General features: G+C 71.8%; 46 protein-coding genes, 1 tRNA gene and 3 pseudogenes. 23 read left to right on the plus strand and 27 right to left on the minus strand.

Annotation, left to right across the window (positions count from 1 at the left end; translation table 11 throughout):
* Nucleotides 1-542 (minus strand): annotated as a pseudogene (locus ABZ801_RS05780) (hypothetical protein); the annotation flags it as partial.
* 274 nt (nt 543-816) lie between these two features.
* Between ABZ801_RS05780 and pip the strand changes: the two are divergent.
* From pip to ABZ801_RS05840, 12 genes are all read left to right on the plus strand, one after another.
* On the plus strand, nt 817-1,779 hold the full coding sequence (gene pip / locus ABZ801_RS05785; protein ID WP_360693367.1) for a prolyl aminopeptidase: 963 nt from the start codon (nt 817-819) through the stop codon (nt 1,777-1,779).
* 564 nt (nt 1,780-2,343) lie between these two features.
* The gene (gene ectA, locus ABZ801_RS05790; RefSeq protein ID WP_360693370.1) at nt 2,344-2,877 is read left to right on the plus strand and encodes a diaminobutyrate acetyltransferase; all 534 of its coding nucleotides are present in this window, start codon (nt 2,344-2,346) and stop codon (nt 2,875-2,877) included.
* Between the two features lie 228 nt (nt 2,878-3,105).
* Nucleotides 3,106-4,368: a diaminobutyrate--2-oxoglutarate transaminase gene (ectB, locus tag ABZ801_RS05795; RefSeq protein ID WP_360693373.1), complete on the plus strand. Its 1,263-nt coding sequence runs from the start codon at nt 3,106-3,108 to the stop codon at nt 4,366-4,368.
* Between the two features lie 33 nt (nt 4,369-4,401).
* Nucleotides 4,402-4,797 (plus strand): ectoine synthase, encoded by a 396-nt coding sequence (locus ABZ801_RS05800; RefSeq protein WP_344951970.1) that lies wholly within the window; start codon nt 4,402-4,404, stop codon nt 4,795-4,797.
* On the plus strand, nt 4,794-5,702 hold the full coding sequence (gene thpD, locus ABZ801_RS05805) for an ectoine hydroxylase (RefSeq protein WP_360693376.1): 909 nt from the start codon (nt 4,794-4,796) through the stop codon (nt 5,700-5,702). The genes ABZ801_RS05800 and thpD overlap by 4 nt, the downstream gene beginning before the upstream one ends.
* Nucleotides 5,703-5,938: 236 nt before the next feature.
* Nucleotides 5,939-6,835, plus strand: a complete 897-nt coding sequence (ehuB, locus tag ABZ801_RS05810; protein WP_360693379.1) for an ectoine/hydroxyectoine ABC transporter substrate-binding protein EhuB — start codon at nt 5,939-5,941, stop codon at nt 6,833-6,835.
* A gap of 6 nt (nt 6,836-6,841) precedes the next feature.
* On the plus strand, nt 6,842-7,555 hold the full coding sequence (ehuC, locus tag ABZ801_RS05815; protein WP_344951979.1) for an ectoine/hydroxyectoine ABC transporter permease subunit EhuC: 714 nt from the start codon (nt 6,842-6,844) through the stop codon (nt 7,553-7,555).
* A complete protein-coding gene (gene ehuD / locus ABZ801_RS05820; protein WP_360693382.1) occupies nt 7,555-8,208 on the plus strand; it encodes an ectoine/hydroxyectoine ABC transporter permease subunit EhuD in 654 nt (217 codons plus the stop codon). Before ehuC ends, ehuD begins: the two co-directional genes overlap by 1 nt.
* Nucleotides 8,195-9,061 carry an ectoine/hydroxyectoine ABC transporter ATP-binding protein EhuA gene (gene ehuA / locus ABZ801_RS05825; protein ID WP_344951985.1) on the plus strand — a complete coding sequence of 289 codons (867 nt, stop codon included), beginning with the start codon at nt 8,195-8,197 and terminating at the stop codon, nt 9,059-9,061. The genes ehuD and ehuA overlap by 14 nt, the downstream gene beginning before the upstream one ends.
* Nucleotides 9,062-9,138: 77 nt before the next feature.
* A complete protein-coding gene (locus ABZ801_RS05830) occupies nt 9,139-10,314 on the plus strand; it encodes a thiolase family protein (RefSeq protein ID WP_360693386.1) in 1,176 nt (391 codons plus the stop codon).
* Nucleotide 10,315: 1 nt separating this feature from the next.
* Complete coding sequence (locus ABZ801_RS05835; protein WP_344951991.1) at nt 10,316-10,714, plus strand: OB-fold domain-containing protein; 399 nt, start codon at nt 10,316-10,318, stop codon at nt 10,712-10,714.
* Between the two features lie 52 nt (nt 10,715-10,766).
* Nucleotides 10,767-11,900: a nitronate monooxygenase family protein gene (locus tag ABZ801_RS05840; protein WP_360693389.1), complete on the plus strand. Its 1,134-nt coding sequence runs from the start codon at nt 10,767-10,769 to the stop codon at nt 11,898-11,900.
* A gap of 36 nt (nt 11,901-11,936) precedes the next feature.
* Here the strand turns inward: ABZ801_RS05840 and ABZ801_RS05845 are convergent, their stop codons facing one another.
* The 6 genes from ABZ801_RS05845 to ABZ801_RS05870 all read right to left on the minus strand — a co-directional run bounded on the left by ABZ801_RS05845 (nt 11,937) and on the right by ABZ801_RS05870 (nt 18,648).
* A complete protein-coding gene (locus ABZ801_RS05845) occupies nt 11,937-12,995 on the minus strand; it encodes an SGNH/GDSL hydrolase family protein (protein WP_360693393.1) in 1,059 nt (352 codons plus the stop codon).
* 28 nt (nt 12,996-13,023) lie between these two features.
* The gene (locus ABZ801_RS05850) at nt 13,024-13,536 is read right to left on the minus strand and encodes a GNAT family N-acetyltransferase (protein ID WP_344952000.1); all 513 of its coding nucleotides are present in this window, start codon (nt 13,534-13,536) and stop codon (nt 13,024-13,026) included.
* Between the two features lie 43 nt (nt 13,537-13,579).
* Nucleotides 13,580-14,734 (minus strand): ADP-ribosylglycohydrolase family protein, encoded by a 1,155-nt coding sequence (locus ABZ801_RS05855; protein WP_360693397.1) that lies wholly within the window; start codon nt 14,732-14,734, stop codon nt 13,580-13,582.
* Nucleotides 14,724-14,987 (minus strand): helix-turn-helix domain-containing protein, encoded by a 264-nt coding sequence (locus ABZ801_RS05860; RefSeq protein WP_360693400.1) that lies wholly within the window; start codon nt 14,985-14,987, stop codon nt 14,724-14,726. The genes ABZ801_RS05855 and ABZ801_RS05860 overlap by 11 nt, the downstream gene beginning before the upstream one ends.
* A gap of 241 nt (nt 14,988-15,228) precedes the next feature.
* Entirely contained in the window at nt 15,229-17,346 is a 2,118-nt protein-coding gene (gene uvrB / locus ABZ801_RS05865) for an excinuclease ABC subunit UvrB (protein WP_360693403.1), read from the minus strand.
* 117 nt (nt 17,347-17,463) lie between these two features.
* The gene (locus ABZ801_RS05870) at nt 17,464-18,648 is read right to left on the minus strand and encodes a histidine kinase (RefSeq protein ID WP_360693406.1); all 1,185 of its coding nucleotides are present in this window, start codon (nt 18,646-18,648) and stop codon (nt 17,464-17,466) included.
* Nucleotides 18,649-18,919: 271 nt separating this feature from the next.
* On the opposite strand from ABZ801_RS05870, the gene ABZ801_RS05875 reads away from it, so the two are divergent.
* The 3 genes from ABZ801_RS05875 to ABZ801_RS05885 are packed head-to-tail and all read left to right on the plus strand — an operon-like array spanning nt 18,920 to nt 21,648.
* On the plus strand, nt 18,920-19,927 hold the full coding sequence (locus ABZ801_RS05875; RefSeq protein ID WP_344952014.1) for a hypothetical protein: 1,008 nt from the start codon (nt 18,920-18,922) through the stop codon (nt 19,925-19,927).
* Nucleotides 19,924-20,760 carry a hypothetical protein gene (locus ABZ801_RS05880; protein WP_360693409.1) on the plus strand — a complete coding sequence of 279 codons (837 nt, stop codon included), beginning with the start codon at nt 19,924-19,926 and terminating at the stop codon, nt 20,758-20,760. The genes ABZ801_RS05875 and ABZ801_RS05880 overlap by 4 nt, the downstream gene beginning before the upstream one ends.
* A gap of 27 nt (nt 20,761-20,787) precedes the next feature.
* A complete protein-coding gene (locus ABZ801_RS05885; RefSeq protein WP_344952020.1) occupies nt 20,788-21,648 on the plus strand; it encodes an inositol monophosphatase family protein in 861 nt (286 codons plus the stop codon).
* An 11-nt stretch (nt 21,649-21,659) separates the two neighbouring features.
* On the opposite strand, the gene ABZ801_RS05890 is transcribed toward ABZ801_RS05885, so the two are convergent.
* Nucleotides 21,660-22,892: an SLC13 family permease gene (locus ABZ801_RS05890; protein WP_360693414.1), complete on the minus strand. Its 1,233-nt coding sequence runs from the start codon at nt 22,890-22,892 to the stop codon at nt 21,660-21,662.
* A 121-nt stretch (nt 22,893-23,013) separates the two neighbouring features.
* On the opposite strand from ABZ801_RS05890, the gene ABZ801_RS05895 reads away from it, so the two are divergent.
* On the plus strand, nt 23,014-28,833 hold the full coding sequence (locus tag ABZ801_RS05895; RefSeq protein WP_360693417.1) for a TIR domain-containing protein: 5,820 nt from the start codon (nt 23,014-23,016) through the stop codon (nt 28,831-28,833).
* A 42-nt stretch (nt 28,834-28,875) separates the two neighbouring features.
* On the opposite strand, the gene ABZ801_RS05900 is transcribed toward ABZ801_RS05895, so the two are convergent.
* The 7 genes from ABZ801_RS05900 to polA all read right to left on the minus strand — a co-directional run bounded on the left by ABZ801_RS05900 (nt 28,876) and on the right by polA (nt 40,306).
* On the minus strand, nt 28,876-29,163 hold the full coding sequence (locus tag ABZ801_RS05900; protein ID WP_360693420.1) for a hypothetical protein: 288 nt from the start codon (nt 29,161-29,163) through the stop codon (nt 28,876-28,878).
* Between the two features lie 471 nt (nt 29,164-29,634).
* Nucleotides 29,635-30,246 (minus strand): dephospho-CoA kinase, encoded by a 612-nt coding sequence (gene coaE / locus ABZ801_RS05905; protein ID WP_360693423.1) that lies wholly within the window; start codon nt 30,244-30,246, stop codon nt 29,635-29,637.
* Between the two features lie 45 nt (nt 30,247-30,291).
* On the minus strand, nt 30,292-30,786 hold the full coding sequence (locus tag ABZ801_RS05910; protein WP_360693426.1) for a GNAT family N-acetyltransferase: 495 nt from the start codon (nt 30,784-30,786) through the stop codon (nt 30,292-30,294).
* 37 nt (nt 30,787-30,823) lie between these two features.
* Nucleotides 30,824-32,779 (minus strand): endonuclease/exonuclease/phosphatase family protein, encoded by a 1,956-nt coding sequence (locus tag ABZ801_RS05915; RefSeq protein ID WP_360693429.1) that lies wholly within the window; start codon nt 32,777-32,779, stop codon nt 30,824-30,826.
* 1,583 nt (nt 32,780-34,362) lie between these two features.
* Nucleotides 34,363-35,829, minus strand: a complete 1,467-nt coding sequence (gene rpsA / locus ABZ801_RS05920; protein ID WP_344952043.1) for a 30S ribosomal protein S1 — start codon at nt 35,827-35,829, stop codon at nt 34,363-34,365.
* A gap of 243 nt (nt 35,830-36,072) precedes the next feature.
* A complete protein-coding gene (locus ABZ801_RS05925; protein WP_360693433.1) occupies nt 36,073-37,191 on the minus strand; it encodes a polysaccharide deacetylase family protein in 1,119 nt (372 codons plus the stop codon).
* A gap of 415 nt (nt 37,192-37,606) precedes the next feature.
* On the minus strand, nt 37,607-40,306 hold the full coding sequence (polA, locus tag ABZ801_RS05930) for a DNA polymerase I (RefSeq protein ID WP_360693436.1): 2,700 nt from the start codon (nt 40,304-40,306) through the stop codon (nt 37,607-37,609).
* A 44-nt stretch (nt 40,307-40,350) separates the two neighbouring features.
* Between polA and ABZ801_RS05935 the strand changes: the two genes are divergently transcribed.
* Nucleotides 40,351-40,809 carry a hotdog fold thioesterase gene (locus ABZ801_RS05935; protein ID WP_344952052.1) on the plus strand — a complete coding sequence of 153 codons (459 nt, stop codon included), beginning with the start codon at nt 40,351-40,353 and terminating at the stop codon, nt 40,807-40,809.
* A 439-nt stretch (nt 40,810-41,248) separates the two neighbouring features.
* Entirely contained in the window at nt 41,249-41,800 is a 552-nt protein-coding gene (locus tag ABZ801_RS05940) for a DUF4352 domain-containing protein (RefSeq protein ID WP_360693439.1), read from the plus strand.
* Nucleotides 41,801-41,865: 65 nt separating this feature from the next.
* Here the strand turns inward: ABZ801_RS05940 and ABZ801_RS05945 are convergent, their stop codons facing one another.
* The 6 genes and pseudogenes from ABZ801_RS05945 to ABZ801_RS05970 all read right to left on the minus strand — a co-directional run.
* Complete coding sequence (locus tag ABZ801_RS05945; RefSeq protein ID WP_360693442.1) at nt 41,866-42,684, minus strand: ABC transporter ATP-binding protein; 819 nt, start codon at nt 42,682-42,684, stop codon at nt 41,866-41,868.
* Nucleotides 42,674-43,414 carry an ABC transporter ATP-binding protein gene (locus ABZ801_RS05950; RefSeq protein ID WP_344952135.1) on the minus strand — a complete coding sequence of 247 codons (741 nt, stop codon included), beginning with the start codon at nt 43,412-43,414 and terminating at the stop codon, nt 42,674-42,676. The genes ABZ801_RS05945 and ABZ801_RS05950 overlap by 11 nt, the downstream gene beginning before the upstream one ends.
* 74 nt (nt 43,415-43,488) lie before the next feature.
* Nucleotides 43,489-44,661, minus strand: coding sequence for a branched-chain amino acid ABC transporter permease (locus ABZ801_RS05955; protein ID WP_344952060.1), 1,173 nt, complete (start codon nt 44,659-44,661; stop codon nt 43,489-43,491).
* Nucleotides 44,658-45,623 carry a branched-chain amino acid ABC transporter permease gene (locus ABZ801_RS05960; RefSeq protein WP_360693446.1) on the minus strand — a complete coding sequence of 322 codons (966 nt, stop codon included), beginning with the start codon at nt 45,621-45,623 and terminating at the stop codon, nt 44,658-44,660. Before ABZ801_RS05960 ends, ABZ801_RS05955 begins: the two co-directional genes overlap by 4 nt.
* A 119-nt stretch (nt 45,624-45,742) precedes the next feature.
* A complete protein-coding gene (locus ABZ801_RS05965) occupies nt 45,743-46,924 on the minus strand; it encodes a branched-chain amino acid ABC transporter substrate-binding protein (RefSeq protein WP_344952066.1) in 1,182 nt (393 codons plus the stop codon).
* Between the two features lie 459 nt (nt 46,925-47,383).
* Nucleotides 47,384-47,953: pseudogene (locus ABZ801_RS05970) on the minus strand (response regulator); the annotation flags it as partial.
* A gap of 95 nt (nt 47,954-48,048) precedes the next feature.
* On the opposite strand from ABZ801_RS05970, the gene ABZ801_RS05975 reads away from it, so the two are divergent.
* The 3 genes and pseudogenes from ABZ801_RS05975 (at nt 48,049) to ABZ801_RS05985 (ending at nt 49,013) form a co-directional block, all read left to right on the plus strand.
* Nucleotides 48,049-48,125 (plus strand) — tRNA-Leu (locus ABZ801_RS05975).
* 105 nt (nt 48,126-48,230) lie between these two features.
* Nucleotides 48,231-48,350 (plus strand): annotated as a pseudogene (locus tag ABZ801_RS05980) (helix-turn-helix domain-containing protein); the annotation flags it as partial.
* Nucleotides 48,351-48,689: 339 nt separating this feature from the next.
* Nucleotides 48,690-49,013, plus strand: a complete 324-nt coding sequence (locus ABZ801_RS05985) for a hypothetical protein (protein WP_360694175.1) — start codon at nt 48,690-48,692, stop codon at nt 49,011-49,013.
* 109 nt (nt 49,014-49,122) lie between these two features.
* On the opposite strand, the gene ABZ801_RS05990 is transcribed toward ABZ801_RS05985, so the two are convergent.
* The 3 genes from ABZ801_RS05990 to ABZ801_RS06000 form a co-directional block, all read right to left on the minus strand.
* Entirely contained in the window at nt 49,123-49,581 is a 459-nt protein-coding gene (locus ABZ801_RS05990) for an alanine:cation symporter family protein (RefSeq protein WP_360694145.1), read from the minus strand.
* Between the two features lie 184 nt (nt 49,582-49,765).
* Nucleotides 49,766-51,202: a pyruvate kinase gene (pyk, locus tag ABZ801_RS05995; protein ID WP_360693450.1), complete on the minus strand. Its 1,437-nt coding sequence runs from the start codon at nt 51,200-51,202 to the stop codon at nt 49,766-49,768.
* A gap of 332 nt (nt 51,203-51,534) precedes the next feature.
* Nucleotides 51,535-52,089, minus strand: a complete 555-nt coding sequence (locus ABZ801_RS06000; protein WP_344952074.1) for a type 1 glutamine amidotransferase domain-containing protein — start codon at nt 52,087-52,089, stop codon at nt 51,535-51,537.
* Nucleotides 52,090-52,191: 102 nt separating this feature from the next.
* On the opposite strand from ABZ801_RS06000, the gene ABZ801_RS06005 reads away from it, so the two are divergent.
* Nucleotides 52,192-52,896: a helix-turn-helix domain-containing protein gene (locus tag ABZ801_RS06005; protein ID WP_360693453.1), complete on the plus strand. Its 705-nt coding sequence runs from the start codon at nt 52,192-52,194 to the stop codon at nt 52,894-52,896.
* An 86-nt stretch (nt 52,897-52,982) separates the two neighbouring features.
* Nucleotides 52,983-54,419, plus strand: coding sequence for an aminotransferase class I/II-fold pyridoxal phosphate-dependent enzyme (locus ABZ801_RS06010; protein ID WP_360693456.1), 1,437 nt, complete (start codon nt 52,983-52,985; stop codon nt 54,417-54,419).
* A 75-nt stretch (nt 54,420-54,494) separates the two neighbouring features.
* On the opposite strand, the gene ABZ801_RS06015 is transcribed toward ABZ801_RS06010, so the two are convergent.
* From ABZ801_RS06015 to ABZ801_RS06025, 3 genes are all read right to left on the minus strand, one after another.
* Nucleotides 54,495-54,950, minus strand: a complete 456-nt coding sequence (locus ABZ801_RS06015; protein ID WP_360693459.1) for a VOC family protein — start codon at nt 54,948-54,950, stop codon at nt 54,495-54,497.
* Between the two features lie 154 nt (nt 54,951-55,104).
* A complete protein-coding gene (locus tag ABZ801_RS06020) occupies nt 55,105-55,536 on the minus strand; it encodes an AraC family transcriptional regulator (protein ID WP_344952084.1) in 432 nt (143 codons plus the stop codon).
* Between the two features lie 93 nt (nt 55,537-55,629).
* Nucleotides 55,630-57,540 (minus strand): PhoX family phosphatase, encoded by a 1,911-nt coding sequence (locus tag ABZ801_RS06025; RefSeq protein ID WP_360693462.1) that lies wholly within the window; start codon nt 57,538-57,540, stop codon nt 55,630-55,632.
* Nucleotides 57,541-57,671 lie beyond the last annotated feature (131 nt).

Raw genomic sequence — 57,671 nt, forward strand, 5'->3', positions numbered from 1 at the left:
TCCTCGGCCTGCCCCCGCGCACGCTGCACCTCACCCCAGGCCGCCGCCGCGTCGCGCTGCGCCGACTCCTTCTCGGCCTGCATCGCCGCGACCTGGGTCTGCTTCTCGGCCTGCATGGCCGCGATCTGGGACTGCGCCTCATTCTGCGCCTCGGCCAGCCGCCGCTCGGCCTCCAGCGCACGCCGGTCGGCCTCCTCGGCCTGCCCCCGCGCACGCTGCACCTCACCCCAGGCCGCCGCCGCGTCGCGCTGCGCCGACTCCTTCTCGGCCTGCATCGCCGCGACCTGGCTCTGGGCGTCGTTGTGGGCCTCGGCGACCTTGCGCTCACCGGCGGCGAGCGCGTCCCCGATCAGGTCGGCCATCTGCCGCAGCCGCTCGACGATGTCCCACGGCTGCGCCTCGGCCAGGTCGTGGTCGCTCCGGCCGCCCACCTCGCCCGCGTGCCCGCCGGCCTTGATGGGCTGCTGCGCCGCGGGAACGGGCCAGGGAGAGGCCGCGTCCGGGATCTTGCGTCCGCCGCCCGACCCGTTCAGCTCGCTCACTCCGGCCCTCCAAGTTCTCCTCGCCGTACTCGGCCGACCCGCCGGGCGGCGCGGGCGCGGAGCAACGGTCGCGGGGCTGCTGTGCTCATCTGTTCGCTGCACTCCTCGCCTGGCGGCTCGTCGCTTGGCATATGGAAGGCACTCTAGTGCCGATCACCACAGCGTTTGCCCTGTTTGGGGTTTAGTTTCTTGATCCTCACGGTCCTTTCCCGCAGATCATGCCGCGGGTGCGGCATCTCACGGGCCGTCGCGTGAGATGAAACAATCACAGCTCATGGAGCTTGCGACCCTGTATCCGCCGATCGAACCGTATGATTCCGGGCTGCTGGACGTCGGCGACGGCAACCGGATCCACTGGGAGGTCTGCGGGAACCCCGACGGCAAACCCGCGGTGATGCTGCACGGCGGGCCCGGCGGGGGCTGCACGCCCGCGCACCGCCGGCAGTTCGACCCCGAGGCGTACCGGATCGTGCTGTTCGACCAGCGCAACTGCGGGCGCAGCCTGCCGCACGCCGCCGACCCCGAGGTGTCGCTGGAGAACAACACCACCTGGCACCTGGTCGCCGACATGGAACGGCTGCGCGAGCACCTGGGCATCGAACGGTGGCTGGTGTTCGGGGGGTCGTGGGGCAGCGCGCTGGCGCTGGCGTACGCGCAGACGCACCCCGACCGGGTCAGCGAGCTGGTGCTACGGGGCATCTTCACCCTCCGGCCGTTCGAGCTGTACTGGTTCTACCAGGAAGGCGCCTCGCTCATGTTCCCCGATCTGTGGGAGAAGTACCTGGCGCCCATTCCCGAGGACGAACGCGAGGACCTCCTGCGCGCCTACCACGAGCGCCTCAACTCCCCCGACCGCGACGTGCGCGTGGCCGCCGCGCGGGCCTGGTCGCAGTGGGAGGCGGGCACGATGAAGCTGCGTCCCGCCCCCGCCCTGGTGGACTCGTTCGGCGACCCCGACTTCGCGGTGGCGTTCGCCCGCATCGAGAACCACTACTTCGTCAACGAGGGCTTCTTCGACGACGAGCAGCTGCTGCGCGACGTCGACAAGATCCGGCACATCCCGGCCGTCATCGTGCAGGGCCGCTACGACGTCTGCACGCCGCCCGCCACCGCCTGGGACCTGCACCGCGCCTGGCCCGAGGCCGAGTTCCATATCGTGGACGACGCGGGCCACTCCTACGACGAGCCCGGCATCCTGCATCACCTCATCCAGGCGACCGACCGCTTCGCCCACTGAGCCCTTCCACACCGCCCTGACGTCTGTTCGGCGCCGCCCGCGGGCGACCGCGGGCGGCGCGCCGTCTTGAGCGTCGGCAAGGGCGGGACGGCGGACGGGGGCGGGGCGGCGCGCCTTCTCGAGCCGGGGCGTGGACGGCGAATGTCCGCGGCGAGGTTTGGGCGCCGTGAGGCGGGCAGGGGGTGGGGACGGCGCATGGCGCGCCTCACATATCACCCAAATCGCGTTTCGTCCCACTGGACACGCCGCGACGCACCGCCAGGTTGCCCAGTTGTCATGAAGATTGCGTGATTTAGCTCACACAATTGAAACATTCGGGCCGGGCCCTGTGCACACCGCGTCACCCACGGTGGCGAGCGGGACGGGCGCCGGCACGTCCGGTGAGAGTTACGCGGATTCCCCTGCGTGCGGGGGAGAACGGCGCGGTCGCCCGCCGCCGATGCGCGCGCCGAACGCGCCGGAATCAAGCAAGCATCTCCCCCTACCCGGTCGCGGGAATGCCAAACATCTCGTCGATAACAATGCCGGCGGGGCGTCCAGGACCGTTCGCTAAGTTTCTTTCACATGGCAACGCAATCCCTGCACTCGACATCCCCTCCGCCCGGGGACGAGTCGGCGGTCCGGCTCCGGGAGCCGGAACTGGCCGACGGTCCCGAGATGTGGCGGCTCGCGCGGGACTCGAACGTGCTGGACGTCAACTCGCCATACAGTTACGTGCTCTGGTGCCGCGATTTCTCCAGCACCTCCGTGGTGGCCCGGGCGGACGGCGCCGCGTGCGGTTTCGTCACCGGTTACGTGCGTCCCGACCGGCGCGACACGCTGTTCGTGTGGCAGGTCGCGGTCGACCGCGCCCACCGCGGCCAGGGCCTGGCCCGGCGCATGCTGGACCGGCTCGGTGACCGGATGCCCGAGCTGGGCTGCCGGTACATGGAGGCGACGGTCACGCCCGGCAACGCCGCCAGCGCGGCGATGTTCGAATCGTTCGCCCGGGGCCGCGGCTGCCCGGTGGTCCGCAGCCCGCTGTTCGGTGACGAGCACCTTCCCGCCGGCCACGAGCCCGAGATCCTGTTCCGCATCGGCCCCCTGAACCACCCCTGACGGCCGCCGCGCGGCGCCCGCGCGGGCCCTGCGGCAGGGCCCCGCCGACGCGGCGCACGCGCGACACCCCGAACCGGTCCGCGCCCGCGACTCCCCGTTTCCGTTCCCGGTCCTTTTCCGTTCCAGCCCGTTCTCAGATTCGCCCGGATTCCCATCCCGACCGTTCCGACCACCGTACGGCCGTTTTCTCCGATCGTTCATCCCACCAGACCGCCGGAGGCAGAACACATGGACGTTTTCGCTCGTCTCGAATCCGAGGTACGCGGCTACTGCAGAGGCTGGCCCGCGGTGTTCACCACCGCGCAGGGCAGCCATATCACCGACGAGAACGGAAAGACGTACTTGGACTTCTTCGCGGGGGCGGGCACGCTCAACTACGGGCACAACGACCCGGCGCTGAAACGCCGGCTGCTGGACTACCTGGCGGGTGACGCGATCGTGCACTCGCTCGACATGTACACCGCCGCCAAACGGCGGTTCCTGGAACGTTTCGACGAGGTGGTGCTCAAGCCGCGCGGCCTGGACTACAAGGTGCAGTTCCCGGGTCCGGCGGGCAACCACGCGGTGGAGGCCGCGCTGAAGCTGGCGCGCAAGTACACCGGCCGGGAGACGATCGTCAGCTTCACCAACGCCTTCCACGGCATGACGCTGGGGGCGCTGGCGGTGACCGGCAACTCGATGAAGCGCACCGGCGCGGGCGTGCCGCTGGGCCACGGCGTGGCCATGCCCTACGACAACTACCTGGACGGCCGCACCCCCGACTTCCTGCTGTTCGAGACGATGCTGGACGACAGCGGCAGCGGCCTGGACAAGCCCGCCGCGGTGATCGTCGAGACCGTGCAGGGCGAGGGCGGCATCAACGTGGCCAGCGCCGAGTGGCTGCGCGGCCTGCAGGACCTGTGCCGCCGCCACGACATCCTGCTGATCGTCGACGACGTGCAGATGGGCTGCGGCCGCACCGGCCCGTTCTTCAGCTTCGAGGAGGCCGGGCTCACCCCGGACATCGTCTGCCTGTCCAAGTCGCTGAGCGGCTACGGGCTGCCGATGGCGGTGACGCTGATGCGGCGCGAGCTGGACGTGTGGGAGCCCGGCGAGCACAACGGCACCTTCCGCGGCTTCAACCCCGCGATGGTGACCGCCACCGGCGCGCTGGAGGACCACTGGGCCGGCGAGGGCCTGGAGAAGCAGACCCTGGCCAAGGGCGAGCAGGTGGAGCAGGCGCTGAACGAGATCGCGCTGGAGCACGCGGGCGCGGTGGACTCGGTGCGCGGCCGGGGCCTGGTGTGGGGCCTGGTCATGCGGGAGCCGGAGCTGGCGCCGAAGGTGTGCGCCGAGGCGTTCGAGCGCGGCCTGCTGATGGAGACCTCCGGGCCCGAGGGCGAGGTCGTCAAGCTGCTGCCGCCGCTGACCACCACGGAGGCGGAGCTGGCCGCCGGCCTGGAGATCCTGGCCGACTCGGTCAAGGCCGTCCGCACCGCCGTGGCCGCCTGAACCCGCGCCACGGCCGCTGGAGAGGAGCATCGAATGATCGTCAGGTCACTGAAGGACATCATCGGCACCGACCGCGACGTGAAGGCGCCGACCTGGGAGAGCCGCCGCCTGGTGCTGGCCAAGGAGGGCGTCGGGTTCTCCCTGCACGACACGGTGCTGTACGCGGGCACCGAGACGAAGATGTGGTACGCCAACCACATCGAGGCCGTCTACTGCGTCGAGGGACAGGGCGAGCTGGTCAACGAGGAGACCGGCGAGAAGCACCGGATCGAACCGGGCGTCATGTACCTGCTCGACGGGCATGAACACCACACGCTGCGCGCCCACACCGACGTGCGGACGGTCTGCGTCTTCAACCCGCCCTGCACCGGCCGGGAGGTGCATGACGAGAACGGTGTCTATCCGCTGCTGACCGAGGAGGACGCATGAGTGTCATCGAGTCCCATCCGACGAGCACCGACGCCTATCCCACCCGCAAGGCGACCGAGCCCGCGCTGCTGTACCGCCAGGACCCCGTGGTGTACGGCGGCCCGGACGACGGCCCGATCGACGCCGAGACCCTGCGGTCGTACGAGGCGAACGGCTATCTGACGGTCGAGCAGCTGCTGCTGCCCGAGGAGGTGGAGACCTACCGGGCCGAGCTGCGCCGCCTGGCCTCCGACCCGAAGATCCTCGCCGACGAGCGGACGGTCACCGAGCGCGGCTCGGACGAGGTCCGCTCCATCTTCGAGGTGCACCGGATCAGCCAGGTGTTCGCCGACCTGGTGCGCGACCCGCGCGTGGTCGGCCGGGCCCGGCAGATCCTCGGCGGCGACGTCTACGTGCACCAGAGCCGGGTCAACTACAAGCCCGGGTTCACCGGCAAGGACTTCTACTGGCACTCCGACTTCGAGACCTGGCACGCCGAGGACGGGATGCCGCGCATGCGCGCGGTGAGCATCTCCATCGCGCTCACCGAGAACTTCCTCCACAACGGCGGCCTGATGATCATGCCGGGGTCGCACAAGACGTTCGTGGCCTGCGTCGGGGAGACCCCGGCCGACCACTACAAGGAGTCGCTGCGCAGCCAGGAGATCGGCACGCCCGACCCGGGCAGCCTGTCGATCCTGGCCGACAAGCACGGCATCGAGCTGTTCACCGGCCCGGCGGGCTCGGCGACGATGTTCGACTGCAACTGCATGCACGGCTCCAACGGCAACATCACCCCGTTCCCGCGCTCGAACGTGTTCATCGTGTTCAACAGCGTCGACAACGCCTGCGCCGAGCCGTTCTCCGCGCCCGCGCCACGGCCGTCGTTCATCGGCGCCCGCGACTTCACCCCCGTCCGCGACTGACGCCGTCCGCGGCCGGTTGACCGGCCTCCGTCCATGATCTGTGCGCCGTCCGCCGCCGCCCCCCCCGCCCGGCGCGGACGAGCCCACGGCGGGACGGGCGGTCCCGCTCCGGCGCGGCCGCCCGTCCCGCACCCGACACGACCACCGCCAAGCCCGGCCCCGCGACCATCGGAGCCCGCCCGCGGCAACCGCCGCGGGCGAGAACGGTCGCGGGGCATCACTTCAGGAGTTCGACGATGACTTCCTCGACGAGACGCCACTTCCTGCGCACCGCGGCCGTGCTGGCCGGGGCGGTCCCGCTGGCCGCCGCCGGCTGTTCGCGGACCGATCCCGAGCAGGAGCGCCAGGGCGGGGGCACCCTGGAACGCGCCCGGCAGGACGGCAAGATCAGGATCGGCTTCGCCAACGAGGCCCCCTACGGCTTCACCGACACCTCCGGCAAGCTGACCGGGGAGGCGCCCGAGCTGGCCCGCGTCATCTTCAAGGAGCTGGGCATCGGCACGGTCGAGGGAGTCCAGGTCGACTTCGGCGGGCTGATCGGCGGCCTGAACGCCCGCCGTTTCGACGTGATCTCCGCCGGCATGTTCATCACGCCCGACCGCTGCGCGGCGGTGGCGTTCTCCGACCCCGAGTACATCGCCAAGAGCGCGTTCATGGTGCCGAAGGGCAACCCCGACGGCATCGCCAAGTTCGAGGACGCCGCCGCCAAGAACCTGCGCGTCGGCGTGCTGACCGGCGCCGTGGAGGCCGGGTACGCCGAGAAGCTCGGGGTGAAGAAGAGCAACATCAAGACCTTCCCCGACCAGCCCAGCGCCTACGAGGGGCTGAAGGCCAAGCGCGTCGACTGCATCGCGCTGACCCGCATCTCGCTGGCCGACCTGCTGTCCAAGCACAAGGGCGAGCCGTTCGAGCTCACCGACGCGTTCACCCCCGTCATCGGCGGCAAGGAGCAGAAGGGGGCGGGGGCGTTCGCCTTCCGCAAGGCCGACGGCGACCTGCTCAAGGCGTTCAACGACAAGCTCGCCGAGCTCAAGCGCTCCAACCGGCTGCTGCCGATCCTGCAGCCGTTCGGGTTCACCCAGGCCGACATGCCCGGCCCGAACGACACCGCCGCCGTCTTCTGCCAGGGCTGATCGGTCATGTCGGACGTCCTTGACGCCTATCCGCAACTGCTGCGGGGCGCGTGGATCACCGTCCAGCTGACGGTGTACGGGTCGGCGCTGGCGCTGGTGCTGGCGCTGGTGTTCGGCCTGGCGGGCACCTCGCGGCACGGCGCCGTCCGCGCGCTGAACCGGGTGTACGTGGAGTTCTTCCGCGGAACCGCCACGCTGGTGCTGATGTACTGGATGTTCTACGCGCTGCCGCTGGTGGGGTTCCGGTTCACGCCGATCGCCGCGGCGGTGCTGTCGCTGGGCCTCAACATCGGCGCGTACGGCGCCGAGGTGGTGCGCGGCGCGGTCAACGCCGTGCCCAGGGCGCAGTACGAGGCGGCGGTCGCGCTGAACTTCACCCCGTGGCAGCGGACGCTGCGGGTGACGCTGCCGCAGGCGGTGGCGCTGATGCTGCCGCCGTTCGGCAACCTGCTGATCGAGCTGATGAAGGGCACCGCCCTGGTCTCCCTGATCACCATCGGGGACCTGACGTTCCGCGCCCAGCAGGTCCGCTCCTCCACGGGGGAGACGACCGCGACGTTCCTGGTCATCCTGGTGGTGTACTTCGTGATCGCGCAGGTGCTGCAGCTGGCCGTGCGGTACGCCGAGCGGCGCGTGGACCGGATGCTGGGCCGGCGGCCCGCCCGGCGTGAGGCCGCGCCGCCCCCGGTGGCGTCCGGCGTGGGGGCGGTGAAGGGCTGATGACCTGGGACTGGAACTACACCGGCGAGATCCTGCCCGACCTGCTGGACGGGCTGCGCGTCACCGTGCTCGCCACCGTGCTCGGCTACCTGATCGCGCTGGTGCTGGGCCTGGTGTGGACGCTGCTGCGGCGCACCCCCAGCCGGGCCGTCAACCAGACGGTGCGGTGGGTGGTGGAGTTCATCCGCAGCACCCCCCTGCTGGTGCAGCTGTTCTTCATCTTCTACGTGCTGCCCACCTGGGGGCTGACGCTCGGCGCGCTGACGGCGGGGGTGATCGGCCTTGGGCTGCACTACTCGACGTACACCTCCGAGGTGTACCGGGCCGGCATCGCCGACGTGCCGCGCGGCCAGTGGGAGGCGTGCACCGCGCTGAACCTGCCGCGGCACCGCGCCTGGCAGGACGTGATCCTGCCGCAGGCGGTGCGCAAGGTGGTGCCGAGCCTCGGCAACTACCTGATCGCCATGTTCAAGGACTCGCCGCTGCTGCTGGCGATCAACGTCAGCGAGATGCTCGGGGCCGCCTACCAGGCCGGGGCCGAGACGCTGCGGTACCTGGAGCCGATCACGGTCGTGGGCGTGCTGTTCGTGATCGTGAGCGTGCTGTCGTCCATCGTCGTCCGTCGCCTGGAGAGGCGTTATGCCACCTACTGACATCGCACCGACCGCGCCCACGCCCGAGGAGTCCCCGGAGGGCGGCAACCGCCCCGCGCCCGGCCTTCCGCTGCCGGCCGAGGGCACGCCGGGCATCCGCTTCGAGAAGGTGGTCAAGCGCTTCGGCGGCAACGTGGTGCTGCGCGAGCTGGACTTCCAGGTCGCGCCCGGCGAGCGGGTGACGCTGATCGGGCCGAGCGGCTCGGGCAAGACCACGATCCTGCGGCTGCTGATGACGCTGGAGAAGGTCGACGGCGGGGTGATCTGGATCGGCGACCGGCCGCTGTCGCACATGCCGCGCGGCGACCGGCTCGTCCCGGCCGGCGAGAGGCACCTGCACGAGATGCGCAAGCAGGTCGGCATGGTGTTCCAGCAGTTCAACCTGTTCCCCAACATGAACGTGCTGCGCAACCTGACCGAGGCGCCGGTGCGCGTGCTGGGGCTGTCCAGGGAGGAGGCGGTCGAGCGGGCCCGCCGCCTGCTGGACATGGTGGGGCTGGCCGACAAGATCGACGCGCATCCGTCGCAGCTGTCGGGCGGGCAGCAGCAGCGGGTGGCGATCGCCCGGGCGCTGGCCATGGAGCCCAAGGTGCTGCTGCTGGACGAGGTCACCTCGGCGCTGGACCCCGAGCTGGTCGTCGGCGTGCAGGACCTGCTGCGCGACATCGCCCGCGGCAGCGACCTGACCATGCTGTGCGTGACGCACGAGATGCACTTCGCGCGCGACATCTCCGACCGGGTGCTGATGTTCGACGAGGGGCAGATCGTCGAGGAGGGCCCGCCGGAGCGGATCTTCGAGGCGCCCACCGAGCAGCGCACCCGCGACTTCCTGCAGGCGATCCTCGCGTCCTGACCACCGCCGCCCCTCCCCCACGATGACCAGAATCGGATTCGGTAACGTTGGGGAGGACGCAGGGCGAAGGAGGGGGCGTGACGGGACCCACGGCGGGCGCCGCGATCGCGGGGCTGGGCATGACCGAGCTCGGCAAGGTCTACGGGCGCAGCCCGCGCAGGCTCGCGGCCGACGCGGTGCGGCGGGCCGTCGCCGACGCCGGGCTGACCCTGGACGACCTGGACGGGCTGCTGGTCAGCCACGGCATGGGCGGCTCGCCCGGAATCGAGCTGGCCGACACGCTGGGCCTGCGCGACCTGCGGCTGTTGACGCAGATGAACGCGTTCGGCGCGACCGCCGGGGCGATGGTGGCGTACGCGGCGATGTCGGTGCTCAGCGGCGCCGCGTCCACCGTCGCCTGCGTGTTCGCCGACGCGCCGCTGCGGCCGAAGCAGTCGGCGGGCTCGGCGTACCACCGCGACGCCCCCGAGTGGTACGGGTACGGCGGCATGACCGCCGCGCTGGGGTTCCGCAGCGTCAACGCGTTCTACGCGCTGGCCGCCCAGCGGCACATGGCCCGCTACAGCACCACCAGCGAGCAGCTCGGCGCGATCGCGGTCGCCACCCGACGGTGGGCGACGCGCAACCCGCTGGCGCAGATGCGCGAGCCGATCACCCTGGCCGACCACCAGAACTCCCGGTGGGTCGCCGAACCGCTGCACCTGCTGGACTGCTGCCTGGTGTCCAACGGCGCCATCGCCGTCGTCGTCACCGGCGCCGACCGCGCCCGCGACCTGGCCCAGCCGCCCGTCCACCTGTGGGGCTGGGGCCAGGGGCACCCCGGGCACGGCAGGGAACGCGGCAGCGACTTCGGGCTCACCACCGGCGCGGCGGTGTCCGGCCCGGTCGCGATGAAGATGGCCGGGGTGAACGTCGGCGACATCGACATGTGCCAGCTCTACGACTGCTACACCTACACGGTGCTGGTGTCGCTGGAGGACTACGGATTCTGCGCCAAGGGCGAGGGCGGGCCGTTCGCCGAGTCCGGGGCGCTCGGGCCGGGCGGAGCGCTGCCCACCAACACCGGGGGCGGGCAGCTCTCCGCCTACTACATGTGGGGCATGACGCCCCTGTCGGAGGCGGTGATCCAGGCCCGCGGCCACGGCGGCGACCGGCAGGCCCCCCGCAACGACGTCATCCTGGTCAGCGGCAACGGCGGCGTCCTGGACCACCACTCCACGCTGATCGTCAGCCCGCACGCGAAGGGAGCCTGAGATGGACCTCGGCGTCCTGCGCCGCGACGGACGCACCGACCCGTTCTTCGACGGCACCGCCGCCGGGCGGCTGGTCGTGCGGCGGTGCGACGCCTGCGACCGGTGGCTGGCACCGGACGCCGGCGACTGCCCCGGCTGCGGCGGGTCCGACCTCGGCTGGGCCGAGGCGAGCGGCGAGGCCACCCTGGTGACCTGGACCGTCCTGCACGGCCGTCCCGCCGACGACGGCACCGTGCCGCCGCCCGTCTGCCTGGCGCTGGTGGAACTGGCCGAGGGGCCGTGGCTGCACACCCGGCTCGACGGCGCCGACCCGGCGCGGCTGCGCGAGGGGCTGCCGCTGCGCGCGGTGTTCGAGCACCCCGCCGAGGGCGAGTCCTACGTGCTGTTCCGTCCCCGCTAGACGCTCCGCAACCCCTGGACCGAACGGGGTTCGGTCGCCTAGCGTCGGAGGCATGCGCACCGAGGTCTGCGAACGGTTCGGCATCGAGTTCCCGCTGTTCGCCTTCAGCCACTGCCGCGACGTGGTCGCCGCCGTCACCAACGCCGGCGGCTTCGGCGTGCTCGGCGCCGTCGCCTACACCCCCGAACGCCTGGAGGAGGAGCTGCGCTGGATCGACGACCACGTCGGCGGCCGCCCCTACGGCGTGGACGTCCTCGTCCCCGGCCGCATCGACCAGGCCGCCACCGGCGGCTCGGGCGGTCTCGGCGCGCTGCTGGCGGCCGTCCCCGAACGGCACTGGACGTTCCTGGCCGAGCTCTTCGACAAGTACGGGGTGCCCTTGCCGGAGTTCGACCAGGCCAGGACGTCCGGCGCGCGCGGCCCCGGCGTCACCGAACGCGGCGCCACCGAGCTGGTCGAGGTCGCCCTCGCCCACCCCATCCGGCTGATCGCCAGCGCCCTCGGCCCGCCACCGCCGCACATGGTGGAGGCCGCGCGGGCCGCGGGGGTCCCGGTCGCGGCGCTGGTCGGCACCGCCGAGCACGCCCGCCGCCAGGTCGCCGCGGGCGTGGACCTGATCGTCGCGCAGGGCGGCGAGGCGGGCGGGCACACCGGCGAGATCTCCACGATGGTGCTGGTCCCCGAGGTCGTGGACACCGTGGCGCCCGTCCCGGTGCTGGCCGCCGGCGGCATCGCCACCGGCCGCCAGATGGCCGCGGCGATGGCGCTGGGCGCCTCCGGCGTGTGGTGCGGCTCGGTGTGGCTGACCACCGAGGAGGCCGAGACGCCGCCGGTGGTCAAGAGCAAGATGCTCGCCGCCACGTCCCGCGACACCGTCCGCTCGCGGTCGCGCACCGGCAAGCCCGCCCGGCAGCTGCGGTCGGCGTGGACCGAGGAGTGGGACGGCCCGGACAGCCCCGGCCCGCTCGGCATGCCGCTGCAGATGGTGCTCGCCGAGGGCGCGATGCGGCAGATCACCAAGGCGGCCGAGACCGGCAACCCGGGCGCCCGCGAGCTGGCCGGCTACTTCGTCGGGCAGTGCGTGGGCCTGATGAACTCCGTCCGGCCCGCCCGCCAGGTCGTCTACGACATGATCGAGGAGTTCGCCGACGCCGTCGACCGGCTCAACGCCCTCACCGACGGCTGACCAAGGGTTCCCGGGGACCGGCCGCCCGGGCGGGCGTCAGCGGAACTGGTTGAGCGGGCGGCCGGGCCCCTTCCTGATCTGCTCGACGAACAGCGCCGCCAGCGCCCGGTGCCCCTTCACCGTGGGGTGGAAGCTGCGCGGCTCGGCCGACAACCCGGCCAGGTTCACCGCCAGGCCGTTCATGTACGGGTCGAGACTGCCCGCCTCGTGCCCGGCGAACGCGCTGTAGGCGTCCACGAACTCCACGCTGCCCGGCGCGCGGGCGGCGGCCAGCCGCTCGTCGGCCTCCCGCACCGCCTGCCGGATCAGCTCGTTCAGGTCGCGGGCCCGGGCGTTGAGCCAGCGCTGGTCCGCCACGTCGATGTTGTCGCCGGAGGCGTTGTCGACCTCGGAGAACATCCGCGGATAGCCCATCACGACCACCCGGGCGCGCGGCGCCCGATCGGTGATCTTGTCGATCAGGCCGGGCAGGGTGCGGCGCAGCTCGGCCATCCGCGCGGCGATGTCGCCGCCCTGGTCCTGGCAGGCCCGGCTCCACGGCAGCTTGACCACGCATCCGGCCAGCACCCGGGAGAAGCCGACGTCGTTGCCGCCGATGCTGATCGTCACCAGGCTGGTGTCGCCGTTGACCCGGCCGAGCTGGGCGGGCTCGCCGGACTTGCCGTCCAGGACGTCGGCGGTGGTCGCGCCCGAGCAGGCCCAGAACGCGGTGCCGCCCGCGAACCGGAACGCCTTGGCCACGTCGTGGTAGTAGGCGTTGGACGTGCGGTGGCACCGGTTGAGCGGGTTGTGGTCGGCCACCGACGTCTCGGCGCCCAGGCCGGAGGAGTAGGAGTCGCCGAGCGCCGCGTACGCGCCCCGCGTGGCGGCCTCCTCCGGGGTCAGCGGGACGGCCTGAGGGGAGGTGACCGGCTCGGCGTGCAGCGTGTGGATCGTCCGCGGGCAGCCCTTGCCGAACACCTCGCAGCGCACCGCGGGGAACGCCACCAGCGGCGTGAACGCCACCGCGACGAGGACCAGCAGGAGGGCGATGGCGAGACCCCTGTCACCGAGGCGGTCCCGTACCCGCCGCGGCCAGGAGCGCGGCCCCGTCATCGCCCTCCCTTCCCTCGTCCCCGCATGATCAGACGAACCTGCCGCGCCCCGAGTTCCCGCCCGATCCCCACATCGCCACCCGGGGACCGAGCTCGTGCAGCCCCGCCGCGACCTCGGCGTCCCAGTGGGCGCGCAGCCCGGACCCCCACCGTTCCTGCGGAAACTCGGCGAAGCCGTGCCTGGCGTACCACGGCGCGTTCCACGGCACGTCCCGGAAGGTGAGCAGTGTCACGCCGGGAGCCCCGGCCCGCTGGAGCACCGCCCGCAGCAGCCGCGTGCCGATGCCCTTGCGGACGTGGCCGGCGTGCACGGCGATCTGCTCCAGGTACGTCGCGCCGTCCAGGGGACGCACCGCCGCGAACGCCACCGGCGGCCTGCCCGCGACGAGGATCTCCGCGTCCTCCTCGATCATCTCCTCGATCACGGTGGGGCCGGGCGGGAACACGATCCCCAGCGGGGCGAACAGCGCGTCCGCCGACTTCTCGATCGCGGCCAGCCCCGCCAGGTCCCCGGGCTCCGCCACGCGCGGCATCACGTCCATCCGCCGATCGTCGACCGCACGGCCCGCCGCGATCAAACCCTTTTCACGCCTCCGGATAGCGCATCAGCCACGACAGCGGCGGCTCACCGTAGTCGCCGGTGGGCGGGTTCGGCCCGAACTCCTGCACGCAGTCGTCGGCCATCGCGGCGACCGTGCCGCGCACCTCGAGCCCGTCCCGCCACGCCGGCGGGAACGCCGCCGTCCCGTACCGGGCACCGAGCAGGTTCCCGCAGACGGCGCCGGTCGAGTCGCTGTCCCCGGAATGGTTGACGGCCAGCAGCAGGCCGCGCCGTCCCACGGCCTCCGGCGCACCCTCCCGCTCGGCCGCCAGGGCCGCGTACACGCCGATGGCCAGCGCCTCCTCCCCGGTCCAGCCGCCGCCGAGGGTTTCCAGGCGTTCCGGCGTCGGCGGCTCGGCGGCCATCTCGACCGCCCTGTCGAGGGCGCGGGAGGTCTCCCGGTGCCGCCGCTGCTCGCGCAGCAGCGCGCGGGCGGCGTCGAGGGACTCCCGCAGCCCGGCGCCGGACAGCAGGCCGTGCACCGTCGCGGCGAGCACCCCCGCGGGGAGCTGGCCGTCCGGGTGCCCGTGCGTCAGCGCCGCCGCCTGGCGGCCCAGCTCGAAGGCCCGCTCGGCGCTGCCCGCCGCGATTCCGCACGGCGCCGCCCGCACGACGCCCATGCACCCCTTGGAATCGTTGATCGGTTCGTCGACCGTGCCCAGCGGCCAGCCCGGCCGCTGCCGTTCGGCCGCCTTGAGCAGCGCCGACAGGACGGTCCGCCCCGGCGCCCGGCGGCTCGTCATGGCCGGGTCCATGGTCAGCGGGCCGAACGCCGAGTGCTGCGGAGGCATCCGCACGCCCTGCCCGCCGAGCCACGTCAGGTACGCCGACTGCAGCAGGCCCGGCGTCGCCCCGCCGATGCCCCTGGCCCTGGCCCGCACGGACGCCTGCACCAGCGCCTGCACGGTGAACATCGTCAGCTGCGTGTCATCGGTGATCGACCCGGCGGGCAGCCGCCCCGGGACGTAGCCGGTGATCCCGTCGGGCCCGTAGCGGCGCCGGATCTCCGCGAGCGGCACCCCCTCGACGGGGGCGCCGAGCGCGTCCCCGATCGCCCCGCCCAGCAGGCAGCCGAGCACACGGTCGGGGTCGGGATACGACGGACGGAGCATGCGGATCTCCCGGGGGTCAGGCGCCACGGAAGGCATCACGGTACGCCTGCGGCGGCACGCCCACGAGCCGGCGGAAGTGCGGACGCATCGCCACCCCGTCGCCGAACCCGGACCGCCGGGCCACCGCGTCGACGCCCAGGTCCGTGCTCTCCAGCAGGTGCTGGGCGCGCAGCACCCGCTGCGTCACCAGCCAGCGCAGCGGCGACACGCCGGTGGCCTGCCGGAACCTCCGGTCGAACGTGCGGCGGCTCATGTGCGCGGCGGCGGCCAGGCGGCCCACGTCAGGCCGGGATCGTCCAGGTGCGCCAGCGCGTACGCGACCGCGTCGGAGATCGCGTCGCCCACCTTCGGCTCGGGCACCGGACGCTCGATGAACTGCGCCTGCCCGCCGGCCCGGCCCTTGACGCTGTAAGGTCGCGGGAGTGAGCGCAGGGGCCGGCCAGGCCGCCGGTCATGCGCCAGAGAAAGACCGCCGACGGTCACCCACCGGCCCCGGCAGGGGCAGCGGACGCCGGCAGGGGTCAGCGGACGCCGGCCTCCTTCATCTCGCGCAGTTCGCGCTTCAGTTCCTTGATCTCGTCGCGGAGGCGGGCGGCGAGCTCGAACTGCAGGTCGGCGGCGGCCTGGTGCATCTGGGCGGTCATCTCCTCGATGAGCGACTCCAGCTCCTCGCGGGGGCGTTCGCCGACCAGGTCGGCGGCGTGGCGGCCCGCCTCCCGGGTGCGGGAGGCCAGGCCCGGGACGGGGGCCTTGCCGCGGCTCTGCTGGCGGCCCGCGCCGCCGATGAGGGTCTGGGTGTCGGCGTCCTCGCGGGCCAGGGAGTCGAGGATGTCGGCGATCCGCTTGCGCAGCGCGCGCGGTTCGATGCCATGCTCGGCGTTGTAGGCCTGCTGCTTGGCGCGGCGCCGGTTGGTCTCCTCGATGGCCCGCTGCATGGACGGGGTGACGGTGTCGGCGTACATGTGCACCTGGCCGGACACGTTGCGGGCGGCGCGGCCGATCGTCTGGATCAGGGAGGTCTCCGAGCGCAGGAAGCCCTCCTTGTCGGCGTCCAGGATCGCCACCAGCGACACCTCGGGCAGGTCCAGGCCCTCGCGCAGCAGGTTGATGCCGACCAGCACGTCGAACTCGCCGGAGCGCAGCTCGCGCAGCAGCTCGATGCGGCGCAGCGTGTCGACCTCGCTGTGCAGGTAGCGCACCTGGATGCCGAGCTCCAGCAGGTAGTCGGTGAGGTCCTCGGCCATCTTCTTGGTCAGCGTGGTGACCAGGACCCGCTCGTCGCGGGCGGCGCGTTCGCGGATCTCGTGCACCAGGTCGTCGATCTGGCCCTTGGTGGGCTTGACCACGATCTCCGGGTCGACCAGGCCGGTGGGGCGGATGACCTGCTCGACCACGTCGCCCTGGACGCGGTCCATCTCGTAGGGGCCGGGGGTGGCCGACAGGTAGACGGTCTGCCCGATGCGCTCCAGGAACTCCTCCCACTTCAGCGGGCGGTTGTCCATGGCCGACGGCAGGCGGAACCCGTGCTCGACCAGCATCCGCTTGCGGGAGGCGTCGCCCTCGTACATGGCGCCGATCTGCGGGACGGTCTGGTGGGACTCGTCGATGACCAGCAGGAAGTCCTCGGGGAAGAAGTCCAGCAGGGTGTTGGGCGCCGACCCGGCGGGGCGGCCGTCGATGTGCCGGGAGTAGTTCTCGATGCCCGAGCAGGTGCCTACCTGGCGCATCATCTCGATGTCGTAGGTGGTGCGCATGCGCAGCCGCTGCGCCTCCAGCATCTTGCCCTGCCGTTCCAGCTCGGCCAGGCGCTCCTCCAGCTCGGCCTCGATGTCGCGGATGGCGCGCTCCATGCGCTCGGGCCCGGCGACGTAGTGGGAGGCGGGGAAGACGTAGACCTCCTCGTCCTCCGACAGGACCTCGCCGGTGAGCGGGTGCAGGGTGGCCAGCTTCTCGATCTCGTCGCCGAACATCTCGATGCGGACGGCGAGCTCCTCGTACTGCGGGATGATCTCGACGGTGTCGCCGCGGACCCGGAACGTGCCGCGGGTGAACGACAGGTCGTTGCGCGAGTACTGCATCCCGACCAGCCTGCGCAGCAGCTCGTCGCGCTCGATCTCGTCGCCGACGCGCAGCGGGACCATCCGGTCGACGTACTCCTGCGGGGTGCCCAGGCCGTAGATGCACGACACCGAGGCGACCACGACGGTGTCGCGGCGGGTCAGCAGCGAGGTGGTGGCCGAGTGGCGCAGCCGGTCGACCTCGTCGTTGATCGAGGAGTCCTTCTCGATGTAGGTGTCGGTCTGCGGGATGTACGCCTCGGGCTGGTAGTAGTCGTAGTACGACACGAAGTACTCGACCGCGTTGTTCGGCAGCATCTCCCGCAGCTCGTTGGCGAACTGCGCGGCCAGCGTCTTGTTGGGCTGCATCACCAGGACGGGACGCTGCAGCTTCTCGATCAGCCAGGCGATCGTGGCGGTCTTGCCGGTGCCGGTGGCGCCGAGCAGCACGATGTCCTTGTCGCCGCGTTCCACCCGCCGCGCCAGCTCTCCGATCGCCTCGGGCTGGTCCCCGGACGGCGTCATCTCCGTGACGACCTCGAACGGCGCCACCTTGCGCTGCAGATCGGTGATCGGCCGCATTTCGACTCCCCCCGTACCGGGCATCCGGCGGACCGGGGCGATCCGCCGTTCCCCACTCTATGCAGCGGGTCCGACAATCTCGTACCGAAGGACGTTTCCCCAGGCCGCCGACGATGATCAGCTCGGGGATGAGGCCGGGAGGGGCAGGTGGGCGCGGACGCGGAAGCCGCCGCCGTCGCACTGCCCGGCGGTGAACACCCCGCCGAGGGCGGTGACCCGCTCGCGCAGCCCCACCAGGCCGTTGCCGCCGCTGGGCAGGCCGTGGGCGGGCGTCGCGCGCGGCGGGGCGTTGGTCACCTCGACCTCGACGGCCTCGGGCCGCAGCCGCAGCTCGACGCTGGTGTCGGCGTCGCCCGCGTGCTTGTGGACGTTGGTCAGGGCCTCCTGGACGAGCCGGTACACCGCGCGGCTGACCGCCGGGGGCATGGGCTTCTCCTCGCCCCGGACCCGCAGGTTCACGCGCAGGCCGGCCGCGCCGGACTGGTCGATCAGGTCGCGCACGTCGGCCAGGGTCGGGGAGGTCTGGGCCAGCGCGTCCTCGCCCTGCCGCAGCACGCCGATGACCTGGCGCAGCTCCTCCAGGGCCTGCCGTCCCATGTCGCCGATGACCGCCGCCGTCTCGGCCGCCCGCGCGGGGTCGCGCGTGGCGACGGCCTTGAGCGCCCCCGCGTGCACCACCATGACGCTGACGCGGTTGGCGACGACGTCGTGCATCTCCCGGGCGATGCGGGTGCGTTCCTCCGTGCGGGCGCGTTCGGCGAGCAGGTGCTGCTCCAGTTCCAGGCGTTCGGCGCGTTCCTTCAGGGAGGCGAACAGTTGCTTGCGGGCGCCCATGTAGAGGCCCAGCAGCACCGGGGAGAAGATGAACGTGACGCCCGCGAGGACCTGCCCGATGAAGGGGTCCTTGTTGGCGGTGGGGCCCGGTTCCAGCAGGAAGGCGGCGAAGCCCAGCGCCGCGATGGTGAGCACCGTTCGCCGTGACGCGGTGTAGGCGCCCAGCGAGTAGAGGATCACGGCCGTGGCGAAGGCGCCCGCACCCATGACCGTCCCGAAGGTGACGGCGAACAACGCCAGGGCGACCGGGTGGCGGCGCCGCACCACCAGCCCGAGGGCCAGCACCACGCTGCACAGCGACACGGCGGGGGGCGGAAGCCAGAAGTCCTGGGGGGTGAACCAGAGGAGGACCCCGTCGGCGGCGGCGAGCGCGATGGCGAGGGACAGGTCGAGCGCCTGGGATCGGCGGGTCGGCCACAACTCCGACCACCACCCCCGAAAGCCCTCCCACCAGCCCCGAATTCGCATGGGACGAGCCTATAGCCCGGGTCGATCAGACCCGTTCCGTTTACGACGTTTCGGCGGCACCGCAGTGCATGTCGCGGTACATCCGTAACGGACGGCCTCCTTGTACAGACGATCCGAAATGCGCTTTTCCGACGGCCCCGAGTGGCCGCCGCGCGCGCCGTCACCACGGGCACATGCACGGGCACATGTATCGCACGCCGGGGACGGTGGCCCGGATGTGGCGCTGTGGTTACGATGACGGCGCCGCCGATGGACGGGAAAATGTGCTGCGATGACGCGATTCGCGCTTTGGCTCGGGAAGAACGCCGACGCCCTCATCGCCCTGGTGCTGGCCGTCGCCGTCGCCGTGATCGGCCTCGGGGTGCGGGTGCCGGACGAGGTGACCAACAGCGCGATCCTCGCGGTGATCGGCCTGCTGGCCACGTCGGTGCTGCGCGACCGCGCCCGCCGCGTGCCGGTGGAGGCCGAGGTCCGTGACACGCTGCGGTCGTCCTCGACCACGCTGGAGGGGCTGAGCGAGCGGCTGGCGCAGATCGAGCGCTTCGAGGGCGTGATGTCCGACACCAAGCGCGCGCTGGACGAGACGGCGGTGGTGCGGGTCATCGACGGGGCGCAGGTGGGGCAGGTGCTGGCCGAGGCCCGCCGCGACACCGACCGGTGGTTCTTCAAGGGCGGCACCGGCACCTACATCCGGGCGCGGACCCTGCCGGAGTGCGTGGGCGCGGCCCGGCGCGAGCGCCGCACCCTGCTGGTGCGTCTGGAGATCATCGACCCCACCAACGTGACCGTGTGCGAGTCCTACGCGCGGCACCGCCGGTCGGTGTCGGACCGGCCGGACGCCACGGGCGAACCGTGGACGCTGGACCGCACCCGCAAGGAGGCCTACGCCACGATCCTGGCGGCCTGCTGGCACAAGCAGCGCTTCAACATGCTCGACATCGACATCGGCCTGTCGCAGACGATGACGACGCTGCGCTACGACCTGGCCGCGTCCCGCCTGGTGATCACGCGGGACGATCCGCGCGGCGAGGCGCTGGTGGTCGACAGCGGCAAGTTCTTCTACGCCTGGTGCGCCGCCGAGCTGCAGACCAGCCTCGACCAGGCGCGCCGGGTGCCGGTCGAGCAGGCCCGGCTGGCGCCGCTGGACGACGAGCCGACCGTCGAGGAGGCGCGCAAGCTGTTCGAGGTCACCGGGATCGAGCTGCCGGGCTCCTACACCGACCGCGACGTCATCGAGATCATCCGCAAGGCGCTGCGCGCCAAGGACCCCTACGAGTGACGGTGATGCGCTTCCCGGACCTGAACGGCGGCGTCTACGGCGCCGTCTACGGCGAGATCGCCGCGGGCACCGCGGCGGGGTCGCTGCCCGCGTGGGCGCGTGACGTCCTGGCGGACGTCGCGCGGGGGCGGTCCCCCATCGCCCCGGTGCGGCATCCCCTGGGCTTCCTGTGCCTGCCCGTGGAGCGGCGCGGTGAGCTGGGGGTGTGCCTGCACATCTGGTCCCCGCAGGTCGCGCCCGCGCCGTCGACCACGTCGCTGGTGCACTGCCACAGCTGGGACCTGGTGAGCTTCGTCCTGTACGGAAAGGTGCGGAACATGCGGGCGCGCGTCGTCGAGGAGGGCCCGGCCACGCACCGGGTGTTCGAGGTGCTGAGCCGCGGGGCCGTGGACGAGCTGCGCGCCACCGGCCGCACCGTCCGGTACTCCCCCGGCGACGCCGCCACGCACCGTACCGGCGAGACCTACAGCCTTCCCGCGGGGGCGTTCCACAGCACCTTCATCGAGGACGAGCCGGACGCCGCCACGGTGGCGCTGGGCCGGCAGACCGCGGACGGGGGCGACCTGTCCCTGGGCCCGCTCGACACCCCCACGCACCAGGTGCGGCGGATGAACTGCGATCCGGACGAGGCCGCCCGCGCCGCCCTGCGTTCGGCGCAGCGCATCGCCGCCGAGTACTCGCTAACGCCGCGTTCCGTCCCGGCCCCGTCAGCCGACCCCGCCCGTCCGGGGGGAACCGGCGCCGGCGCCGCACGCCAGTCGTCCTCCGAACCCGCCCCGCCCCGTCCGGGGCCCGATGACACCCCGGCACTGCGCCGCTCGGGGCGCCCCTAGCGTCCGCCCGCCGATTGGAGAGGCCCGATGAGACCCCGTACCCCGTCCCAGGCCGATCCGGTCGATCTCGTCCAGGCGCGTCGGGTCGCCATAGACGCCGCCGAGGCGGCGGGGGCGCTGCTGCGCGCGCGCACGTGCGAGCCCCTGCGGGTTCGCGCGAAGGGCGACCACGGTGACGTGGTCACGGACCTGGACACCGCGGCCGAGGAGCTGATCCTGCGCAGGCTGCGGGCCGTCTACCCGGGCCACCGCATCATCGCCGAGGAGTCCGGCGTCCTGGAGGGCGGTGACGGCATGGTGTGGCTGGTGGACCCGCTGGACGGCACGAACAACGTCGCGATCGGCATGCCCGTGTACGCGGTCGGGCTGGCCCTGTGCGCGGGGTCGGTTCCGGTGCTGGGGGTCGTCCACGATCCCGTCACGGCGCGCACGTGGTCGGCGGCGCGCGGCCAGGGCACCCACGGGCCGGACGGTGCGCGGCTGCGCCTGGACGGCCCGGGGCGTGTCGAGCATCCCGTCCTGGCCTGGACGCAGGGCCACGACGTGGGGCGGGGCGATCCGGTCGCGCTGAGTCTCCGCACGTCGCTGGAGGCCGGGTGCGGGCGCCTGCTGCAGCTGTGGGCGCCGCTGGTGGCGTGGGTGATGCTGGCCCGCGGCGACATCGACGGCATCGTCGGCTACCGGCCCGAGATCGTCGACCTTCCCGCGGGTGCGCTGCTGGCCGCCGAGGCGGGCGCGGAACTGCGCGGCCTGGACGGCTCCCCCTACGAGCTCGACATCGACCTGCCCGCGGAGGAGCGCGGCTTCGTGGCGGCCCGTCCGAACCTCCTGGACCGTCTCCTGGAGACCACCGCCGCCGCCACCGCCGTGAACGGCCTGCGCCTGTGACCCCTTAGGGCTCACTCCGTGAGCAGCAGGACGCCCACGGAGGCGGCGCACCCCAGCACCGCCAGCAGCGCGCCGGTCGCCACGAACTTCAGCATCGGCACCCGCACGTCCCAGCGGCGGCACCACTCGAACCACAGCAGCGTCGCCAGCGACCCCCACGGCGTGATGACGGGGCCGACGTTGGTGCCGATCAGCAGGGCCAGCAGCTGGTCGTGGTTGGCCACCGGGACGGCCGACTCGCCCGCCACGTAGGCGGGCAGGTTGTTGATGACGTTGGCCAGGCCGCCCCCGGCGAAGGCCGCCCGCAGCGCGCCGCCCAGGCCGTCGTCGGCGCCGACGAGCCCGCGCATCACCTCGTCCAGCCCGTACCGCTCCAGCGTCGGCTCGACCAGGAACAGCCCGGTGACGAACACCATCAGCTGCCAGGGGAACAGGGACGGGCGCAACGCCCTGGGGGCACGGACGGCGAACGCCACCACGGCGACCACGGCGGCGGCGGTCGCGGCCAGGCCCAGCGCGATCCCGGTGTGCACCCCCGCGAGGATGGCGCCGATGAACAGCAGGCAGGCCCCGCCCGTCGACACGAACAGCGCCCGGTCGCGCACGGGGGCGGGCGGGGGCGGTTCGTAACGGTCGGCGCCCCGCATCCGGCGCCGCCAGTAGAACACCCACAGCAGCGTCATCGTCACCGCCAGCGCGGCCAGTTGCGGGGCCCACATGCGGGCGGCGAACTCGGGGGTCTCCAGGGCGACGCGGTCGGCCGCCAGCAGGTTCGTCAGGTTGGACACCGGCAGCAGCAGGCTGGCGGTGTTGGCCAGCCACACCGTCGTCATCGCCAGCGGCAGCGCCGCGATGCGCGCGTTGGCGGCCAGCGCCAGCATGACGGGGGTGAGCAGCACCGCGGTGGTGTCCAGGTTGAGGAACACGGTGGTGGCCGAGGCGAACGCGACGCACAGCAGGAACAGCGCCGGGTACGCGCCGCGCCCCAGCCGCGCCATGCCCTGGGCGATGGCGTCGAAGACCCCCGCCTCCTTGGTCAGTTCCGCCAGGACGATGACGCTGAACAGGAACAGCAGCAGGGGGGCGATGCGTTCGAGGCTGGCGCGGGCGTCGGCGCTGGGCAGCAGGCCGGTCACCACGAAGACCAGCCCCAGCAGCAGCAGGCCGATCCGGATCCAGTCGAGCACGCTGAGAGCGCCCAGAGCGCGCCTGACGGTCTGGCTGGGTGGGGCCACGGCCGCCATGATCCCACACGGTACGCTCCGCCCCGCCTCCCCCGGTGACCGGGCTCCCAGGGGCCGCAGCCCTTACGGCGCGGGCGTTTCGGCGATGCGCGGGCCGGTTCGCGCGCGCGATACTGACCGCATGACACCCCCTTCCGGCTCGTCCGGGCAGGATCGCCCGACTGACTTCTTCATCAGTTACTCCCCTGCCGACGAGCGCTGGGCGGCGTGGATCGCCTGGCAGCTGGAGACGGCCGGGCACCGCACGATGATGCAGGCGTGGGACTTCGTGCCCAGCACCAACTTCATCGACTTCATGGACCGCGGCCTGTCGGAGGCCAAGGCGGTCATCGCGGTGCTGTCGCGCAACTACCTGCGGTCGCGGTACGGGCGGTTGGAGTGGATGACGGCGTTGCGCGCCGACCCCGACGACCCCGCGCGCAAGCTCGTCACGGTGCGCATCGAGGACTGCGACATCGACGGGCTGCTGTCGACCATCACCTACGTGGACCTGGTGGGGGTGGAGGACCCCGCGCAAGCGCGCGCGCTGCTGATGCAACGCATCCAGGAGGCGCTGGCCGGGCACGCGCGGCCGAACTCCGGCCCGGTCTTCCCCGGAGCGCCGGGGGCGCTCCCAGAGACTTCCGCGCAATCCGCCGGCCGGGCGCTGCCCGAGCCCACAGGGGAGCGCACGGTGCGCCGTACACCCGTCGTGGCCCCCGTGTTCCCGGGCGGGGCCGACGACACGGGGCCGCGTGAGCATCTGAGCGTGCTGCACGTGTCCGGGCCCCGGTTCGGACGCACCCTGGCCGAGCCGGACGAGCCCACCACCGCCACCGAGCTGCAGGACCGCATCTGGAGCGATGTGACGCGGCTGGCCGACGCGGGCGTGCCGCGACCCGACCTGCTGGTGGTGACGGGCGACCTGACCCACTCGGGCAGCCGCAAGGAGTTCGCCGAGGCGTTGTCGTTCCTGACCAGCCTGCGGGCGCTGCTGGGCCTGGAGGCGCAGCGCGTGGTGGTCGTGCCAGGCCCCCACGACGTCACCCGGGCGGCGTGCCAGGCGTACTTCTCCAGCTGCGAGGCCGACGACATCGAGCCGCAGCCGCCGTACTGGCCCAAGTGGCGGCACTTCGCGGGGCTGTTCAAGGAGTTCTACCAGGGGCTGGACAGCCTCATCTTCGACAGCGCCCAGCCCTGGACTCTGTTCCCCGTCAACGACCTGAAGGTGGTCGTGGCCGGGCTCAACTCGACGTTGCCGCTCACCCACCGCCCGGAGGACCGCTACGGGGAGGTGGGGCGCGCGCAGGCCGCCTGGTTCACCGAACGGCTGCGGCATTTCGAGGACGAGGGCTGGCTGCGCCTGGGAGCCGTCGCGCACAGCCCCGTCGCCGGGGAGCGGGACGCGCTGCGCGACCCGGGCACCGTCGACTCCCTGCTGGGCGCCCACGTCAACCTGTTCTTCCAGGGGACGCCCTCGGAACTGGGCGCGATACCGCTGATGCCGTCCGAGGCGCCCGTCGTGCCCGCCCTCGGCCCCGGCCGCCACCAGACCATCGTCCTACGGCGCGACGGCCTGGAACGCTGGATCCCCGACCAGGCGGAGCGACGCGGCCCCGAACGGCTGGAACGGTCCTGGGCCCGCGTCGACCGGACGTTCCCCCCGCCGCGCGAGCAGCTCACGCCGCCCGCCCCCACTCCGCGGATCGAGCGGGCCCACGGCGACGAACGCGCCGACACCACGCCCGACCCCACGGCGCGGCTGCTGGACCGCATCGCCGAAGCCTGCGAGACCCGGTTCGAACGCGCCCAGATACGCCGCGTGGTGCCCGCGCCCCGCCCGGACGGGGGGACGGACGCGCCGCACCTGCTGCTCACCCACCTGGAGGACGGCTTCGTCCGCCAGTACCGCATCGGCGCGCACGTGGGGCAGGTGACGGAGGCGGACGTGGACGCGTTCGTCCGGCACGTCCACGCCGACGGATCCGACCACGGCTCGGAGCTGGTCTACGTGGGGCCGCCCCCGCCCCGGTCACTGCGCGAGGACGCGCTGCGCCGCGGCCTCCGGGTGCGCAGCCTCACCGAGTTCCAGGGGCTGCTGGACCTGTCGGAGTACGTGGCGGGCCAGACGGCGCGGTTGTCCTCCGGCGGCCTGTACCCGCCGTCCCTGTACGTGCCGCAGCGCTACCGCGAGCTGGACCGGCTGCCTCCGGACGCCGCCGGCAACGACGTGCGCGACGACGTCGTCGAGGAGATGCTGCGCCTGCTGGCCGCCGACCACGGCCGGTTCCTGCTGCTGCTCGGCGACTTCGGGCGCGGCAAGACGTTCGCGTTGCGGGAGCTGGCCCGCCGCATCCCCGAGGAGCTGCCGCACGTCATCCCGATCCTCATCGAGCTGCGCGCGCTGGACAAGGCGCACTCGGTGGACGGCCTGGTCGCCGCGCACCTGGCCAACCACGGCGAGGAGCTGATCGACCTCAAGGCGTTCCACTACATGCTGCGGCAGGGCCGCATCGTGCTGCTGTTCGACGGGTTCGACGAGCTGGTCACCCGCGTCACCTACGACCAGGCCGCCGACCACCTGGACACGCTGCTGCAGGCCGCCCAGGACAAGGCGAAGATCGTGGTGGCGAGCCGCACGCAGCACTTCAAGTCGCAGGCGCAGGTGCTCACCGCGCTCGGCGAGAAGGTGGGGGTGCTGCCGCACCGCCGGGTGCTGAGCCTGGAGGACTTCACCCCTTCGCAGGTCCGCGCGTACCTGGTCAACCGCTACGGCGACGAACGCGTGGCCGACGAGCGGCTGCGGATCCTGTCGGGCCTGGAGGAACTGCTGGGCCTGACCAGCAACCCGCGCATGCTGAGCTTCATCGCCGACCTGCCCGAGGAGCGGCTGCGGGCGGTCGCGCACGCCCGCCACACCGTCAGCCCCGCGGACCTGTACCGGGAGATCCTGTCGTCGTGGCTGTCGTACGAGGCCGACCGGGTCCGCCACACCGGGGGCCCGGCCGGGCTCACCACCGAGGCCATGTGGCAGGCGGTGGGGACGCTCGCGCTGCGGCTGTGGGAGAGCAACGAGTCGTTCCTGCGCCTGGCGGAACTCGCCGACGTGTCCGACACGCTCACCGGTCTCACCGACGGGCGCCTGTCGCCGCACCAGGTGACGCACGCGGTCGGGGCGGGGAGCCTGCTCGTGCGCACCGATGAGGGCCTGTTCGGTTTCATCCACGGCTCCGTGGTGGAGTGGCTCGTCGCCCGGCACATCGCGGACGAGTTCGCCCGGGGTGCGGCCCCGCGCGCGCTTGTCACCCGCGCGCTGTCGCAGCTGACCGTCGACTTCCTGTGCGACCTGGCCGACACGCGCGCGTGCCAGGAGTGGGCGGTCGGGGTGCTGGCGGACGCCGACGCCGACGACGTGGCCCGCTCCAACGCCATCAAGATCACCACGAGGCTGCGCACGTCCGCGCGCACCGACCTGCGCGGCGCCCGCCTGGCCGGCGAGGACCTGTCCTACCGCGACTTCCAGGGCGTCGACCTGACCGGCGCGGACCTGACCGACGCGCAGCTGGTCGGCGCCGACCTGTCGCGCGCGGTGCTGCGGGACGCCTCGCTGGCCGGGGCGCGGCTCGACGGGGCGCGGCTGACCGGCGCGGACCTGCGCGGGGCGGACCTGTCGCGGGCGCGGCTGGCCCGCGCCGACCTGCGAGACGTGGCGGTGGACGGCAGCCGCTGGACGCGCGCCGCCCTCATCGACGCGGCCCTGCCCGAACGCGTCGCGTCGGCGCCCGAGCTGCGCGAGGCCGCCATCGCCCCGGGCCGCCCCGTCGACCTGCAGGTCGCCCCCGCCGGGATCGGCGTTCCCTACGGGTTCCACTTCGCCACCAGCAGGCTGCCGCAGCCGCTGGCCTACAGCCCCGGCGGGTCGATCCTGGCGGTGGGGGGCGAGGACGGAGGCGTGCTGGTGTGCGACGCGGTGACGGGCACGCCCCTGCGCACGCTCATGGGCCACCGCGACCGCACCTACGCGGTCGCGTTCGACGCCACCGGCAACCTGCTGGCCACCGGCTCGGCCGACGGCTCCGTACGGCTGTGGGACCTCGCCACGGGGCACTGCGCGCACACGCTCACCGTGCACCCGGAAGGGGTGTGGCCCGTCGTCGTCGGCCCGCCCCATCCCGGCGCCGACGGCCCCTACCGGGGCGTGCTCCTGGCGGCGGGGGCGGCCGACGGCACCATCCGTCTGTGGGACTGCGCCACCGGCGAGAAACGCCACGAGCTGCCCGGCCACACCGCACCCGTCTACACCGCGGTGTTCGACCCCACCGGAACAGTGATGGTGACGGGCGACGCGGGGGGCGTCCTGCGCGTCTGGGACCTGACGACAGGGCAACTGCAACGCACGCTCACCGGCCACCGTGGCGCCGTCTACCGGGCGGTGTTCCACCCGGGGGGCTCACTCCTGGCGGCGGGCGACGAAGCGGGCGTGGTCCGGCTGTGGGACATCCACACCGGGGAGATCCAGCACGAACTGGTGGGCCACACGGGCCGCGTCTACGCCGTCGCGTTCCACCCCGACGGCGACCTGATGGTGACCGGCGACACCGACCGTTCCGTACGGCTGTGGCGGAACGGACGCCACCACCGCACCCTCACCGGCCACGGCGGCGCCATCTACCAGGCGACCTTCAGCCCCGACGGGGGACGCCTGGCCACCGCCGACAGCGCCGGGGCCGTACGCCTCTGGGACCCCGACACGGGGCAACTGCGCGTGGAACTGGCCGGGCACCGCGGGGCGGTGTGGCCGTTCGCGTTCCGTCCCGACGGATCCCAGCTCGCCACCAGCAGCAACGACGGCACCGCCCGCCTGTGGGACGCCGAGACGGGGCAGTGCAGGGCCGTGCTGCGCGGACACGGCCGCCGCGTCACCGGCGTGTGCTTCTCCCCCGACGGCGGTCTGCTGGCCTCCAGCGGCAACGACGGCCTGGTACGGCTGTGGGAGCCGCGCACCGGACGCCTGGTGCGGGAGCTGCGCGGCGCCGCCGACAACCTCACCTCCGCCGCGTTCAACCCCGCCGGGACGCAACTGGCCACCGCCACCAACGACGGCGGCGTCCACCTGTGGCAGGCCGGCACGGGGATGTTCGAACGCGAACTCAACGCCGAGACCGACCACGTGTGGGCGCAGGCGTTCAGCCCCGACGGGGACGTGCTGGCCACCGCCAACGACGACGACAGCGTCCGCCTGTGGTACTGGACCACCGGCCGCGAGACCGTCAACCTGGCCGACCACCGCGGCCGGGTGCGCTCCATCGACTTCTCCCCCGACGGCCGCCTGGTCGCCACCGGCTGCGACGACAGCCTCGTCCGCCTCTGGGACGCCCGCACCGGCGAATGCGTCACCACGCTGCGCGGCCACACCGACCGCGTCTACCGGGTGCAGTTCGACGCCACCGGCGACACCCTCGTCAGCGCCGGCAACGACGGCGCCGCCTGGCTGTGGGACCCGCGCTCGGGCCAGGCCCGCCGCGTCCTCACCGGCCACACCGGACGGCTGTGGTCCGCCGCCTTCCACCCCGGCGGGACCCTCCTGGCCACCGCCGGAGACGATCTGGTGGTGCGGCTGTGGGATCCGCGTGACGGAGGCACCCTGCACACCCTCACCGGCCACACCCGGCGTGTGTGGTCACTGTCGTTCTCCCCCGACGGCACCCTGCTGGCCAGCGCGGGCGACGACGGCGCCATCATCCTGTGGGACGTGTCCGACCCCGCCGCTCCGGTCCGCCGCGCGACCCTGCTGGGGCTGCCCGCCGGATGGGCCGCCCTGACGCCGTCCGGCCGCTACAAGTGGGAGGGCGACGCCACCTCGGAGTTCTGGTACGCCGTCGGCATGTGCCGCTTCGAGCCGGGGGAGCTCGACGCCTACCTCCCCGAGGTCCGCCAGATCCCCCTGGACGCGGAGTTCTGACCCGGCCATTGGCTCGGGGCCCGTGGCGGGGTCCAGGCCCCCTTACCGGAACGTGCAGTAGGCGACCGTGGCGTCGTCGCGCGGCTTGTTGCGCGGCCAGCGGACGGCCCGGGGATCGGTGTGCTCCACCTCCCGGGTCCGGGCGACCAGCGCCGCCGGGCCCTGCCCTTCGACGATCTTCACGAGCCCGGCCCAGCCGGTGACGCCGAACAGGTCGGCCAGGCGGGTGGCGCCGTCGGTCAGCAGCAGCACCCGCCGTACGTCCCTCAGCGGCACCGTGCCGGTGATGGCGTGCTCGGCGGCCGCCCGGGTCCGCGGCGGCGTACACATGGCCGCCTGTGACCGTCTGAAGGCCGTCTGGGCCGTCCAGCAGAAGGGTCGAGTCGGCGAGCACCAGATAGTCCAGGAGATCGCCGCGCACCCGCAGCGCCAGCACGGTCGCCGCGGGCGTGGCCGGATGACGAAGATCGCAGGTGGCGCGGTGCGACGCCGCCACGTCGGCGATCGCCCCGGCCAGGCGCCCCACCAGCGGCCTGCTCGCGGGACGGTGCGCCCCCTCCGGCGGCCCGACCGGCGGCCCGGCCTGCGGCGCCTCGTTCACCCCGTCCAGCAGGCGGGCCAGCAGCCGCGTGCCCAGCGAACGGGCGTACCAGGCGGTGCCGTGCACGCACCCCAGGTCGGTGCCCAGCGGAAGGCCGCAGCCGTCCAGCACCACCACCGCGCCGGGGGCGGCGGCCACGAAGTCCTCATTGCGCCGTGCGGGGCTGCCCTGGTCGGTCGCCCACGAGACCCGCATCGCGCTCACCCCGCCGGGGCGGCGTGGGCGCGGCGGGTCAGCTCGTCCCACAGCGCGTCGGCCTGGGCCCGCAGCTCGTCCAGGCTCCCGGAATTGTCGATGACGCGGTGGGCGAGCGCGCGACGCTGCTCACGGGTGGCCTGGGCGGCGATCCGCGCCCGCGCCTCCTCCTCGGTCATCCCGCGGCGTTCCACCAGCCGCCGGATCTGCGTCTCCACGGGGGCGTCCACGACCACCACCACGTCGTACATGCCCGCCAGGCCGTTCTCGGCCAGCAGCGGCACGTCGTACACCACCACGGCGTCCTCGGGGGCGGTCTCCATCAGCTCCGCCACCCGCTCCCCCACCAGGGGATGGACGATCGCGTTCAGCGCGGCCAGCCGGTCCGCGTCGGAGAACACGATCGAGCCCAGCCGCTCGCGGTCCAGGGCGCCGTCCGGCCGCAGCACCTGCGCGCCGAACTCCTCCACCACCGCCGCCAGCCCGGGAGTGCCGGGCTCGACCACCTCCCGGGCGATCCGGTCCGCGTCGATGATCATCGCGCCGTGCGCGGCGAGCCGCGCCGACACCTCGCTCTTGCCCGATCCGATCCCGCCGGTCAGTCCCACCTTCAGCACGCCCCCACCCTAACGACCGCTCGATCAGCGGCCCAGGGAGCGGGGTCAGCCGGCGGCCGTCGCGGGCACCAGGACCTTGCGCATGTGCACCAGCGTCAGATGGGCCGCGACGCGCTCGCGGTGCGTCTCCCTGTAGCCGACCCGCCGGTACAGCCGCAGGTTGCCCTCGCTGAGATGGCCGGTGAACAGCACGCACGCGTCGGCGCGGCCCGCGACCCGCTCCTCCAGCGCCGCCAGCAGCCGCCCGCCGATCCCGCGGCCCTGCGCGTCCGGCGCGACGACCAGCCGCCCGATCAGGCAGGTGTGCTCGCTGAACTGCGCCCGCACCGCCCCCACCAGGCGGTGCCCGGCCACCGCCTTCAGCACCACCGCGTCACCGCCGAGCACCGCGCGCAGCTGCTCCAGCGACTCCACCAGCGGGGGGATGAACGGGTCGCCGTACAGCTGCGCCTCGGCCAGGTAGGCCGCACGCTGCACGGTGAGGATCTCCCCGGCGTCCGCGGGCCCGGCCCGCTCGATCACGACCTGCGGCTCGTCCATGGGCCGACCCTAGCGGGGCGCGGGCCGCCGGTCCGGCTCACCGCCCGATCCGGACGGTCACCACGACCGGATAGTGGTCCGACGCCCGCGACCGCACCACCTGGTAGTCGGAGAACGTCAGGTCGTCGGTGCCGAAGACCCAGTCGACCCGCTCGCCGCGCGCCGTGGTCGGCGACGGGTCGCCGCCGAACGCGGCGCTGCGCAGTTCGGTGCCGTCCAGCATCCGGCTGATCGCCGGGCTGCCCGGCCCGCCGTTGAAGTCCCCGCCGATGATCGTGCGGGGGGCGCCGCCCCACGCCCGCAGCAGCGTGGCGACCTCGCGGACCCGTTCGGCGTCCTGGTCGGCGCCGCCCTCCAGGTGCGTGGACCACACGTCCATCGTGGTGCCGCCGACCGCCAGCCGCGCCCACACGTACCCGCGGATCTGCGACCAGTCGGCCTTGGCCATCCGCGCGGTGCCCGAGCTGCGCACCGGCAGCGACGTCAGGATCGCGTTGCCGAACTGCCCGTCGGCGGCCGGCCCCCACAGCAGCTTCATCCCGAGGCGGCGCGACAGCCACACCCCCACGTCGGTGGTGCCCGACAGCAGCGACCCGCGTCCGGCCTCCTGCAGCAGCACCACGTCGACGCGCTGCCGCTCGATCTCCCGCGCGATGCCCTCGGGGTCGAGACGGCCGTCCTGGTCGACCGCGTCGTGGATGTTGTAGGTCAGCACCCGCACCTGCCCGGCCGGCCGGGCCGCCGCGCCGGCCTCCCGGTTCGGGGTGGTGAACGTGTAGATCAGCGTGCCGAGCAGCAGCACCAGCGCGGCGGCCCCCGCGGTCAGCGCCCGCACCGGCGCCCGCGCCGGCAGCGGACCGCCCCGCGCGGCCGCGATCGCCGCCAGCGCGCCCAGCAGGATCCCCGCCAGGCCGGGCAGCACGTTGTTGGGCACCGGCAGCGGCTCGATCGCGCTGACCTGGTACGGGATGAGGATCAGCGCGACGAGGAACCCGCCGAGCGCGGCGCCCACGTCGATCCGCCACACCGGGCCGCCCGTCCCGGCGCGGCGCAGCGGCGCGCGGCACGCCACCGCCAGCAGCCACGCCGACAGCACCTGCCCGACGATCACCACCGGCACCACCTCGATGCCGCTGACCGCGTACGTGCCGGCGACCGCGCCCGCGCCGACGCCCAGCAGGGTGCCGCCCAGCACGCACACGCCGCCCGGCACCGCCCGCACCGCCAGGCCCGACGCCAGGAACGCCAGCGCCAGCCCCTGCCCGACGACGACCACCACGTGCGCGACGGTCAGCGACCGCCACCCGGACGACGCCACGAACGCCGGGCTGGACAGCACCAGCGTCTGCAGGGCCAGGAACGGCCCGATCGCCGAGGCGCCCAGCGCGTCCCGCCAGGAGATGCCCGGCGCCTCCACCGGCCCGGACGCCAGTTCCCGGTACAGCGCGTAGGCGCCCAGGCCCACGAACGCCAGGCACGGCAGCCACGGCCACACCCCGGGACGCCACACCGGGTCCCAGGTGCCGAACGCCATGCGCACCGCGGTGTCGGCCGACAGGCCCGCGACCGTGGCCGTGGCGAATCCCACACCGGACAGGCCGCGCGCCCCCTCGTACAGCGCCGCCACCGCGACCATGCCGATCGCGGTGCCGACGAACGCCAGCCACGTGCGCGGCTCGATCGCCTCGGCGACCAGCCGCACCGCCAGCAGCCCGCCGACCCCGGCCAGCAGCAGCCCGCGCGGCCCTGCGGCCCGGCGCACCAGCGGCCCGGCGAACCCCGCCATGAACACCGCCAGCACGGCCGCACCGGCCACGCCCGTGCCGGCGGAGTCGGCGAAGTGGTCGAACTGGGGCAGCGAGAAGCGCAGGGTCTGCGCGAGCACGGCGACGGTGACGGCGATCAGCACCAGCCGCGCCGGCCCCTGCGGGACGATCGAGGGACCGGCCTGCGCGGGGCCGCCGGTCCGGGTGCCTACCTCTGTGCTGGCCAATTGAACGTGTGCTCCCCGGGGACGAGCAGAAAACGGGCGGGACGAGCGGGCGGGCCGCCGACGGGGACCGGAGGGGTCCGGCGGGCGCCACAAGGATCACGGCCGAAGGCCGATCCACGAACCGCACCTCCGGTCGTTGATCCTATGACCCGCCGACCGCCCCGCGCCGCTACGACTCCCCAAAATTCACCACACCGCCCACACCGCCCCTCCCGGAGCGCGACGGCCACAGCCACCCCAAACCGAGCGCCCACCTGGAACAACCTCCAGCACAAACACGCCAGCAGCAGCCCCTCCAAGAAGGCGGCCGCACGTACACGACGGCATCCCAAACAGCCTGCCTAAAAAACCCCACCGGCTCCCCCGCAACAACATCCACGGATGAGCCCCACGTGGCCACACGCAGCGCACACGGCCCCCTGAGGCCCAGCAGCCCGTGCCGACAGCACCAACGCGCCATGACCCACATGAGAGCCATCACACACCAGCGGTATCAAAAGCACCCCGGCAGCACAGCCGCCAAAAGCACACATGCGGCAAATGAGGGCGTTCCTAAGCGCCAGCAACCCCGACCGGATGTCGACAGCACGTACGCCCATCACCCGCAGCGAACAGCGAACCAGGCACTCACAGCGCGAACAGGCGAGCCATCACGCAGGAGCCCAGCACCCCAGCAACGCGTCCACCGGCACGTCGCCGCAAGACGCATGGCGGGAGAGGGCAGCCGCCTGCAACCCGAACCCGAGACATCAGCCGCAGCCACGGCGATCCCGGTGTGCATAGTGCGAGCGGTCAAGAGAACTGCAGCCAGGGGTTTCAGCCTGTGTCCCGGCAACGCGGCCATCGGCATGGCGAGGACGCGTGCAGCAGGTGATGCCTCGTGAGGAGTTCGGTTCCCTAGCCGGATTCCGAAGCGTCTACGAGCGGTCACCCGCAGGGGAACCGCCAGCCATGCACGCACAGTGCGAGTGCTCGAGGCAGTTGAGCCGGGGGTGCCGGCCGGCGACGTGTGTCACGTCCATTGGCATGGCGCCGCGACGATACGTACAGCGACGCCAACCTCGTGAGCCCCAGCGGTCCCTAGGCTGATTTCCGCAGTTCCTGCGAGACATCAGCAGGAGGCGGGGAGCCAGGCACGCGTGGCGGGGCGTTCGAGGCGGTTTGAGCCGACGGTTTCAGTCGGCGGACCCCGACGCGTCCACGGGCGGGCTGCCGCGAGGACGGGTAACGGGGTGAACGGAGTGACACCCTCGACTCCGCCTGTGGGCGGGCCTACGGCGCGGGCAGGGCGCCGGTGATTGGAGTAGCTCGACCGGGGGTTCAGAGGCTCCCTGCGCACACGTCCACGGGCAGGTGCCGCGAGAGGCGTGTGGCGTTACGGGTGGCACTGAGCCGGCCGTTGGGCTCCATAGCCGGGCCCTGATCGTGCTGGCCGAGCCGGCCGTCGCAGGGCAGGCTGCGCTGGAGGGACGGGCGCGTCGATCCGGGACGTGGTTCCTGGGGATTTCCCCTGGAACCACGTCCCGGACCGGCTGTCACGAGCCGTTCAGGGCGCGACGTGCGGGCCCTGAGCGGGGCGCCGCCTACTGGCCGCCCGAGAGCTTCTCGCGCAGAGCGGCGAGGGCCTCGTCGGTGGCCAGGGCGCCGCCGGACTCGCTCTCACCGCCGGAGTAGGAGGTGTCGCCGCCGACGCTGCCGCCCTCGGCCTCCGCCTCGGCCTTGCGGGCCTCCTCGATCTGGCGGCGGTGCGCCTCGAAGCGGGCGCGCGCTTCGGCGTACTGGCGCTCCCACGTCTCCCGCTGCTGCTCGTAGCCGGGCAGCCACTCCCCGGTCTCCGGGTCGAAGCCCTCGGGGTACTTGTAGTTGCCCTGCTCGTCGTACTCGGCGGGCATGCCGTAGAGGGTGGGGTCGAAGTCCTCTTCCTCGATGCCCACGGCGCCCTCGTTGGCCTGCTTGAGCGACAGGCTGATGCGGCGCCGGTCGAGGTCGATGTCGATGATCTTCACGAAGATCTCGTCGCCGACCTGGACCACCTGCTCGGGAATCTCCACGTGGCGCTCGGCCAGCTCGGAGATGTGCACCAGGCCCTCGATGCCCTCCTCGACGCGGACGAACGCGCCGAACGGCACCAGCTTGGTGACGCGGCCCGGCACGACCTGCCCGATCTGGTGGGTGCGGGCGAACTGCTGCCAGGGGTCCTCCTGGGTCGCCTTGAGCGACAGGGACACCCGCTCGCGCTCCATGTCGACGTCGAGGACCTCGACGGTGACGTCCTGGCCGACCTCGACGACCTCCGACGGGTGGTCGATGTGCTTCCAGGACAGCTCGGAGACGTGCACCAGGCCGTCCACGCCGCCCAGGTCGACGAACGCGCCGAAGTTGACGATGGAGGAGACCACGCCCTTGCGGACCTGGCCCTTCTGCAAGGTGTTGAGGAACGTCTGGCGGACCTCGCTCTGGGTCTGCTCAAGCCAGGCGCGGCGGGACAGGACCACGTTGTTGCGGTTCTTGTCCAACTCGATGATCTTGGCTTCGAGTTCGCGGCCGACGTAGGGCTGCAGGTCGCGCACCCGGCGCATCTCGACCAGCGAGGCGGGGAGGAACCCGCGCAGGCCGATGTCGAGGATGAGACCGCCCTTGACGACCTCGATGACGGTACCGGTGACGATACCGTCCTCGTCCTTGATCTTCTCGATCGTGCCCCAGGCGCGCTCGTACTGGGCGCGCTTCTTGGACAGGATCAGGCGGCCCTCCTTGTCCTCCTTCTGGAGGACGAGGGCCTCGACGTGGTCGCCCACGGCGACGACCTCGTTGGGGTCGACGTCGTGCTTGATGGACAGCTCTCGGGAGGGGATGACGCCCTCGGTCTTGTAGCCGATGTCGAGGAGAACCTCGTCACGATCGACCTTGACGACCGTCCCCTCCACAATGTCGCCGTCGTTGAAGTACTTGATGGTCTCGTCGATCGCGGCGAGGAAGGCATCCTCGGACCCGATGTCGTTGACCGCTACCTGCGGAGTGGTCGAGGTCGCCTCGGTGCTGCTCGTCATGTGTCGGCTGGCTCCGGATACGGACATGCGAAGTTGTCTGACGGATGCGCGGCGGGCCCATTTCCGCCCTGCCGAGGACCGGAAGGGACGCGGCGCGAGCCGCGTCAGTGATACCGAACCGATGTCGACGACCTGACCGAGCGCGAGCCTGCTCCGTCCGAGACACGCGCAGGCCCACAGCGCAGCGATCAGAATATGGGACGCACAGCCTGGGGTCAATCGGAGGGTGTGGACGAGCGGCGCTCAGTAGGCGCGGGCGTACACCCGGAACCGGCTGGCGAGCTTGCTTTCCGCGGCCCTGGGGAACGAAACGGTATTCGGATCCCCATCAGAGATGTACCGTTCCGTGGGATTTTTGTCCAACCAGTCGAGCCAGGCGGTGGAGCAGTAGCGCTTGCAGTCGTCCTCGGCGATCTTGCCCTCGGACCGCACCCGGGGGATGTGCCGCCAGTCGAAGTCCCTGCTGAACGGGGACTCCGACGGCCGCCACCCGGCCAGGAAGACCCCGTTGAACCGGTACGAGCCCGTCTTGGCCTGCGCCCAGGCGGCCTTCTTCGGCTCGGACCCGAACGGGTAGGCCAGCGTCTTGGTGTGCACCCCGGCCAGCGACACGATCTGCCCCTCGATGTCGCCGATCTCCTTCTCGACACCGGACTGCGACATCTGCGCCAGGTTCTTGTGCGACAGGGTGTGGTTTCCCAGCTCGAACCCGTGCTGCACCAGCCACTTGAGCCCCTCGCCCGTGCGATCGCCCAGCTGGAACGGATCCTTGTTCAGGTAGAACGTCGCCGTCGGCCGGAACCCGGGGTACTGGCGCGCCACCTCGGTCAGGACCGACACGACGGTGTCGGGCGCGGGGTTGCCGTGGGCGTCCAGCGCGAAGTGCCCGGGCGTGCTGTCGTCGAACGTCAGCACCACCGGATGCCGCCCGGCCGGGACGTCGACCCGCCCCGCCGCGAACTCGCCGGCCGTGATCGGGACGTACCCGGACTTGGCCAGCCGCGTGATCTCGTCCCGGAACTCCTGGACGGACCGGTCAAGCGACATTTCCGGCTTTTTTACGATCCGGTGATACATCAACACCGGAATCTGCCCGAGCTCGTTGGCCCGGATCCGCGCCACCTCCGGACGCGCCTGCGCGATCACCGTCACCGAGGGCGAGGGCCGCGCGTGCGTCGTGCGCCCCTGCCGCGCCGGTCTCGCCGGGGTGTCCTTGTCCGCCTCGTTCTCGGACTTGGTCTGCGCCCCGGCCCGCGCCGCCTCGCGCTCCGGCTCGGACCCGCGCTCGTCCCGCGGGAGGACGAGCCCCATGATCACAGCACAGACGATCACCACACCGGCGATCTTGTGAAGAAGCGGCACGACCCCTCCAACGGCCCACGGAACGCGGCCAGGGAAAGCGTACGGCTCCTCCGTCCGCGACGGACAGAGACCCGCCAACCCGACATGCCGGTAACTCTGACGCCCGCCCCGGCGGCCCCGCCCTGCTGAGATGTACGCGCCTTCCCGAATACCCCTCTGACCCGCCTTGATCGCCGACCGAAGTCAGCCGATCACAAAATGTCGCCAGCGCAACGAAGATCACCGCCCCGCCCCCGCGTGTCGCCTCGCCTACCACCACCCGGCAAGCCAGGGCGGTATGCCTGAGACGGCTGGCACACAACGACTCGGCGGCCCCGTCGGGATTCCGGTCGTTCCGCCCGGTCGAGGCGCGCTCGCCTGCCGAGGCAGTTCAGCGCGCGGGGCGGACGGAGCGGGGCGGGGCGGGGGCGCCGGGTCAGTGGGCGGCGTCCTGCCAGGTGCGGCCGGTGCCCATGGAGACGTCCAGGGGGGCGCGCAGGTCGTAGGCGCCGACCATCTGCTCGCGGATGAGCTCCTGGAGGCGGTCGAGCTCGCCCGAGGCGACCTCGAAGACCAGTTCGTCGTGGACCTGCAGGAGCATGCGCGAGCGCAGCCCGTGCTCGCGCAGAGCGCGGTCGACGTTGAGGCTGGCGACCTTGATGATGTCGGCGGCCGAGCCCTGGATCGGGGCGTTGAGAGCCATGCGCTCGGCCATCTCGCGGCGCTGCCGGTTGTCGGACGTCAGGTCGGGCAGGTAGCGGCGGCGGCCGAGGATGGTCTCGGTGTAGCCGTCGTGGCGGGCGCGGGCCACCACCTCGCGCAGGTACTCGCGGACGCCGCCGAACTGCTGGAAGTACTCCTCCATCAGCTCGCGGGCCTCGTCGGCCGAAATGCGCAGCTGCTGCGACAGCCCGTACGCCGACAGGCCGTAGGCCAGGCCGTAGTTCATCGCCTTGATCCGGGCGCGCAGCTCCGAGTCGATCTCCTCGGGCGGCAGGCCGAACACGCGGGAGGCGGTGATGGTGTGGAAGTCGGCGCGCTGGCGGAACGCCTCCAGCAGCGCCTCGTCCTCCGACAGGTGCGCCATGATCCGCAGCTCGATCTGGCTGTAGTCGGCGGTGAGCAGGCACTCGTAGCCCTCGCCGACGACGAACGCCTCGCGGATCTGCCGGCCCTCGGCGGTGCGGATCGGAATGTTCTGCAGGTTCGGGTCGGTGGACGACAGCCGCCCGGTGGCGGCGATCATCTGGTTGAAGGTGGTGTGGATGCGCCCGGCGTCGTCGGCCATCGGGATCAGCGAGTCGACGATGCTCTTGAGCTTGGCCACCTCGCGCCAGCGCAGGATGTGCTCCAGGACGGGATGCCCCTCCTTGGCCAGCAGGTTCGTCAGAGCCTCGGAGTCGGTGGTGTAACCGGTCTTGGTGCGCTTGGTCTTGGGCAGGTTCAGCTCGTCGAACAGCACCTGCTGCACCTGCTTGGGCGAACCCAGGTTGAACTCGTGGCCGACGGCGGTGTGCGCCAGCTGCTCGACCTCCTTGACCTGGCCGCCCAGCGAGGACGACAGCGCCGCCAGGTGCCCGGCGTCCACGGCGATGCCCGCGCGTTCCATCTCGGCCAGCACACCGACCAGGGGCAGCTCGACCTCGCGCAGCAGCCGGGTGGCGCCGCGCCGCTCCAGGTCGCGGTCGAGGGCGTCGGCGAGCTCGGCGACGGCGCGGGCGCGCACGGCCAGGTCGCGGGCGGCCTCGGCCTCACCGGAGCCGTCCAGGGTCAGCTGCCCGGAGTCGTCGGACTCGTCGCGCAGCTCACGGTGCAGATAGCGCAGAACCAGGTCGGCCAGGTCGAACGTGCGCTGCCCCGGCAGGGCCAGATACGCGGCCAGGGCGGTGTCGCTGGTGACCCCCGCCAGCGACAGTCCACGGGCGGCCAGCGCCAGCATCGGGCCCTTGGCGTCATGGATCGCCTTGGGACGGGACGCGTCGGCCAGCCACGCGGCCAGAGCGCGCTCGTCGTCCTCGATCAGCTCGGCCGGGTCCAGGTGCACCGCCGGGCCCTTTAGGGACGCCAGCGCCAGCGCCGTGACCTCGCCGGTGCCGCGGCCCCACGAACCGGACACCGCCAGGCCGGTGCGGTCGGCGCCGGAGGCGTGCTCGGCCAGCCACGACCCCAGCGCCCCCGGCTCCAGCTCGGTCAGCTCCACCTCGAAGCCCTCGTCGGCCTCGGGCTCCACCGCCGACAGCGTGGCGTACAGCCGCTCGCGCAGCACCCGGAACTGCAGCGAGTCGAACAGGGTGTGGATCTCGTCGCGGTCCCAGCGGCCCATGGTCAGCTGCGGCGGGGTCAGCTCCAGGCCGACCTCGCAGTCGAGCTTGTTGATCTGCTGGTTGCGCAGCACCTGGCCGAGGTGCTCGCGCAGGTTGTCGCCCGCCTTGCCCTTGATCTCGTCCACGCGCGCGACCAGGGTGTCCAGGTCGCCGTACTTGGTGAGCCACTTGGCCGCGGTCTTGGGACCGACGCCGGGCACGCCCGGCAGGTTGTCGCTGCTCTCCCCCACCAGCGCGGCCAGCTCGCGGTACCGCTCGGGCGGCACCCCGTAGCGCTGCTCCACCGCGGCCGGGTCGTAACGGGTCAGCTCCGACACCCCGCGCACCGGGTACAGGACCGTGACGTTCTCGTCGACGAGCTGGAAGGCGTCCCGGTCGCCCGTGACCACCAGCGTCCGCATGCCCGCGGCGGTGGCCTGGGTGGCCAGCGTGGCGATGATGTCGTCGGCCTCGTACCCGGCCACCGACAGCCGCGGGATGCGCAGCGCGTCCAGCACCTCGAAGATCAGGCTGACCTGGCTGCGGAACTCGTCGGGCGTCTTCTGCCGGCCCGCCTTGTACTCCACGTACTGCTCGTGCCGGAACGTGGGCTCGGACCTGTCGAACGCCACCGCGATGTGGGTGGGCTGCTCGTCGCGCAGCACGTTGATCAACATCGAGGTGAAGCCGTACACCGCATTGGTGGGCTGCCCGTCGGTGGTGTTGAAGTTCTCCACCGGCAGGGCGAAGAACGCCCGGTAGGCCAGCGAGTGGCCGTCGAGCAGGAGGAGCCGGTCGTGCTGCTTGTCAGGGGTCGATGCTTGTGTCGCCACAGCTTGACTCTAGTCTGCGCGTACGACGGTTTGAGGGAGGCTCGATGACGGACGACCAGCAGGAGCTCGTCGAACTGCTCAACGGCGTGGCCCAGGGCCACCTGCCGAGGGCCATGGGGGTGGAGATCCTCGAGGCCACGGCCGAACGGGTGGTGGGGCGCATGCCGGTCAAGGGCAACACCCAGCCGTACGGGCTGCTGCACGGCGGGGCCTCCTGCGTGCTGGCCGAGTCGCTCGGCTCGACGGGCGCCGCGCTGCACGCCGGTCGCGACCGCGTCGCCGTCGGCATCGAGATCAACGCCACCCACCACCGGTCGGCCACCGACGGGTACGTCACCGGCGTCGCGACGAAGCTGCACGCGGGACGCAGCCTCGCCACCTACGACATCGTGATCACCGACGAGGACGGCCGCCGCGTCTGCACCGCCCGCCTGACCTGCATGCTCCGCGACCGTCCCCCCGCCGACGGCGCGAACCCGGTGCCGCAACTGCCCACCGGATGACCGGCCGCCCGCGGGAACGCCTCCCCCGGAACGGCGGTTCCTTTGCGGACGAAGGCGTCTGATCGGTAACGTTGATTGGAACGGCCCGAGATCACTGAGTAGACAACGTACGCTTCCGGGGAAGACCCGTACGGCCCCAAAGGTGATCTCGGGCCTCGGACCTCGGACCTGGGAGCAGTGTGCCCGCGGAGAACGCGGGCCGCTGCTCCTCGTCTTGTCTCCCAGGGGGACGACCCCCTGGAACCCCCGCCAAACCTGAGAGCAGCGTGCCCGCCGACAACGCGGGCCGCTGGTCCACGCCTCGCCAGGGAGCGCCTCTGACGGCCCCGAGGGGGTGGCCGGGGGGCGACACCGGTCAGTGGGGGTCGGTGGTTGCGGTTCGGTCGCGAAACGGCCGGGGGGCGTTCCCGCGTCCGTTGCGCGGTCGTACGTTCGGCCCATGCGTCTACGTGCCGTCGTGCCGGGCGCCGCGCTCGTCCTGGTGGGGCTGGCGGGGGTTTCGGGGTGCTCGGACGACTCCCGTCCCGCCCGCGCGGCCACGCCCTCCTACGAGCTGGCGCCACGACCCGTCCGGGAGAGCGAGACGCCCCTGCACGCCAGGCGGGCCCGCAGCGCCGACCTGGAGGTCACCGCCCTCGGCTTCCGCGACGGCATACACGAGATCCTCGGCACCCACGCCGAGATGAAGCCCAAAGGCCGGTACGCGCGGGTGCGGGTCCTCGCCGAGAACCGCGGCCGCGACATCCAGCTCTTCGACACCTGGCGGCAACTGCTGGTCACCGCCGACGGACGCACCCATTCCCCCGACGTCAACGCGATCATGGTCAAGCGGCAGCCGGAGAAGCTGTCGATCGGCGCGGGCGTACGGGTCGAGTTCGACCTCTGGTACGACCTGCCCGGCCAGGCCCGCGTCACCGCCCTGCGCATCCTCGGCTCACCACCGGTCGGCGCCGTCAGCGAACCACCGCCCGCCGACATCCCCCTGACCTGAAAACGCAGACCGCCCCCCGGGCACCGGGCGAACCCGGGCCGGGGGGCGGCAGGACCAGCAGCAGGTCAGTCCTTGCGGGCGTCGTCGTCGACGACGGTGTCGTCCGCGGCGGCGTCGGCGTCCTCGCCCGAGCGCGGCTCGGGCACCCGCTCCGCAGCCGGCGACGCGGCCGCCTCACCCAGGTCACCGCCCAGATAGGCGGCCCTGACCTCGGGGTCGTCCAGCAGGTCGTGGGCGGCGGCGGACTTGACCACCCGCCCCGTCTCCAGCACGTACGCACGGTGCGCGATCTGCAACGCCTGCTGCGCGTTCTGCTCCACCAGCAGCACCGTGCAGCCCCGCCGGTTGATCTCCTGGATGATCGAGAAGATCTGCTGCACCAGCAGCGGCGCCAGCCCCATCGACGGCTCGTCCAGCAGCAGCACCTTCGGGTCGGCCATCATCGCCCGCCCGATCGCCAGCATCTGCTGCTCGCCGCCCGACATCGTGCCGCCCGCCTGGCCCTTGCGCTCGGCCAGCCGCGGGAACAGCTCGTACACCTCCTTCAGCTCCTTGGACACGTCGCCCTTACGGGCGTACGCGCCCATCAGCAGGTTCTCCTCCACGGTCATGCCGGGGAAGATGCCCCGCCCCTCAGGAGCCTGCCCGATGCCCGCCAGCACCCGCTTGTGCCCCGGCATCCGGCTGATGTCCTGCCCGTCGAACACGATCCGGCCCGCCGACAACGGCCGCAGCCCGGAGATCGTCTTCAGCGTCGTCGTCTTCCCGGCACCGTTGGCGCCGATCAGCGTGACGATCTCGCCCTGGTCCACCTCCGCCGACACGCCCTTCAGCGCGGCGATCTTGCCGTAGTGGACGTGGATGTCGGAAATCTCAAGAAGCATCGGCTGCGGCTCCCAGGTACGCCTCGATGACCCGCGGGTCGTTCTGCACCTCCGCGGGCAGGCCCTCGGCGATCTTCTGACCGAAGTCCAGCACCGCGATCCGGTCGCTGATCCCCATGACCAGGCCCATGTCGTGCTCGATCAGCAGCACCGTCCGGCCCGAATCGCGGATCTTCCGGATCAGCTCCTGCAGCTCGATCTTCTCCGCCGGGTTCATGCCCGCGGCCGGCTCGTCCAGCAGCAGCAGCTTCGGATCGGTCGCCAGCGCCCGCGCGATCTCCAGCCGCCGCTGGTCGCCGTACGGCAGGTTCTTGGCCGCCTCGTCGCCCCGGTGCGGAATGCCCACGAACTCCAGCAGCTCCCGCGCCTTGGCCCGGCCCTCGCGCTCCTCACGCCGATGCCACGGCAACCCCAGCCCCGCGCCCACGAACCCGGTGCGGTGATGCGCGTCCGCCCCCACCATGACGTTCTCCAACGCCGTCATGTTGTGGAACAGCCGCACGTTCTGGAACGTCCGCGCCACCCCCAGCTTGGTGACCGTGAACCGCTTCTTGCCGTCGATGCGCGTGCCGTCGAACACCACGCGCCCCTCGCTCGGCCGGTACACCCCGGTCGTGACGTTGAACACCGTGGTCTTCCCCGCGCCGTTCGGACCGATCAGGGCGAAGATCTCCCCCTTGTCGATCCGCAACGCCACCTTGTTCAACGCCACGACGCCACCGAAGCGCATCGTCACGTCCTGCAGCTCCAGCACCGGCGTGCCCGCCGGCTTCCCCGCGGCCACGGCGCCCTGCGAAGCCTCGCTCACTTCTCCACCTCCGCGGCCTTGCCCGCGACACCCGCGCCCGCGGTGGCCGGACCCGCGACCTCGGCGCCCATGCTGCCCATTCCGCCGGTGCCCTCCTCCAGCTCCGCCTTACGGCGCCGCGACGGCCACAGGCCCTCCGGACGGAACACCATCATCACCACCAGCGCCGCACCGAACAGCAGCATCCGGTAGTCCTGCAGCTCCCGGAACCGCTCCGGCAGCCACGCCAGCATGAACGCGCCAAGGATCACACCCGGGATGTTGCCCGAGCCGCCCAGCACCACCGACGCCAGGATCAGCGCCGACACCAGGAACACGAAGTTCTCCGGGTTGATCGACGTCTGCTTGGCCGCGAACACCACGCCGCCGCTGCCGCCGATCGCCGCGCCGATCGCGAACGCCGCCAGCTTGAACCGGAACGTCGGCACGCCCATCAGCTCAGCCGCGTCCTCGTCCTCCCGGATCGCCGCCCACGACCGGCCCACCCGGCTGTTCTCCATCCGCTTGATGAAGATGATCGTCAGGACGATGAAGAACACCAGCAGGTAGTAGTACGGCCGCGAGTCCAGCAGCCCGTACTTCAGCGGCTGCACACCGAGGATCTCGAACTCCGACAGCGACGGCGGATGCGGAATCCCCTGGATGCCCCGCGGCCCGTTGACGTAGTCGCTGTTGGCCGCCGTCTGCTTGACGATCTCACCGAACCCCAGCGTCACGATCGCCAGGTAGTCCCCGCGCAGCCGCAGCGTCGGCGCACCCAGGATCACCCCCGACAGCGCCGCCAGCAGGATCGCCAGGACCAGCGTCTCCCAGAAGCTCCACCCGTACTTGGAGGCGAAGATGCCGATCGTGTACCCGCCCACGGCGTAGAACGCCACATACCCCAGGTCGAGCAGGCCGGCCATGCCGACCACCACGTTCAGCCCCAGCGCCAGCAGCACGTAGATGCCGATCTGGTCGCTCAGCATCGTCGGCCAGTCGCTGCCGCCCGGCGCCATGAACGACCCGATCGACTCGCTCGGCAGCACCAGCGCCCCGACCACCAGCAGCAGGTACACCGTCCAGCGCACCCCGCCGGGCGCCGACGCCCACCAGTCCCGCACCGGGTCCAGCGACAGCCTCCCGGCCCGCGACCCGCCATTGCCCTTGAGGTTCTTTGTCAGGTTCATGCGCGCGCCTGCTGAAGAGACTCACCGAGAATGCCGGTGGGACGGAACATGAGGACAAGGATCAGCACCGAGAACGCCACGACGTCCCGCCACTCCGACCCGAACAGGCTCGAACCGTACATCTCGAACAGCCCGAGCGCGAAGCCGCCGACCAGCGCCCCGCGGATGTTCCCGATACCGCCCAGCACCGCAGCCGTGAACGCCTTGATGCCCAGCAGGAACCCCGTGAAGTACCACGCCTGCTCGAACCGCAGGAAGTACAGCGCCGCCGCGACACCCGCCATCGCGCCGCCCACCAGGAACGTCACCGACACCACCCGGTCGATGTTGACACCCATCAACACCGCCGTCTCCGGGTCCTGCGCCGTCGACCGGATGCCCCGGCCCAGCCGCGTGCGGTTCACGAACTGGTCCAGCGCCACCATCATCAGGATCGCCCCGACGAAGATGATCAACTTGTCGCTGCTGACCTGGATCGGCCCCACGTCGATGACGTTGCTGCGCGACACGAAGTGCTCGTCCACCGGCAGCCGCCCGCCCTCCTTCGAGGTGCCGAACACCGCCGGGACCACCAGCGTCGCGAACAGCTGCTGCAGGAAGATCGACGCACCGATCGCCGAGATCAGCGCCGCCAGCCGCGACGCCCCCTTCTTGCGCAACGGCCGGTACGCCACCAGCTCCAGCAGCATCGCCCCGCCGCCGGACACCACGGCCGCCACCACCGCCGTCAGCGCCACCACGCCGATCAGCGCGACGCCGCCCACCTCCGACACGCCCAGCAACTGCACCGTGCCCAGCGCGGCGAACGTACCGACCATGAAGATCTCCGCGTGCGCGAAATTGATCAGCCGCAGCACGCCGTAGACCATCGTGTACCCAAGGGCGACGAGCGCGTAGATCGCGCCCAACGCCAAGCCGTCGATGGTCGACGGCCAGAACTGTGAGATGAAGTCTTCGAACACCTTAGGAGCCTTTGTGGAAGGGAGCGGGAGCGCTCGTGGCACTCCCGCTCCCACGCCAACATGTCGCCCTCACGAGTCGTCCTCGCCGAGAGCACGGGCCGAGCAGGGCGTCATCCGCCTCAGCTGGTGGCCTTGGCCTCCTTGCTGTTGCCCAGCAGCGGAATCGTCTTGTCCTTCACCTCGTAGATGAAGATGTCCTGGGTCGCCAGCGCACCGTTCTCCGCGAACTTGATCTGCTTGCCCGCGCCCTCGAAGCTGACGGTCTTCAGGAACTCGTTGATCGACTTGGAGTCGGTCTTGCCCGCCTCGACCGCCTTGATCAGCGCGGTCGCCGCGTCGTAACCCTCCGCCGAGTAGATCGCCACGTCGGCGTTGTACTTCTGCTTGTAGGCGGCGGCGAAGTCCGCGGCCGTCTTGCTGCTCTTGCCCGACGCGTCGATGATGCACCCGCACGACAGCAGCGCGCCCTGCGCGTTCTTCTCACCCGCGCCGTCGATCAGACCGGTCGCCACCGAGCCGTCGCCCGACATCACCTTGCCCTGGTACCCGGCCTCGCGCAGCTGCTTGAACAGCCGCCCCGCCACCGAGTAGTAGCCGCCGTAGTACACCACGTCCGGGTTGAACTGCTTGATCTTGTTCACCGTGGACGAGTAGTCGGTGGCCTTGTCGTCCACACCCTCGGTGCCGGTCTGCGCGCCCTTGGCCTGCACGGCCTTGGCGATCGCGTCCGCCAGGCCCTTGCCGTAGACCTGCTTGTCGTGGACGGTGAAGACCTTCTTGGCCTGCAGCGAGCCGCTGATGAACTCGGCGGCGCCCGCGGCCTGCACCGCGTCGTCGGCCACCACCCGGTGCCAGAACTTCCAGCCCTTCTGGGCCAGCGTGACGTCGGTCGCCGACGGCGACACGCTCGGCACCCCGGCCTCCTCCAGGATCGGCCCGGTGGCCTGCGACTCACCCGAGAACGCCGGCCCGATCAGCGCCACGATCTTGTCGTTCTTGATCGCGCCCTGCACCAGCGGGCTGGCCTGGTCCGGCTTGCCCTGGCTGTCGTAGGTCTTAAAGTTGATCTTGACCTTGGGGTTCTTCGCGTTGTACTGGTCGATCGCCAGCTGGGCGCCCTGCTTGGGCGGAATCACCAGGCCCGAGTTCTCGCCGGTGAGATCCCCCATGAACCCGATGGTGACGCTGTCGCCGTCGCCACCGCCGCTGCCGCCGTCATCGCCGCCGCAGGCGACGGCACCGAGCGCCAGCACCGCGCTCATCGCCACCGCACCGGTGACCCTCATCATGTTGCGCCGCAAGGTGCCAACCTTTCCATCCGGATCCGGAAGGGATCGGGTACGAGTCCAACCCCGGCACCGACGTCGAGGGGGAGATATCGGTCACTCGGGGGCCAGGTATGTCGTACACCGATGACCCTCGCCAGAACAGCACCCCCGGACAGAAGGGTTACTCAGTCGTTACGGCTCCGTGCCCAAAAAACCCCGCCATCACCAGCGGCCATCACGCACAGTGACCGCCACCGCACCTGCGGACGATATGCGCCGCTCAGCCTGCGCGGCTCAACCCTGCGCCGCACCACCGGGCCGCGGGCCGCTCCCACCATTCGACCTGGCGTTCACGTCGCCCTCCCCACCGGAGGCCGCGGACCCGCGCGGCCCGGCGTCACTCCCCCCGGCGGGCCTGGCGTTACCGCCCCCCGAAGGCCTGGACCCCGCCTCACCGGCGGACCTCGCGGGACTCTCCCCCGCGGCCCCGGCCAGCACCGCCTCGGCCACCGCGCGCATGGTCAGCCTGCGGTCCATCGAGGTCTTCTGAATCCAGCGGAACGCCTCCGGCTCGGTCCACCCGTTGGCCGCCTGCAGCAGCCCCTTGGCCCGATCGACGATCTTGCGGGTCTCCAGCCGATCCTGCAGCCCGGCGACCTCGGCCTCCAGCGCCCGCAGCTCGGTGTACCGGCTGACCGCCATCTCGATCGCCGGCGCCAGGTCCGTCTTGGTGAACGGCTTGACCAGGTACGCCATCGCGCCCGCCTCGGTGGCCCGCTGCACCAGCTCGCGCTGCGAGAACGCGGTGAGGATCACCACCGGCGCGATCCGCTCGGCGGAGATCCGCTCGGCCGCCGAGATGCCGTCCAGCACGGGCATCTTGACGTCGAGGATGACCAGGTCCGGCCGCAGATCGGTGGCCAGCCGGACGGCGGCCTCCCCGTCCCCGGCCTCCCCGACGACCTCGTACCCGTCCTCCTGGAGCATCTCCTTGAGGTCCAGGCGGATCAGGGCCTCATCTTCTGCGATCACAACTCGCCGAGCGCTCTGCGTCACGCGCACGAGACTACCGGGACCCGCTACTCTGGTCTGCGGCAGGTCGCCCTAGACCTGCCAAGCTCGCAGCTTCATAGAGATGTCCGAATTGCTCGGAACCTGCCCCGATACTCCAATTGGCAGAGAGTGCGGTCTCAAACACCGTTCAGTGTGGGTTCGAATCCCACTCGGGGCACCACCTCACGGCCGCCCCCCTAAAAGGACGGCGGCTTTTACCTGAGTGCGCAGAGCTCCACCCATGACGCCCTGTGGTTTTGTCGTAGCTCTCTGCGACGATCCCCCCATGTATGACAGAGACATCGTTGATCGCGCTCTTCAGCTCAAGGCTCAGGGCCTCACAGACCGAACGGTCGCCCAGTTATGCGGCGTCTCCGTCTCAGCGGTTCGCAAGTGGCGCCACGGCACCCGGCGAGGCCCTGGCTCCCGGACGCGCATCGGAACGCCCAAGAGCCCCTGCCCACGCTGTCACGGTCGCAACCTAGATCACCGGGCGTACGCCTACCTCTTCGGCCTCTATCTGGGGGACGGGCACATCGTCAGCACGCGACCAAAGGAGCAGGGCGGCTACAGGTTTGAGCTCGCCTGCAGCGAGAAATGGCCTGGGCTTCTCGACGCTGCGGCCACTGTCATCACCCAGGTCATGCCGGGCCTCCAGGTAGGGCGACGCCACAGAACCGGTTGCATCGTTCTCCGTGCCACGTCAAAGCACTGGCCATGCCTGTTCCCACAGCACGGGCCCGGTATGAAGCACACGCGGAAGATCGAGCTGGCGGACTGGCAGCAGGAGATCGTCGACGAGCACACCGAGGAGTTCATCCGCGGTCTGATCCATTCGGACGGCTGCCGGAGCATGAACCGCGTCCGTCGGCCGCTCAAGGACGGTGACCGCTGGTACGAGTACCCCCGCTACACCTTCAGCAACGAGTCCAAGGACATTCAGCGGATCTTTACGAACGCGCTCGACCGGCTCGACATCGCGTGGAGACAGATGAACCGTAAGAACATCTCGGTGGCGCGGAGGGAGGCGGTGGCGCGGCTGGACGAGTTTGTGGGCCCCAAATACTGACCGGCGCATCCACGTCGCCACAACACCCACCCCCTCTGTTCATCGACGACGTCAGTGCGGCGGAAGCAGACACCAAGGAACGCCCCGCTGCGCTTGGCGGCCAAGCCGATCAGCCCGATCCACCACACCAGAAGACCGCCCGGCAGACGGCGGTGGCGACGCCAACGGTGGTGCGGAGGGAGACGGTGGCGCGGCTGGATGAGTTCGTGGGCGCCAAGTACTGACCGGCGCGTCCATGCCCCGCAAACACCGGCCCGCTCTGTTCTCCGGCGGCGTCGCGGTGGAAGCGGATACCGAGGAATGCCTCGCTGTACTTGGGGGCCATGCCGATCAGGCCGGTGCGCCACGTCCAGAAGACGGCGCCGGAGCTGCTGAGGAAGATGGTGGTGGCGACGCCGACGGTGGTGGCGAGGGTGGTGGCGAGTGCCTGGTGGTGGGAGATGTCGCCTTCGGTGGAGTGTTTGACGAAGGGGAGCCAGCACGCCAGGCGGGAGCGGTGGATCTGCAGTCCGCGCGGGATGGTGGTCAGGTAGGCGCCGGTCTCCAGGAGGAAGGGGTGAGGAGCCAGGGTCTCCTGGTGAAGTCGCCGGGTCTGTCGGGAAGTTCTCGATCGAGGTCACCGCACCACCAGGGGGACGAGAGAGCACAATTCCGCACAATTCCCTGGACCGTGGACGGGTGGTCACGCGGTTGTGAATGGTGGTGCGCGAGCAGTTACTTGGCCGATCGTCCCCCGTGTGGTGCTTGTGTGGTCATTCGCGCAGGGCGCCGGCGATGGCGTCGCCGATGCGCAGGACGCGCAGGGCGTTGGTGGAGCCGGGGGTGCCGGGGGGCGAGCCGGCGACGACGACGACGCGGTCGCCCTTCTGGCAGCGTCCGATTTCGAGGAGGGCCTGTTCGACCTGGCGGAACATCTCGTCGGTGTGGTCGACGTGGGGGACGATGAACGTTTCGACGCCCCAGACGTGGGCGAGGCGGCCGCGGGTGGCGGGGACGGAGGTGAAGGCGAGCAGCGGGATGGGTGAGCGGTAGCGCGACAGGCGGCGGGCGGTCTCGCCGGACATGGTGAAGGCGACGAGGGCCTCGGCGCCGACGATGGCGCCGACTTCGGCGGCGGCGCGGGCGATGGCTCCGCCGACGGTTTCGGGGATGCGGGCGAGGGTGTGGGTGGCCTGCAGGGACGCCTTCTCGGCGGTCTCGACGATGCGGCTCATGGTCTGGACGGACTCGATGGGGTACTGGCCGACGCTGGTCTCGCCGGACAGCATGACGGCGTCGGCGCCTTCGAAGACGGCGTTGGCGACGTCGGAGGTCTCGGCGCGGGTGGGCCGCGGCGAGGAGATCATCGAGTCGAGCATCTGGGTGGCCACGATGACGGGGCGGGCCTTCTCGCGGCACAGTTCGATGGCGCGCTTCTGGACGATCGGGACCTGTTCGAGGGGCAGTTCGACGCCGAGGTCGCCGCGGGCGACCATGATGCCGTCGAAGGCGGCGACGATCTCGGGGAGGCGTTCCACGGCCTGCGGTTTTTCGATCTTGGCGATGAGGGGGACGCGGACGCCCTCCTCGTCCATGATCTGGTAGCAGATGGCGGCGTCCTCGGGGGTGCGGACGAAGGACAGGGCGACCATGTCGACGCCGAGGCGCAGGGCCCAGCGCAGGTCGGTCTCGTCCTTGTCGGTGAGGGCGGGGACGCTGACGGGGACGCCGGGCAGGTTGAGGCCCTTGTTGTCGGAGACCATGCCGCCGACGGTGACGGTGGTGCGCACGCGGGGGCCGTCGACCTCGGTGACGCGGAGTGCGACGCGGCCGTCGTCGACGAGGATGGTGTCGCCGGGGGCGACGTCGCCGGGCAGGCCCTGGTAGGTGGTGGAGACCTGCTGGCGGTTGCCGGGGACGTCCTCGGTGGTGATGGTGAACTCGTCCCCGAGGGTCAGGCGTACCGGCCCGTCGGGGAAGCGTCCGACGCGGATCTTTGGGCCCTGCAGGTCGGCCAGGATGCCGACGCCGCGGCCGGTGGCCTCGGCGGCGGCTCGCAGGCGGTGGTAGACCTGCTCGTGGACGGCGTGTTCGCCGTGGCTCATGTTGAGGCGGGCGACGTCGATGCCGGCCTCCACGAGCGCGTGGATCTGCTCCTCGCTGGAGCAGGCGGGACCGATGGTGCTGACAATCTTCGCTCGACGGGTCACGTGCACAACGCTACTTAGTTACCTGCCAGTACGGATATTCGTGCAGGATACGGTCGTCCAAGATTCATCGACTGGTCTAGGGCAAGGGTCTAGACCACCGGCCTGGAACCCGTCTCCTGCGCCGTTCGCGGCGGCCTGCGCCCCTGCCGTCCGCCGCCGTGGGCCCACGATCGCAACCCCCACAACACGCCGCACAAACCCCGACACGCCCACGCCCCCGGCGGCCGGGGGCGTGGGCTCGCGGAGATCGCCGCCGGGCGGGGTCGCCGGCGGCGTCGCGCCCGCCGGTTCGGCCGGGGCGGCGGGGCGTCGGCGCGGGCGCCGCGGGGCGGTCAGGCGCGGAAGGCTTCGACGGCGGCCTGGCAGAAGGCCTTGAGGTCGTCGGGTTTGCGGCTGGTGACCAGGGTGTTGGGGCCGCCCTGGCAGATCTGGACCTCCTCGTCGACCCAGGTGGCGCCGGCGTTGCGCAGGTCGGTCTGCAGGCTGGGCCAGGAGGTGAGGGTGCGGCCGCGGACGACGTCGGCCTCGATGAGCGTCCACGGCGCGTGGCAGATGGCGGCCACCGGCTTGCCCGCGTCGAAGAAGGCCTTGGCGAACGCGACGGCCTTGGGCTGCATGCGCAGGAAGTCGGGGTTGGCGACGCCGCCGGGCAGCACCAGCGCGTGGAACGAGGCGGGGTCGGCGTCGTCGACGGTGGTGTCGACGTCGAAGGTGTCGGCCTTGTCGAGGTGGTTGAATGCCTGGACGTGGCCCGCCTCGGTGGAGACCAGGCGCGGTCGGCCGCCGGCCTGTTCGATGGCGGTCCACGGTTCGGTGAGCTCGACCTGCTCGACGCCTTCGGGCGCGACGAGGAAGGCGATGGTCTTGCCCTGCAGATCGGTGGCCATGACGGTGACCTCCTTCTCGCTTGTGGTCGGCCACCGGTCCCCCTGCCCGTATGCGGGGTCCGTATGCAGTGATGTCGGTATGCGGTGATAGGCAGGGACGTGATGGGCGTCGCGCGCTACCGCGAGGACCCGGCTCCGCCCGGGTCGGGTCTGGTGTGCCTGTGGTCGCATGAGGTGGCCCCGGACGCGGGGTCGCATGTGCAGCGGGTGGTGCCGGACGGGTGCGTGGACCTGATCTGGTGGAGTGAGGACGCGCGGGTGACCGTGGCGGGCCCGGACACCGGCCCGCACCTGCCGGAGCTGCGGCCGGGTGAGCGTCTGGTCGCGATCCGGTTCGGTCCGGGGGCGGCGCCGCCGGTGCTGGGGATGCCGGCGGACGCGGTGCGGGACGGGCGGCTGCCACTGCGGGATCTGTGGGGGGCGGACGCCGACCGTCTGGGGGAGGCGATGGCCGGGTCGTCGTCGCCGCATGCGGTGCTGACGAAGGCGGCGCTGGCGCGGGCCGAGGGGCCGCCGGATCCGATCGTGCCGGCGGTGGTGCGGGCGTTGTCGCGGGGCGAGCCGGTGCGGGAGGTGGCGGACATGCTGGGGCTGGGTGAGCGGCAGTTGCGGCGGCGGGCCCTGGCGGCGTTCGGGTACGGGCCGAAGACGCTGCAGCGGGTGCTGCGTTTTCAGCGTGCTCTTGCCCGGGCGCGGGCGGGTGAGCCGCTGGCCGGGGTGGCTCATGGCGCCGGTTACGCCGATCAGGCGCATCTGGCGCATGACGTGCGTGATCTGGCGGGGGTGCCGATCAGCGCGCTTCTGTAGACCGCCGGGGTTTTCCGGGCGGTTCCGCCGGAAGCGCGGTTGATCATGGTCTTCCGCGATGGGGTCGGCACTGGTTCACTTGCCGCATGAGTGATCCTTTCGACGAGAAGGACCGGGTTGCGCCGGTCCTGCGGACGGTGGCCGACGCGGCGGGCCCGTATCTGGAGAGCCTGCCGACGCGGCCGGTGCACGACCGGGGCCGGGACGCCCTGATCGGCGAGCTGGAGGGGCCGCTGCCGGACAAGGGGGAGGGCGCGCAGGCGGCGGTGGAGCGGCTGCTGCGGGTGGGCGCGCAGGCCGCCACGCATTCGTCGGGGCCGCGGTTCTTCCACTTCGTGGTGGGCGGGGCGACGCCCGCGGCCATGGCCGGTGACTGGATCACCTCGCTGCTGGACCAGGTGTCCGGGCTGTGGCTGGCGTCGCCGCTGGCCACGCGGCTGGAGACGACGGTGCTCGAGTGGCTGAAGGACCTGTTCGGGCTGCCCGCCTCGTTCGGGGGCGTGGTGACGCCCAGCGCCACGCTCGCGCACGTGACGGGGCTGGCGGCGGCGCGGTCGTGGTGGGCGGAGGGGCACGGGGTGGACGTGTCCGCCGAGGGGTTGACGGGGCTGCCGGTCATGCCGGTGTTCAGTAGCGGGCTGGTGCACGCCAGCACCCGCAAGGCGCTGCAGATCCTGGGGTGCGGGCGCGACACGGTGCGCGTATTCGCCCGCGACGACGCCGGAGCGGTCGACCTGGCCGCGATGGAGCGGGCGTTGGCGGCGGTGGACGGCCGGGCGGTGGTCGTGGCGAACCTGGGGGACGTCAACACGGGCGGTTCCGACCCCATCGAGGCGCTGGCCGACCTGGCCGAGCGGCACGGGGCGTGGCTGCACGTCGACGGGGCGTTCGGGATGTTCGCCGCGGTGTCGCCGCGGACGGCGCATCTGGCCCGGGGTGTGGAACGCGCCAATTCGGTGACGGTGGACGGGCACAAGTGGTTGAACGTCCCGTACGACACGGGGTTCTCGTTCGTCCGCGACAATGCGCGCCTGCGGCAGGCGTTCGGCGCGTGGGGCGCGGCGTATCTGGAGCAGCCCTCGACGGGTGACGGGCGGATCGACTACAACACCTACGGGCCGGAGTCGTCGCGGCGTGCGCGTGCGCTGCCGATATGGGCGACGTTGTGCGCCTATGGGCGGGACGGGTACCGGGCCATGGTGGAACGGCATCTGGACGTGGCGGCCCGCCTGGGTGAGCTCGTCGAGCGCGCACCCGACATGGAGCTGCTGGCGCCGGTGCAGTTGTGCGTGGTGTGCTTCCGGTACCGGCCGCCGGGTGTGCCGGAGGAGCGGCTGAACGAGCTGAACGCCCGCCTGGGCGAGGCCCTGCTCGCTGACGGCCGGGTGTACGCGGGCACCACGTCCTACCGGGGAATGACCGCGTTCCGTCCCGCCATGGTCAACTGGCGCACCACCGAGGCCGACGTCGAGCTGCTGGTGGAGGTGATCCGGGAGTTGGCCGCCCGGCCGGGAACGGCGTAGGCCCGCGCCGCCGCCGTGCGCGGCTGCCCGGGTCCGGTCGTCGGAGCCGGGCGGCCGCGGCGGGGCGGCCGCGGGTCACTTCTGCGCGCAGGGATCCCAGTCGGCGGTCTGGTCGAACTCGCCGGTGGGCTGGGTGAGGCTGAACCAGTTGCCGGAGTTGTCGCGGAACAGCGCCTCGATGCCGTAGGGGCGCTTCTCGGGCTTCTGGATGAAGTCCACGCCGCGTGCCGAGAACTGCTCGTAGGTCTTCTGGCAGTCGTCCACGATGAACGCGCCGGCGCCCAGCACGCCCTTGGCGACCAGGGAGCGGATCTGCTCGGCCGACTCGGGGTCCATCGTGGGCGGGCCGGGGACCATGAGGGTGAGCTGCAGTTCGGGCTGGTCCTTGGCGCCGACGGTGACCCAGCGCATGCCGCCCTCGCCGAACGAGACGTCGTGGCGGACCTCCAGGCCGAGTTTCTCGGTGAAGAACTTCTTGGCCTCGTCCTGGTCGAGCACCCATACGGTGGCGATGCCGAGTCCGGTGATCATTCGTGGCTCCTTCGCGTTGTCGCGTGCGGCGTCGTTTCGTGGTGCCACGTTAGGTGCGCGCCGTCGCCCGCGCCTTCTCGAAAATTGCGACGGCGGCGCCGGGACCTCGACGTTCTCCACTCCAGGGCTCGCGGGGCGTGAAGGGTGGGCGATGTCAAGGTTCGCGGAAGCCGCCGGCCCAGTAGAGGACGAAGCACGCCGGGATCGGGGGGACGCCGGTGCCGCGCTGGCGGGCGCGGAACTCGGTGGGGGTCATGCCGGTCTGCTGCTTGAAGCGGGTGCAGAACGTGCCGAGGCTGGTGAAGCCGACGAGCATGCAGATCTCGGTGACGGTCATGTTGGCCGAGCGCAGCAGGTCCTGGGCGCGTTCGATGCGTCTGCGGCTGAGGTACTGGCCGGGGGTCTCGCCGTAGGCGTCGCGGAACAGCCGGACGAAGTGGAAGCGGGAGTAGCCGGCCCGTGCGGCGACGGCGGCCACGTCCAGGGGTTCGGCCCAGTCGCGGTCCATGGCGTCCTTGGCCATGCGGAGCCTGCGCAGGGTCCCGGTGTCCAGGGTGCGCGGGCCGCTCACCACTGCGTTGCCCATGTGTCGATGCTAGGCAGCGCCTGTGACAGCGGCCCGCGCCCTGTGACGGCTCGGGCGGTCGGGGTCGCCTCGGGCGGTCGGGGTCGCCGGGCGTCAGGTGCCGATGACGCCGCCGTCCTTCTTGCGGATGACGAGGGTGGCCGAGCGGGGGCGGCCCGCCGGGTCGAAGTCGGGCCAGTTGCTGACCGCGCGTGGGTCGGCCGGGGTCGGCGTGCCCCAGGCGGTGGTCGCCTCGCCCGGGTGCTGGACGTTGACGAACAGGGTGCGTCCGTCGGGCGTCATGGTGAACCCGGTGATCTCGCAGCCGCGCGGGCCGACGAGGAACCGGCGCACCTCGCCCGTGCGGGGGTCCGCCGCGAGCATCTGGTTGTTGCCGATGTTGTCGTAGCCCTTGGACGCGAGGTTCTGCGAGGAGTTGGACACGTCGGTCTCGATCCACAGGCGGCCGCTGGGGTCGAAGCCCAGGCCGTCGGGGGAGCCGAACACGTCCTCGGGCGCCAGCGTCACCTTCGGGTCGTAGGCGGGGTCGCCCGCCAGCAGGAAGATGTCCCACTCGAAGGAGGTGGCGGTGTTGTCGCCGTGCTTCTCCCGCCACCGGATGATGTGCCCGTAGGGGTTGGGCTTGCGGGGGTTGGCCTTGTTGTCCCAGCCGGAGCCGTTGGTGAGGGTGAGGTACACGTCCTTGTTGCCGGGGTGCACCGCGACCCATTCGGGACGGTCCAGCTTGGTGGCGCCCACGGCGTCGGCGGCCTGGCGGGTGCGCAGCAGCACGTCCGCCTGGTCCTTCCAGCCGTTGGCCTTGGTGAGGGGGCCGGTGCCGAACGTCAGCGGCAGCCAGGTGCCCGAACCGTCGTCGTTGAACTTGGCCACGTAGAGCGTGCCGTGGTCGAGGGGGCTCTTGCCGAGCGCGCGCAGCTGGCGCCAGGGCGCGCTGCCGACGAACTTGTAGACGTACTCGCCGTCCTGGTCGTCACCGGTGTAGACGACGACGCGGCCGCGTGACTCGGTGACGGTGGCGCTCTCGTGCTTGACGCGGCCCAGCGCGGTGCGCTTGACGGGCGTGTGGTGCGGGTTGAACGGGTCGATCTCGACGACCCAGCCGAACCGGTTGGTCTCGTTGGGGTTGACGGCGAGGTCGAACCGGGAGTCGGCGGTGTGCCACTTGTAGCCGCCGCCCGCGGCGTTCACTCCGTAGCGGGCGAGTTCGGGGGACGGCTTCCAGGAGGTGTCGGTGGTGCCGAAGTAGCTGTTCCAGTTCTCCTCGCACGCCAGGTAGGTGCCCCAGGGGGTGGCGCCGCTGGAGCAGTTGTTGAGCGTGCCCATGGGACGGTTCCTGGCCTGCAGCGCGGGGTGGGCGGCGTGCACCGGCCCGGAGAACGTCACGGGGGTCGACCCGGTGACCCTGCGGTTGTAGCGGGAGTCGACGCGCTGCCAGCGGCCCTTCACCTGGGCGACCTTGACGACGCTGACGCCGTGGGCGGCCAGGGCCTTGTCGACCTTCTCCTTGGTCATCACGGCGTCGCCGTCGGGGAACAGCAGCGCCTGGTCCACGTACTCGTGGTTGAGCACCAGCAGGCCCTCGTGCCCCCCGCGCAGGGGGAAGAAGTGCATGCCGTCGTGGTTCATGCCGATCTGCTGCGCCTGCTCGGCCGCGGTGTTGGAGGCGTCCTTCTTCCACTGGGGGCCGCGCGAGTGGAGCGGCGTGCCCCACGGGATCAGGACGTCGGCCGTGTAGCCGTCGGGGACGGTCACCTTGTCGGCGGTGCCGGCGGGGACGGCCTTGAACCCGAGCAGGCCGCGCCTGCCACGGCCGTGGGACGCCGGGGCCGCGGTCACCGCCGCCGTCGCCGTGCCGGAGCCCACACCGGCGCCGAGGAATCCCGCCGCGGCGAGCAGCGTGCCGCCGCGGATCGCCGACCTGCGCGACAGGCGGGCCTGGACGATCTCTCCGAACGTCGCGTTGCCCGACGGGTTGGAGCTGATGTCGTCAGGGTCGACGGTCATGTATGCACCTCATCACTCTGCGTTTCTTCACCGCGTTCCGGAAGGCGGGGCCCACCGGAACGCCACTGGGAAACTAGAGCGCTCCACTAACGTTCCGGCGGATCGCAGATGAACAACGCCTGACCAACCGC

It is taken from the genome of Actinomadura sp. NPDC047616, from assembly GCF_040642915.1.
In the GTDB taxonomy this organism is placed as follows: domain Bacteria; phylum Actinomycetota; class Actinomycetes; order Streptosporangiales; family Streptosporangiaceae; genus Spirillospora; species Spirillospora miaoliensis.

Bases quoted from the DNA above. Each gene is read 5' to 3' on its own strand.
- pip (WP_360693367.1), top strand. From the start codon at position 817: ATGGAGCTTGCGACCCTGTATCCGCCGATCGAACCGTATGATTCCGGG.
- ectA (WP_360693370.1), top strand. From the start codon at position 2,344: ATGGCAACGCAATCCCTGCACTCGACATCCCCTCCGCCCGGGGACGAG.
- ectB (WP_360693373.1), top strand. From the start codon at position 3,106: ATGGACGTTTTCGCTCGTCTCGAATCCGAGGTACGCGGCTACTGCAGA.
- ABZ801_RS05800 (WP_344951970.1), top strand. From the start codon at position 4,402: ATGATCGTCAGGTCACTGAAGGACATCATCGGCACCGACCGCGACGTG.
- thpD (WP_360693376.1), top strand. From the start codon at position 4,794: ATGAGTGTCATCGAGTCCCATCCGACGAGCACCGACGCCTATCCCACC.
- ehuB (WP_360693379.1), top strand. From the start codon at position 5,939: ATGACTTCCTCGACGAGACGCCACTTCCTGCGCACCGCGGCCGTGCTG.
- ehuC (WP_344951979.1), top strand. From the start codon at position 6,842: ATGTCGGACGTCCTTGACGCCTATCCGCAACTGCTGCGGGGCGCGTGG.
- ehuD (WP_360693382.1), top strand. From the start codon at position 7,555: ATGACCTGGGACTGGAACTACACCGGCGAGATCCTGCCCGACCTGCTG.
- ehuA (WP_344951985.1), top strand. From the start codon at position 8,195: ATGCCACCTACTGACATCGCACCGACCGCGCCCACGCCCGAGGAGTCC.
- ABZ801_RS05835 (WP_344951991.1), top strand. From the start codon at position 10,316: ATGGACCTCGGCGTCCTGCGCCGCGACGGACGCACCGACCCGTTCTTC.
- ABZ801_RS05840 (WP_360693389.1), top strand. From the start codon at position 10,767: ATGCGCACCGAGGTCTGCGAACGGTTCGGCATCGAGTTCCCGCTGTTC.
- ABZ801_RS05845 (WP_360693393.1), bottom strand. From the start codon at position 12,995: ATGACGGGGCCGCGCTCCTGGCCGCGGCGGGTACGGGACCGCCTCGGT.
- ABZ801_RS05850 (WP_344952000.1), bottom strand. From the start codon at position 13,536: ATGGACGTGATGCCGCGCGTGGCGGAGCCCGGGGACCTGGCGGGGCTG.
- uvrB (WP_360693403.1), bottom strand. From the start codon at position 17,346: ATGCGGCCGATCACCGATCTGCAGCGCAAGGTGGCGCCGTTCGAGGTC.
- ABZ801_RS05870 (WP_360693406.1), bottom strand. From the start codon at position 18,648: ATGCGAATTCGGGGCTGGTGGGAGGGCTTTCGGGGGTGGTGGTCGGAG.
- ABZ801_RS05875 (WP_344952014.1), top strand. From the start codon at position 18,920: ATGACGCGATTCGCGCTTTGGCTCGGGAAGAACGCCGACGCCCTCATC.
- ABZ801_RS05885 (WP_344952020.1), top strand. From the start codon at position 20,788: ATGAGACCCCGTACCCCGTCCCAGGCCGATCCGGTCGATCTCGTCCAG.
- ABZ801_RS05890 (WP_360693414.1), bottom strand. From the start codon at position 22,892: ATGGCGGCCGTGGCCCCACCCAGCCAGACCGTCAGGCGCGCTCTGGGC.
- ABZ801_RS05895 (WP_360693417.1), top strand. From the start codon at position 23,014: ATGACACCCCCTTCCGGCTCGTCCGGGCAGGATCGCCCGACTGACTTC.
- ABZ801_RS05900 (WP_360693420.1), bottom strand. From the start codon at position 29,163: ATGTGTACGCCGCCGCGGACCCGGGCGGCCGCCGAGCACGCCATCACC.
- ABZ801_RS05910 (WP_360693426.1), bottom strand. From the start codon at position 30,786: ATGGACGAGCCGCAGGTCGTGATCGAGCGGGCCGGGCCCGCGGACGCC.
- rpsA (WP_344952043.1), bottom strand. From the start codon at position 35,829: ATGACGAGCAGCACCGAGGCGACCTCGACCACTCCGCAGGTAGCGGTC.
- ABZ801_RS05935 (WP_344952052.1), top strand. From the start codon at position 40,351: ATGACGGACGACCAGCAGGAGCTCGTCGAACTGCTCAACGGCGTGGCC.
- ABZ801_RS05940 (WP_360693439.1), top strand. From the start codon at position 41,249: ATGCGTCTACGTGCCGTCGTGCCGGGCGCCGCGCTCGTCCTGGTGGGG.
- ABZ801_RS05945 (WP_360693442.1), bottom strand. From the start codon at position 42,684: ATGCTTCTTGAGATTTCCGACATCCACGTCCACTACGGCAAGATCGCC.
- ABZ801_RS05950 (WP_344952135.1), bottom strand. From the start codon at position 43,414: ATGCGCTTCGGTGGCGTCGTGGCGTTGAACAAGGTGGCGTTGCGGATC.
- ABZ801_RS05955 (WP_344952060.1), bottom strand. From the start codon at position 44,661: ATGAACCTGACAAAGAACCTCAAGGGCAATGGCGGGTCGCGGGCCGGG.
- ABZ801_RS05985 (WP_360694175.1), top strand. From the start codon at position 48,690: ATGAAGCACACGCGGAAGATCGAGCTGGCGGACTGGCAGCAGGAGATC.
- ABZ801_RS06000 (WP_344952074.1), bottom strand. From the start codon at position 52,089: ATGGCCACCGATCTGCAGGGCAAGACCATCGCCTTCCTCGTCGCGCCC.
- ABZ801_RS06005 (WP_360693453.1), top strand. From the start codon at position 52,192: ATGGGCGTCGCGCGCTACCGCGAGGACCCGGCTCCGCCCGGGTCGGGT.
- ABZ801_RS06010 (WP_360693456.1), top strand. From the start codon at position 52,983: ATGAGTGATCCTTTCGACGAGAAGGACCGGGTTGCGCCGGTCCTGCGG.
- ABZ801_RS06015 (WP_360693459.1), bottom strand. From the start codon at position 54,950: ATGATCACCGGACTCGGCATCGCCACCGTATGGGTGCTCGACCAGGAC.
- ABZ801_RS06020 (WP_344952084.1), bottom strand. From the start codon at position 55,536: ATGGGCAACGCAGTGGTGAGCGGCCCGCGCACCCTGGACACCGGGACC.
- ABZ801_RS06025 (WP_360693462.1), bottom strand. From the start codon at position 57,540: ATGACCGTCGACCCTGACGACATCAGCTCCAACCCGTCGGGCAACGCG.